We start from the raw sequence: 57671 nt of genomic DNA on the forward strand, positions 1-57671 counted from the left end.
AAAACTACGTCAGACTTAAACTGAACCGCCGTATACCGAACGGTACGTACGGTGGTGTGAGAGGTCGGAGGCTAGGCGCCTCCTCCTACTCGATTCCTAATCGGAAAATATGGAAATATCCTTCACAAGCAGAGTACTCGTATAGGCTTCTATGGACCTAAGAGGTACTATACAAAGGTTTGAATCATTGGCTATATTCTATACTCATATAAATCATGGAAAGAACACAGCTATGAGCGGAAAGGGTAAAGTTGTCTACCTCCATCTGTTCTAAAAGATTAATGGATAAATGCGTGAATAATAAAGATGACAGAATAAATTCATCTTCTTCAAACCAAATATCGACACTTTAAATGAGGGAGCGGTCCTATTCCAAAGCCGTCTTGAAAAAATCAATAGCTGTTTTTCAACAAAAAGGCTAAAAATGACTGAAAAACTCTTAAGTTTCCTTTGCAAAAAGTGACACACTTTCTACTATCAGGTACGTTATACTTTTTGCTAGTGGAAGGTTAGATTCTAAAAGGAGGGGTGAGTGTTTGACCTTATATTTAGATGTGATTTGGTTGTTGAATTGGTTATTTGACTGCCTCCTCTTATATTGGACCGCAATCATTCTCAAACGGCGGGTCGCCCTTTGGCGGGTTTGTGCCGGCGGGCTGATAGGTTCTCTAATCATCGTATTGTCATTTACCCCTTTTTACGCAATGGCTGACCAATTTTATATGAAAATCGCATTTTCTCTTTTTATGGTCCTGGCCACCTTTGGGTTCATCAGATTCAACCTTTTCCTGAAGTCATTAGCCACTTTATACTTTGTCACGTTTTTATCAGGTGGGATCCTCCTTGGACTTCACTATCTATTCGAATATCAAATCGTTTCCAAAAACCCTGGTCAATATGCCGGAATCAATCGTTTTGGTGACCCCGTCAGCTGGATTTTTGTGATGGTTGGCTTCCCGCTTGCCTGGCAATTTTCCAAGCGTACTCTAGAAGGAATGGAGATGACAAAACTAAAGCATGAGCAACTGGTGTCAGTCACGGTAAGAGTATCAGAGTTTGAAGGGACTTTTCAGGGGCTTGTGGACAGTGGGAATCAATTATATGATCCAATAACCCGTTCGCCTGTTATGATCATTTCACTTTCTGGAGAGGAAGCTGGAATCCCTGCGGATATGGTTGAATTGTTCAAGAATCCTGACATCCTGGTCCGGCAGGAAGAACAGCCTGAATATACATGGACGGGCCGTATGCGCGTAATACCATATAAAGTGGTGGGGCATGAACATCAATTGCTAACGGCCATCAAGCCGGACTTCATTAAAATCTCCCAAGGGGAAAATGAGTATCAAGTCAAGCAGGGCCTTGTGTCGTTTACTTTTCAACAACTTTCTGCAGACAATAGCTATCAATCTATCGTCCATCCAAAAATGTTAACCGGGATTCCGGTGAAAACTGCCTCATAACATATTGCTCTTTCAAATTGGCTCCACAATTCGTCTATTTTAGAAGGGAGAATTATTTTGAAGAAACTTATTCTTCGGCTCACCTATTTTTGGTACAAACTCTTGTTCAAGCTCGGATTGAAGACGGACGAAATATTTTATATAGGAGGAAGTGAGGCGCTCCCGCCCCCACTTTCAAAAGAAGAAGAGGCAATATTGATCAATAAGTTACCAAAGGGTGATGAAGCTGCACGCTCTATCTTAATCGAGAGGAATCTAAGGCTTGTCGTCTATATTGCAAGGAAATTTGAGAATACGGGAATCAATATCGAAGATCTAATTAGCATTGGGACCATTGGCTTGATTAAGGCAGTCAATACATTTAATCCTGAGAAAAAAATTAAACTGGCTACATATGCCTCGAGATGTATCGAGAATGAAATATTAATGTATTTGAGGAGAAACAATAAAATTCGTTCAGAAGTGTCTTTTGATGAACCTTTGAATATCGATTGGGATGGAAACGAACTTCTCCTTTCCGATGTTCTTGGCACGGATGATGACATCATTACAAAGGATCTTGAGGCGAATGTGGACCGGAAATTATTAACCAAAGCATTGACGCAGCTCTCTGATCGCGAAAAGCAGATTATGGAACTTCGATTCGGACTAGCTGGCGGAGAAGAAAAAACGCAAAAGGATGTTGCGGATATGCTTGGAATTTCCCAATCTTATATTTCACGGTTGGAAAAAAGGATTATTAAAAGGCTAAGAAAAGAATTTAATAAAATGGTGTAAAAAATAAGTTCGGTGAAAAGCTTTTGAAATCGTGCTTTCTCGTACTTTGATGAAGAGTGTTTTCGATTTTATTGAAAATACCGCATGCATATTTTTTTCTCCCGCGGAAATACTGTTTTTTGTACAGCACTCCTGTGAGGAGGGAAGAATTTTGTCTCGTAATAAGGTTGAAATCTGCGGTGTGGATACATCGAAATTACCGGTTTTGAAAAATGATGAAATGAGAAAACTCTTTAAAGAATTGCAAGGTGGCGAGCTTTCAGCAAGAGAAAAACTGGTAAACGGGAATCTTCGACTCGTTTTAAGCGTGATTCAACGCTTTAACAATCGGGGAGAATATGTAGATGATCTATTTCAGGTAGGCTGTATAGGGTTGATGAAATCGATAGATAATTTTGATTTGGGCCAGAATGTTAAGTTTTCAACGTATGCTGTACCAATGATTATTGGAGAAATCAGAAGGTATCTTCGTGATAATAATCCAATACGTGTTTCCCGTTCTTTAAGAGACATTGCTTATAAAGCATTGCAGGTTAAGGAAAAGTTGATAAGCCAGACTCTACGTGAACCCACAGCGGAAGAAATCGCCAAAGTGCTAGGGTTGCCACACGAAGAAATTGTTTTCGCGCTAGATGCAATACAAGATCCAGTATCACTTTTCGAACCGATTTATAATGATGGTGGAGACCCGATTTATGTACTCGACCAATTAAGTGATGAGAAGAATAAAGATAGTACCTGGATTGATGAGATAGCCATAAACGAAGGAATGAGAAGGTTGAATGACCGTGAGAAAATGATCCTTCGTAAGCGTTTTTTCCAAGGAAAGACCCAAATGGAGGTAGCCGATGAAATCGGTATTTCACAAGCGCAGGTCTCACGATTGGAAAAGGCCGCAATCAAACAAATGAATAAAAATATCCAACAGTAAAAGCTGAGTACGAGTAAAGGTTGATTGAAGCGGGTGAGGAGGAATTTCTTGCCCGCCACCAATCGGCAAACTACCGTAGCGGCTTTTTTAGTATGTGTAAGACCAACGAAAGAGTACCTTTATTTCCTGATTCTTTCATTCTTACGTGAATCATGTCATATACATGAAAGTAGGTTTTTATCTGGAGAAAGATCATGAGGAGCTGAATGGCGTGACTAGAATTTCCGAATTTCAAATTAAGGATATCGTCAATATAGCTGATGGGAAGAAATTGGGGAATATGACGGATTTAGAAATCAACACGGGAACGGGAAAAATTGAAGCGATTATTGTTTCGAACGGTACTAGATTAATGGGTTTTTTCGGAAGGGAGCAAGATATCGTCATTCCTTGGCAAAAAATTAAAAAAATTGGGGCGGATGTCATCCTTGTTGAACATCAGACGGTATTTCAAACAGAACTGAAAGATGAACGGTTATAAGGGGTACTAGAAGCAAATATATGATACACTAAACTAAAAATAAAGAGGTATGAATGCATGAAAGAACCATTTGTTTTAGTTGAAGACCAATATTTGCTTGTTGATAGCTGGAGGCAACATAATCTCCAGCTTGTCGCGGGCTTTTCCACGAAAAATGGGGGAGTCAGTTCTGGCTCTTATAAAACTTTGAATACCGGATTCCATGTTGGGGATAAGGTGGAGGATGTACAGGAAAACCGCCGAATTCTGGCAGACAAGCTCTCTTTTCCTCTGGATCATTGGGTAGGGGCCGAGCAGACCCATGAAACGAATATCCAGCAAGTGACGCCTCTAGATTGTGGGAAAGGCGCTGCCGATTACCCTTCTAGCTTCAAAGCAACAGACGGGTTTTATACAAAGGATAAAAATGTCTTGTTAACCCTTTGTTATGCAGATTGTGTACCTCTATACTTTATGGCTCCTGCACATGGAATCGTAGGGGTGGCACATGCTGGTTGGAAGGGAACGGTCCATGGTATAGCGCGGAAAATGGTAGAGGCATGGAAGCGTGAAGGGGTAAAACCGTCGGAAATTTTTTCCATAATCGGACCATCCATTTGTCCAGACTGCTATGTTGTAGATGATAAAGTCATAGATTTAGTGCGAAATTTGCTGGAAGAAAATGACGAGAAGCCCTATAATTTAATTAGTGAAGGGCAATATCAACTAGATCTTAAGCGCCTTAATGCAATGATCATGGAGAAATCCGGGATTCCAAAGGATCAGATTGCTGTAACTTCATATTGTACAAGCTGTCATGATGATTTATTTTTTTCACATCGTCGTGATAACGGGGAAACTGGTAGATTGCTGAGCTTTATTGGTTGGAAGGGGGATCTTGGGAAGCAATGAAAGTAGCGGAAAATCTAAAGAACATCGAAGAAAAGATAAATGAAGCCTGCAAGAATAGTGGCAGGCATCGTGAAGATATTAAATTAATCGGCGTTACAAAATATGTTTCCATCGAGAGAGCACAAGAGGCATTGGAAGCGGGTGTCACTGATTTAGGTGAAAATCGTGATCAAGGCTTATTAGATAAATACGAAGTGTTGAAGGATGTACCGAACTGGCACTATATCGGCTCCATGCAGACACGTAAAGTTAAGAATGTCATTGACAAAATTTCCTATATTCATTCACTAGATCGTGTATCTTTGGCGGAAGAAATACAAAAACGTTCAAAGCAGCCGATAAACTGTTTAGTTCAGGTTAATGTTTCGGGTGAAGAGTCTAAACATGGCTTGGATCCAGAAGGGACGCTTGACTTCATTAAGGAGCTAGCGGGATTTGATAAGGTGAAGGTTGCGGGCTTAATGACAATGGCACCCTTTACGGATGACGAACAAGTACTCCGAGGTTGCTTCCGTAAATTAAAAAAACTCCAAGTGGAAATTCAAAAAGCGGAATTGTCTCATGCTCCATGCAAGGAATTGTCCATGGGAATGTCTAATGATTTTATGGTTGCCATCGAGGAAGGATCTACCATGATTCGGATTGGTACTGCACTAGTTGGCGAAGAATTATAAGGAGGTACGTAAAATGTCATTCGTATCAAAATTCAAATCCTATTTCGCGCTGGATGATGAGTATGAATATAAGGAAGAAGTGGTGGAAGAAGAAGAGATGGAACGTAAATCCGCAAAGCCTGCTAAACAGCAGCCACAACCTGCGACAACAGGAAATAACTCAAATCAAAATATAGTAAGTTTGCAAAGCGTGCAGAAATCTTCTAAAGTAGTATTATTGGAGCCTCGTGCTTATGCAGAAGCTCAGGATGTCGCCGACCATTTGAAAAACCGTCGTGCAGTCGTTGTGAATCTTCAGCGAATCCCACATGATCAAGGAAAGCGGATTATCGACTTTTTAAGTGGAACTGTTTATGCAATCAGTGGGGATATTCAAAAAATCGGTACAGATATATTCTTGTGTACTCCGGATAACGTCGATGTTTCCGGTAATATTACCGGTTTTGAAGTCGATAAGGAGTATGAAGAAACGAGGTGGTAATTGTTAATGGCTCTTTTGCTTCAAGGATTATATTATTTAGTTGAAATTTATTCAATGGCATTAATCGTTTACATATTAATGTCGTGGTTCCCTAATGCACGGGAAACATCAATCGGTCAATTCCTGGTAAAGATTTGCGAGCCCTACTTAGAACCGTTCAGAAAATTCATCCCGCCACTTGGCATGATCGATATTTCGCCGCTTGTGGCCTTGTTGGTGCTTAATTTTGCGAAGAATTATGGGATTTATTATCTGCAAACCCTATTCGTATGATTTGAAGTTCATATTCGGTCGTGCAATAATGATTCTGCTGGGACCTACACAGCTGGGTGGATTCTTGGCTGTGTAGTAGTAACGAAGGTGTATGGTTATTATCTTATGTACAACCATTCATCCAAATGTAAGGAGCATGTATACAAACATGAGTATTTATCAACATTTCAGGCCGGAGGAAAAGGAATTCATCGACCAGGCAATGAATTGGATTGACCAGGTCAGAGATTCATACGCGCCTAAACTTTCTGATTTTCTGGACCCGCGTCAGCAGGAAATCCTTACTTCCCTAATGGGAAGCAATCAGGATGTGTTGCTGAGATTTAATGGCGGGAGTGATTTCGTTGAACGCAGGCGAGCCCTCATTTACCCTGATTACTACTCTCCTGAACCATCTGATTTCAATATCTCCTTATACGATATCTCTTATCCAAAAAAATTTGTTACACTTGAACATAGGCAAATACTTGGAACCTTGATGTCACTGGGGGTAAAACGTGAAAAATTTGGTGATATTATAGTGACAGAGGAGCAAATCCAATTAATCGCAGCAGGGGAAATGGATTCATATCTCACTGGGAACCTAGATAAAATAGGCAGTGCTTCCGTAACAATTAAAAAGATTCCACTCGAGGACGTCCTTATGGTGAAGGAAAGCTGGGACGAGCAGGTCACCACTGTCAGTTCATTAAGGCTTGATAGTGTACTTTCTGCCGTTCTGAATATTTCCCGACAAAAAGCCCAGACCTTGATTTCTTCAGGCAAAACTAAGGTGAATTTCAAGCAAACGGAAAACGTTTCAGAAGAATGCCGTGAGGGAGATACTCTTTCCATCAGAGGTTTTGGCCGATGTAAAATCACTTCAATAGATGGGAAAACCAAAAAGGATAAGTGGAGAATCTCATTAGGTAGGCAAAAATAAATTAGTTGCTAGCAGGATTCATATATTTTTTGTCGAATATAGAGTTTTAATGTAAAAGAGTAGAAATTGTTCTGGAGGTGCCACAATGCCCTTAACCCCGATAGATATACATAACAAAGAATTTAGTAAAGTATTTCGAGGGTATGATGAAGATGAGGTCAACGAATTTCTTGACCAAGTCATTAAAGATTATGAATTGATTCTAAGAGAAAAGAAAGAAATGGAAGAAAAGCTGAACGAAACATTTGATCGTTTAGGACATTTCACTACTATTGAGGGCACGCTTAATAAGTCCATCATTGTCGCGCAGGAAGCGGCAGAGGAATTAAAACGGAATGCCCAAAAAGAAGCCAAATTGATTATCAAGGAAGCAGAGAAGAATGCCGACCGGATTGTCAACGAGTCGCTTGTGAAAGCTAGGAAAATAGCGATGGATATAGAAGATTTGAAAAAGCAATCGAAGGTATTCCGAACACGTTTTAAAATGCTTGTCGGAGCACAGCTCGATTTGTTGGATAACGACGACTGGGATCATCTACTTGAATATGAAGTGGATGCATCTGAAATAGAGTTAAACAATGGTATAGAAGAGGAAAATTAAACGTTTCCTTGACTTCAAGCCCTTTTTTCGCATATAATTTTTTAACAATACTATTATGATGACATTAGACGATGACAGGGACAGTAAATTCCTCATATTCTTATTTGTAGCGAGCCGGGGATGGTGTAAGCCCGGAATAGGAGAAGGAATGGAACATCACCCTTGAGTTCTGAATTGAACCTGCGTATGCAGTAAGTAAACGATGCGTTTCATTCACGTTACGAATGCTCGAGAGGAAAGGGTTCAGCGTTTTATTGAATCTTTCTAACCAGGGTGGTACCGCGGGAAGCAAAGCTTTCTCGTCCCTTTTTCAGGGATGAGAAGGCTTTTTATTTTGCCTGGATAACGGGTCATCGAATCGAATGAAGTCATGTAGATGGATGGAGGAATTTTATTATGGAATATAAAGATACTTTATTAATGCCTAAAACAGAATTTCCAATGCGGGGAAACCTGCCGAAACGTGAGCCTGAAATTCAGGAAAAGTGGAAAGAGATGAACATCTATAAAAAAGTGCAAGAACATACAGAAGGACGTCCTTTATTCATCTTGCATGATGGCCCTCCATATGCAAACGGTGATATCCATATGGGTCATGCGTTGAATAAAGTTTTAAAAGATTTCATTGTCCGTTTTAAATCTATGAACGGATTCCATGCTCCATATGTACCGGGTTGGGATACACACGGATTGCCAATTGAAACAGCTTTGACTAAAAAAGGCGTAAACCGTAAAGAAATGAGCATTGCTGAATTCAGAAAGCTTTGCGAAGAATACGCGTATGTACAGGTCAATAATCAACGTGAGCAGTTCAAACGAATTGGTGTACGTGGCGATTGGGATAATCCTTATATCACGCTTAAACCTGAATATGAAGCACAACAAATCAAGGTTTTCGGAGAAATGGCGAAAAAAGGCTATATCTATAAAGGGAAAAAACCTGTTTATTGGTCTCCATCAAGTGAATCGGCTCTTGCTGAAGCAGAGATTGAATACCAAGATAAACGTTCTGCATCAATCTATGTTGCTTTTGAAGTGACAGATGGTAAAGGTTTCATTGATGAAGGTGTAAAAATCATCATTTGGACGACAACTCCTTGGACGATTCCGGCCAACCTTGGAATCTCGCTACATCCACAATTAAATTACGTGGTCGTTGCCGTTGAAAATGAAAAATATTTAGTGGCAGAAGCTCTATTGGATTCTGTTAAAGAAACGCTTGGATGGGAAAACCCGACTATCGTGAAAACGGTAAAAGGTAGTGAGCTGGATCGTGCTGTTGCAAAACATCCGTTATATGATCGAGAATCACTAGTGATGTTAGGGGAGCATGTAACGACTGAAGCGGGAACTGGTTGTGTTCATACGGCTCCAGGTCACGGGGAAGATGACTTTATCATCGGTCAGAAATATGGCTTGGATGTACTTTGCCCGGTAGATGAAAAAGGTGTCATGACTGAAGAAGCAGGGGAATTTGCTGGATTATTCTATGATAAAGCAAATAAAGCCATTTCCGAAAAATTAACTGAAGTGGGAGCATTATTGAATCTGACGTTCATCACACATTCTTTCCCACATGACTGGCGGACGAAGAAACCGACGATTTTCCGTGCAACTGCACAGTGGTTCGCTTCCATCAAGGACTTCCGCGAGGACTTGCTGAAAGCGATTGAAGAAACGAAATGGGTGCCGGCATGGGGTGAAACACGCCTATTCAATATGGTCCGTGACCGTGGAGATTGGTGTATCTCCCGTCAACGTGCATGGGGCGTTCCAATTCCTGTATTTTATGCAGAAAATGGCGAGCCGATCATTACGGATGAAACAATCAACCATATTTCAGAATTATTCCGTGAACACGGTTCAAATATTTGGTTTGAACAAGATGCAAAAGATCTTTTACCAGAAGGCTTTACACATGAAGGAAGCCCTAATGGTATTTTCACCAAAGAAACGGATATCATGGATGTATGGTTCGACTCAGGTTCTTCCCATCAAGCGGTTCTTGAGGAGAGAGATGAACTTCAACGTCCTGCTGATCTTTATCTGGAAGGTTCCGACCAATACCGCGGCTGGTTCAATTCATCGCTATCAACAGGTGTAGCTGTGACGGGTAAAGCACCATATAAAGGCGTCCTTAGCCACGGTTTCGCCTTAGACGGTGAAGGCCGTAAGATGAGTAAATCAATTGGTAACGTGGTACTTCCATCTAAAGTCATGAACCAGCTAGGTGCTGATATTTTACGTCTTTGGGTTGCTTCTGTCGATTACCAATCTGACGTACGTGTTTCAGATCCAATCTTAAAACAAGTTTCTGAAGTATATCGTAAAATTCGTAATACGTTCCGCTTCCTACTGGGTAACTTGGATGGCTTTAATCCAGAAACGGATAAAGTGGCGGTAGAAGATTTACGTGAAGTCGATCAATATATGCTGGTTAGATTGAATAAGCTAATCACTCAATCAAAACAAGGCTATGAAAACTATGAATTTGCTACCATTTATAATATGGTCAACAATTTCTGTACGCAGGATTTAAGCTCCTTCTATCTTGATTATGCGAAAGACATTCTGTATTGTGAAGCACCAAACGGCAAAGATCGTTTAGCTATCCAAACAGTTCTTTACGAGTCATTAATCAGTTTAACAAAATTAGTCTCACCGATTCTTTCTCATACAGCGGATGAAGTATGGACGTTCATTCCGGGTGTAACGGAAGAGAGTGTGCAGTTGACATTGATGCCTGAAGAAATTTCAGTGGATAATGCACAAGCGATCGAGGAAAAATGGACGGCATTCATGCATGTTCGTGATAATGTCCTGAAAGCATTAGAAGAAGCACGTAACCAAAAAGTAATCGGGAAATCTTTGAACGCGAAAGTGACCGTGTATGTAAATGAAGAGACAAAGAACCTTCTTGATAGTATCGAGGAGAGCTTTGAACAGCTATTCATCGTTTCCGAATTTGAAATCGCGGGCGATGTGGCTAGTGCCCCGACGGAAGCAATCAAACTTGAGGAAATGGCAATCCTGGTAACAAAAGCAGGTGGCGAAACGTGTGAACGTTGTTGGAATGTTTCAAAAGATGTAGGTCAAGTGGAAGAACATCCGGCACTTTGCCCACGCTGTGCAACTGTCGTGAAAGAGCATTATACGATTCAGTAAACTTAGGAGGGGGGCTGTCTAATAAGTCCCTAAAATAAGACAGGTGGAGAAAAAAGAAACGTTTTTCTCCACCTGTTTTTCTATTTTTATCATGTTTCATTGAAAGTGGATGGCTCAAGCCAGCTATCTTCAGTACATTATGCAGTTTTGAGTTAGTTTTTTTCTTGTAGCTCCGCCTCTAATTTTTTTTTTGCATAATTTTCATAAAAAAAGGGGTTGTCCAAAAATTCTATAAAATAAAGTCGGAAATTCAGACTCAATTCAAATTAAAGATAGTATTACAATTAAAGAAAAAACTTGCCAGCAGCCACTAATGCTCCTACTTGAGCAGATACTTTTAAGAAATCGACAAAAAAACTATTCCAACCTACGCCTTTTTTTACTGATTTTTCTATTGCATCTAACTGTTTTTGAATCAATTCTAACTTATATAATATGGTCTCTTTTTGAATTGTTAGAGATATAATTTCTTTATCTTTTTCATCTATTCTTTTTTCTAATTTAACTATATTTTTATTTAATTCTTCTAAATTACTCATGATCTTTCACTTCTCTTAAACCCCACAAGGCTAAGAGAGATATCGCAAAATAAACTCCTACGCCTGTACTCAGAGGCTGCTTTGATAAAATAAATCCTGCTGCCATTGTTCCGTATAAAAATGTTGCAAACATCAAAGCTACCTTATGAATAAACGATTTTTCCCATAATAATCCTAATAAATGAAACAGTAAACTTAATAAAAAAACACTTACCCATTGATTTTGATTACCGACTTTTTGAAACGTATAGAACAGTTCTGGACGGTCTTGAAATAATCTTTCATTTAGGAAAAGAACTATTGACCACCAACCTGTAATTACGATTAAAAAAAAATCGATAAAACGTTTATTGTTGTGCATAAAACTCCTCTTTTCAAATATTTGCTCATTATAATTTATGTATTAATGACGAAACTTGTCACACTTTTTTAAATACTCAATGTTTAATTCTGATTAGAAGTATAAAAGGTAAAATTATAAACTATTGTTTTAGTTTATAAGAGCTAAAAGGAAAAAAAGGTCACATTTAATTAATGGCCTTGTATGTAAAGAAGGGGCTGTCTAATAAGTCCTTTTTCTAGTAAATAACTAAAGAGGCAGAAATGTTATAAAATCAATATTTCTGCCTCTCTCTATTTATTCAATTTCGACTTAATTCCTTCTTTTGGGACAGTCCCTTTTTTTAAATCGACAGAAGTCGAAATCCGCATCCGGCATGGATAAGCACGAGGGGGATTTCACTGGAGCCACGGAAAAGTTGGCCTTTTACTTTTCGTATTAGTCATTATTTCTAGTTTATGCTACAATTCAAAAGTGAAGATTTGATTAGTTTGGGGGAAAAAATGTGTTTTATTACTTAATTGCCCTTTTGGTCATAGCTTTCGATCAGCTGACAAAATGGATGATTGTGAAAAAAATGGAGTACGGAGAAAGCATTGAAATTATTGAAAACCTTCTATATATTACCTCGCATCGTAACCGTGGGGCAGCATGGGGAATTCTACAAGGTCAAATGTGGTTTTTCTACATCATCACCATCGCTGTCATTATTGGAGTCGTCTATTATATACAGAAAATGGCGAAAACAAGCCGTTTACTTGGAGTTTCCCTAGGGCTTATGCTCGGTGGGGCGATAGGAAACTTCATTGACCGTATTGTTCGCCAGGAAGTAGTCGACTTTGTCCATACCTATATTTTCAGCTATAGTTTCCCAGTATTTAATATTGCCGATGCCGCGCTTTCGATTGGTGTCGTGCTGCTCGTGATTCATATGTTTTTAGAAGAAAAAAACGCTAAGGAGAAAGATAATGGATAAAAAGATTTACAGCATCGATGAAACACTAAAAGGTACAAGGATTGACAAGGCTCTATCGACTTTAAACGAGGAATGGTCACGCACTCAAGTGGCGCAATGGATCAAGGATGATCATGTCTTGGTGAATGGGACCGCCATTAAATCGAATTATAAATGTAGTATAGGAGACGAGATCGAAGTCATGATTCCAGAACTTGTGGAATTGGATGCAGTCGCCGAAGAAATGAATCTGGATATCTATTACGAAGATGAAGACGTCCTTGTTGTCAATAAGCCGAGTGGAATGGTAGTTCACCCAGCACCGGGGCATGTAACTGGTACGCTTGTTAATGGGTTGATGGCCCACTGTAAGGACCTTTCAGGAATCAATGGCGTTATGCGACCAGGAATCGTCCATCGTATCGATAAGGATACATCAGGGTTATTGATGGTTGCGAAAAATGACATGGCCCACGAAAAACTTGTCCAACAACTTGTTGATAAAACGGTGACCCGTAAGTATCAAGCGGTGGTCCATGGTGTGATTCCACATGATTTCGGAACGGTAGATGCCCCGATAGGCCGGGATAAAAAAGATCGCCAAAGCATGACGGTGACGGACTCCAATTCTAAAAACGCGGTTACCCATTTCCGCGTGGTGGAACGTTTCACTGCCTTTACATTAGTGGAGTGTCAGCTTGAAACAGGACGGACCCATCAAATTCGTGTTCATATGAAATATATTGGATTCCCCCTTGCAGGAGATCCTAAATATGGTCCTAAAAAGACGTTGAAATTAGATGGACAAGCGCTTCACGCAGGTCTTCTTGGTTTCATCCATCCACGGACGAATGAATATATGGAATTTGAAGCGCCAGCTCCTGAAGAATTCACGGAACTCATCGAACAATTACGCAGAAGTAGTAATTGACAAGACAAACTTTATGAGATAGTATGATACTAACTTAAATGAGAACCTTTAACACAGTCCAGAGAGACTGAGAAGGAAACGGATAGGCAAAGGGTTTATTGTACCCTTTTGCGAAAAAATCCCCACACCTTCTTGGTGTGGGGATTTTTTGTTGAAGGAGAACTCACAGTTCAAAAGAAATTGAGGCGGTCCACATGAATGAGAAAGCAATAGTGCTCGATGAAAAGGCCATCAGCAGAGCCTTGACGAGAATTGCCCATGAGATTATCGAAAAAAATAAAGGAATTGAGGATTGTGTATTAATCGGGATTAGGACCCGAGGAATCTTCCTGGCTGACCGACTTGCCAAGCGAATCAGTCAAATTGAAAGTAAAGAAATTCAATTAGGCGAATTAGATATAACGCTTTATCGTGATGATTTATCGACAAAGACGAACGACGGCGAACCAGTTGTAAAAGGATCGGACATTCCGGTTCCGATAACGGATAAGAAAATTATCTTAGTGGATGATGTACTATTCACAGGAAGAACGGTTAGGGCGGCAATGGACGCATTGGTGGACATGGGAAGACCTTCACAAATCCAACTTGCTGTCTTGGTGGATAGAGGCCATAGGGAACTTCCGATTCGTGCTGATTACGTCGGGAAAAACATTCCCACATCTCAATCCGAGAAGATTACGGTCACCTTGACGGAAGTGGACGATCTCGATCAGGTCACCATTTTAGCGAAATAAAAAAGACAATAAAATATTGCCCTTTTAAAACGGTCCAGAGAGGCCGGCAAAGGGAGTGAATCAGGACGGGAACCTAAGCCTATATTGGATAGAGCATGCCCTTTCTGAGAAACCCTCTTTGTTTATACTGCAAAGAGGTTTTTTTTGTATCTTAGTAGCAAATGTTCATAGGGGGAAAAGGGAAATGGAAGACAAAAGAAAAGACATCATCCTCGATGTGGAAGATGTACCAAGGTTTGGTCAATGGATCACATTAAGCATCCAGCACCTGTTTGCGATGTTTGGATCCACGGTGTTAGTCCCATTCCTAGTCGGATTAAGCCCAGCAGTGGCATTGGTTTCCAGTGGCTTAGGAACGTTATCGTACTTATTCATTACGAGAGGTCGAATACCTGCTTATCTTGGTTCATCGTTCGCTTTCATAGCTCCAATTATTGCGGCCAAGTCGCTTGGTGGACCGGAAGCGGCTATGATCGGTTGTTTTGCAGCAGGACTCATATATGGGATAGTGGCATTGGTCATTCATAAGGTCGGTTTACACTGGCTGATGGTTTTATTGCCTCCGGTCGTTGTAGGCCCAGTCATCATAGTAATTGGGCTGAGTCTTGCCGGGACAGCCGTGGAGATGGCCATGTACGATCCGCAGGACAATTACAGCGTAACCTATATCATCATAGCGCTCATCACTTTAGCCGCTACGATCGTCTGTAACATATTCTTTAAAGGATTCCTAAACTTAATTCCTATATTGATGGGAATTATAGTCGGTTACCTTTGCTCGGCAGTAGCGGGAATTATCGATTATCGACCAATTGAATCAGCAAAGTGGTGGGAAATGCCGGAATTCATGATACCCGGCATAACTTATACCCCGACTTTTTCTTGGGAAGTCATTGCCATCATGATACCCGTCGCCATCGTTACTCTTTCTGAACATATCGGACACCAGATGGTATTAAGTAAAGTGGTGGGCAGAAACTTTTTGGAAAAGCCGGGTTTGCACCGATCCATCCTGGGTGACGGAGCAGGCATCATGATCGGTTCCCTCATCGGGGGACCACCACTTACATCGTATGGGGAGAATATAGGAGTCTTGACGATGACGAAGGCATTTAGCGTTTATATCATCGGTGGCGCCGCTTTGACAGCTATGATCTTTGGCTTCAATGGGAAGATTTCAGCGGTCATCGGTTCCATACCAACGGCCGTCATGGGCGGGATTTCAATCCTTCTCTTCGGTATCATCGCTTCAAGCGGTTTAAGGATGTTGATTGAAAATAAAGTGGATTTTGATAAAAAACGTAATTTGATGATTGCTTCGGTCATCCTCGTAATAGGGATTGGTGGAGCGTTCGTACAATTATCCGCAAATGTATCTTTATCCGGAATGGCGCTATCAGCAATAGTGGGGATTTTACTTAACTTGGTATTGCCGGACAGAGAAAAAGTGACCGAAGACATCTTTGAAAAATAAATAGTAAATCACCTTTTAAAAGAAGTCCAGAGAGACTTAGAAGGGTGTTGCAGTAAAGACGGAAGAGAAAGGTCGGGGAAATTCCCAGGCACTCCAAGTCTTTATGACCTTCACCCTGTCCTTAAATGACGGGGCTTTTTTATGCCTCGCATCACAAAAAAATTGTGAAGGGAGCAGGAATGATGAAAAAATTATTGACGATGAATGAGCTATCTTTAACTGAAATCGAAACGATCTTAAACGAGGCAGAAGGGTTTGCCAGCGGTACGTATTGGATGCCCGTGCAGCAGACGATGGTTGCCAACCTTTTCTTTGAACCTAGTACACGGACGAAATCAAGCTTCGAAATGGCTGAAAGAAAATTAGGTCTTGAGGTCATTCCTTTTGAGGCGGGGACATCATCCATGTTAAAAGGAGAAACCTTATACGACACAGCCAAAACCTTTGAATCGATAGGGGTCCATGCTCTAATCATCCGTCATGAACAAGACAACTACTTTGATGAATTGAAAGACAAACTACATATCCCCATTATTAATGCCGGGGATGGGTGCGGAAATCATCCGACACAGTCGCTGCTCGATTTATTGACGATAAAGCAAGAGTTTACTAGTTTTAAAGGTCTGAAAATTTCGATTATTGGGGATGTGAGGCATAGCCGTGTGGCTAAATCCAATGCAGACGCACTCACTCGTCTAGGTGCAGAAGTTGTATTTTCAGGTCCTCCTGAATGGTTTGACATGAACAATGGCTTGGCGAAATACGAAGACATCGATCAAGCCATAGCGACATCGGATGTGGTCATGTTGCTCCGGATTCAACATGAAAGGCATAGCGATAAATATGATGTGGGAAATGGGGAGTATTTGAAAAGGTTTGGCTTGAATAAGATCCGTGAAAAAACGATGAAACCAAGTGCCATCATCATGCATCCTGCCCCCATTAACCGGGGAGTTGAGATTGACAGTGATTTGGTCGAATGCAGCCGCTCAAGAATCTTCAAACAAATGCAAAATGGCGTTTTTATCAGGATGGCCGTGTTAAAAAATGTGCTTGAAAAAAATAAGGGAGGAATGACTCATGAAAACTGTCATCAAAAATGGAGTATTGCTAGATAATGAAAATCAATTCAAGAAAGCAGATATAGAAATCGAGGGAAGAATCATCACGAAAATCGGGGAGAACTTGCCAACGGAAAATCATAAGGTAGTAGATGCCAATGGATTACTGATTACAGCAGGATTTATAGATCTTCATGTACATCTACGAGAACCGGGGGGTGAACATAAAGAAACCATAGAAACAGGTACACTTGCAGCAGCAAGAGGTGGCTTTACAACAGTAGCGGCCATGCCCAATACAAGACCTGTGCCAGACACAATGGAGCATCTTGAAGCGTTGAATAAAAAAATTGAAGAAACGGCACATGTTCGCGTGTTGCCCTATGCTTCGATCACGATTAGAGAAGCTGGCAAGGAGCTGACTGATTTTTCAGCACTGAAGAAGACAGGGGCATTCGCCTTTACGGATGATGGTGTTGGCATTCAAGAGGCAGGAATGATGCTTGAGGCGATGAAGCGGGCAGCTGCCATTGATATGGCTGTGGTCGCCCATTGCGAAGATAATAGCTTAATCAATAAAGGCTCCGTTCATGAGGGGAGATTCTCCAAAGAAAATGGAATCAATGGAATTCCTTCTGTATGCGAAGCTGTACATATTGCCCGTGACATATTGCTTGCGGAAGCGGCAGGCTGCCATTACCACGTTTGCCATATATCAACGAAAGAATCGGTAAGAACCGTAAGAAACGCTAAACGTGCCGGTATCAAAGTCACTGCGGAAGTGACCCCACATCATCTTTTACTTTCAGAAGATGATATACCAGGGCTTGATACGAATTATAAAATGAACCCTCCTTTAAGGGGACGCGAAGATCGTGATGCTTTAATCGAAGGCCTGCTTGATGGAACCATCGATTTCATAGCAACAGACCATGCTCCTCATAGCGTCGAGGAAAAAGAGCAAAGCATGCAGCTTGCTCCATTCGGAATTGTAGGTCTAGAAACAGCCTTCCCGTTGCTTTATACGGAATTGGTCAAAAAAGAAATCATCACTCTGAAACAATTGGTAGACTTCCTGACCATCAAACCAGCTGATTGCTTCTCACTTCCATTCGGCCAGCTAAAAGAAGGAGTTTTGGCAGATATCACGTTAATCGATTTGGATGCAGAACAGGTAATCAATAAAGAAGAATTCGCTTCAAAGGGAAAAAACACACCTTTCCATGACAAGAGATGTCAGGGGTGGCCGGTTATGACAATTTCAGAAGGAAAGTTAGCTTGGGAAAAAGGACGTGTTCAGGGATGAAAAGACAGCTTATTTTAGAAGATGGTACGATTTTCATTGGCGAAGGATTCGGTGGAGACGTGGAGAAAATCGGGGAAGTCGTATTTAACACAGGGATGACAGGCTATCAAGAAATTTTATCTGATCCATCTTACTGTGGTCAAATTGTTACATTGACATATCCGCTAATTGGAAACTATGGAATCAACCGAGATGATTTTGAATCGATCAATCCAGCCATAGCGGGATTCGTTGTGAAGGAAACTGCAGAATTTCCTTCTAACTGGCGCAACCAATTATCACTTGATGACTATTTGAAAATGAAGAATATCCCTGGAATCTCCGGGATTGACACGAGAAAGCTGACAAGAATCATCAGAAAGACAGGTGCTCTCAAAGGGGCGCTCTGTAATATGAATAAGAAGGCCGATGAGGTTATTGCCCAGCTTAAAGCAACGGTACTCCCGACCACTCAGGTGAAACAGGTATCTACTAAAACGGCCTACTCAAGTCCAGGTAGGGGGCCGCGAGTGGTTCTAGTCGACTACGGAATGAAGCATGGTATTTTACGAGAGTTGACGAAACGTGGGTGTGATGTCGTGGTCGTTCCTTATAACATCACGGCACAGGAAATCATGAACTATCATCCGGATGGAGTGATGCTGTCCAATGGACCTGGAGACCCAAAAAGCGTTCGGGAAACGTTAGTAATGATCCGGACAATCCAGAAAGAAGTCCCACTATTCGGAATATGCCTGGGCCATCAGCTGTTCGCACTTGCAAACGGGGCAGATACAGACAAACTAAAATTCGGTCATCGCGGATCCAACCATCCAGTAAAGGATCTTCGTACGGGAAAGGTGTCCATTACTTCCCAAAATCATGGCTACACAGTCGAAGCGGATTCAATCGAAAATACCGATCTTACCGTTACACATACTGCCTTGAATGATGATACCATCGAAGGTTTACGCCATAAACATTACCCGGCCTTTACGGTTCAGTACCATCCGGAGGCGTCACCAGGACCGGAAGATGCCAATTATCTTTTCGATGAATTTTTACGGAACGTTGAAGTTGCCACTACAAAGGGGGAAGAAACATGCCAAAACGCACGGATATAAAAAGCATCTTAGTTATTGGTTCTGGTCCAATCGTAATCGGCCAAGCCGCTGAGTTTGATTACGCAGGAACTCAAGCATGCATCGCATTAAAAGAAGAGGGCTACCGGGTAATACTGATTAACTCAAACCCCGCGACGATCATGACCGACAGTGAAATGGCTGATGCGGTTTATATCGAACCGATCACCCTGGAATTTGTCAGTAAAATTATCCGCAAGGAGCGTCCAGATGCCTTGCTTCCGACTTTGGGCGGACAGACAGGATTGAATATGGCCGTAGAATTGGCCAATGCGGGAATATTGGAAGAATGTAACGTCCAGATTCTGGGTACGAAACTTTCTGCCATCCAACAAGCGGAAGACAGGGATTTGTTCCGCACGTTAATGAATGAACTAGATGAGCCGGTTCCAGATAGCGACATTATACATAATTTAGATGAGGCCTATGCGTTCGTGGAGCGAGTCGGCTATCCAGTCATCGTTCGTCCAGCATTCACATTGGGTGGAACAGGAGGCGGGATTTGTGAAGACGAAGAGCAGTTGATCGAGATTGTTGAAGGCGGCTTGAAAAGCAGTCCTGTCCACCAATGCCTGCTTGAGAAGAGCATTGCCGGTTTTAAAGAAGTGGAATATGAAGTGATGCGAGACTCCAATGATAATGCGATAGTCGTATGTAATATGGAGAACTTCGATCCAGTCGGTGTACATACAGGTGATTCGATTGTTGCGGCACCAAGTCAAACGCTAAGTGACCGAGAGTACCAAATGCTTAGGAACACTTCATTGAAAATCATTCGTGCCTTGAAAATCGAGGGTGGTTGTAATGTTCAGCTGGCCCTTGATCCAAATAGCTACCAATACTATGTCATTGAAGTCAATCCACGGGTAAGCCGCTCTTCGGCACTCGCATCGAAAGCGACAGGCTATCCGATTGCCAAACTTGCAGCTAAGATTGCAGTCGGTTTGACGCTAGATGAAATGATGAACCCGGTTACAGGCAAAACGTATGCCAGCTTCGAACCGGCGCTAGATTATGTCGTCACGAAAATTCCTCGTTGGCCGTTCGATAAATTTGAAAGTGCCAACCGTAGACTCGGCACGCAAATGAAGGCAACCGGAGAAGTCATGGCGATTGGCCGAACATTCGAGGAATCGATACTTAAAGCTGTTCGTTCCCTTGAAGCTGGACTATATCACCTCGAGTTGAGTGAGAATTTCAATGATGAATTAATTGAAAAAAGAATCCGGAAAGCGGGAGATGAACGGTTATTCTATATCGGTGAGGCATTAAGAAGAGGAAAAACGATTGAAACCATTCACGAATGGAGCCAAATCGATTTATTCTTCCTTCATAAACTGAAGAAAATCATCGACTTTGAAAAAGAGCTACGTACTCATATTTATGACATGGAAGTCCTGCAGAAGGCTAAAGAGCTTGGCTTTTCCGACAAAACCATTTCGGAAATCTGGGAAGTCGCTGAGATCAATGTATATGAATATCGAAAACAGCATGGAATCATACCAGTCTATAAAATGGTTGATACGTGTGCCGCAGAATTCGAATCGGAAACACCGTATTTTTATGGAACGTATGAAGAGGAAAACGAATCGGTGGTTACGGATAAAAAGAGCGTCATCGTGCTGGGATCTGGTCCGATCCGAATTGGTCAAGGTGTAGAATTCGACTATGCGACCGTACATTCCGTGTGGGCCATTAAAGAAGCGGGCTATGAAGCAATCATCATCAATAATAATCCTGAAACGGTATCAACAGATTTCAGTATTTCCGATAAGCTTTACTTCGAGCCATTGACACTTGAAGATGTGATGCATGTCATCGACCTGGAGAAGCCGGAAGGGGTCATCGTACAATTTGGTGGACAGACAGCGATCAATCTTGCAGACGGACTGGTCGAACGAGGCGTGAAAATTCTCGGTACTTCCCTTGAAGACCTAGATCGTGCAGAGAATCGAAATAAGTTCGAGCATGCCCTCCAAGAAATGGGCATTCCCCAACCGAAAGGGAAAACGGCCACGTCCGTTGAAGAAGCGATCATCATTGCTGAAGATATTGGGTACCCCGTTTTAGTAAGGCCTTCCTATGTACTTGGGGGAAGGGCGATGGAAATTGTCTACAAACAGGAAGAGTTGCTTCATTACATGAAAAATGCGGTGAAAATCAATCCGGAACATCCGGTATTGATTGATCGGTATCTAACGGGTAAGGAAGTGGAGGTTGATGGTATTTCGGATGGAAGGCATGTCGTCATACCAGGAATCATGGAACACATCGAACGGGCAGGCGTTCACTCGGGCGATTCGATTGCCGTCTATCCGGCTCAAAGCCTAACGGTAAAGCAAAAAGAAGTGATCATCGATTACACGACCAGATTGGCAAAGGGATTGAATATTATCGGTCTGTTAAATATCCAATATGTCATCAGTAATGATGAAGTGTATGTCATCGAAGTGAATCCACGTTCAAGCCGTACAGTTCCGTTCTTAAGCAAAATTACGAACGTACCGATGGCGAATTTGGCCACTAAAGTGATTCTAGGCCAATCGCTTGAAAGTCAAGGGTATCAATCCGGAATGGTTCCCGAACAAAGCGGGGTTTATGTAAAAGTGCCTGTCTTCTCATTTGCTAAACTAAGAGGAGTGGACATTTCACTCGGGCCAGAAATGAAGTCGACGGGCGAAGTCATGGGGAAAGATAGCACGCTTGAAAAGGCTCTGTACAAAGGACTTGTCGCTTGTGGCTTCACCATACAAAGTCACGGAACGGTCTTGTTAACCATATCGGATAAAGATAAGCGGGAAGCACTTCAATTAGCTAGACGCTTTCATAACATCGGCTTCAAGCTAATCGCTACAAGCGGAACGGCCGTCATGCTGGAGGAATCAGGCATTCCAACGGGTGTCGTAGGAAAAATTGGTGAAGAAGGCAGGAACCTGCTGGATGTCATCCGTCACGGCGAAGCCCAGTTCGTCATCAATACATTGACAAAAGGGAAGCAACCGGAAAGGGATGGGTTCAGGATCAGACGTGAATCGGTTGAAAATGGAGTTACCTGCCTGACATCATTGGATACGGCAGAAGCCATTTTAAGAGTGATCGAATCCATGACATTCTCGACGGAAGCCATGGGAAAGACGAAAAAAAGTCGTGAGGTGAGCTATACATGATCAAGAAGGAAACAATGAAGGTGTTGACACATAAAGAACTGGCTCCATCTATCTTTGAACTGACCCTACAAGGTGAGTTAGTTTCTGAAATGAAGCAGCCGGGCCAATTTGTCCAAATTAAACCGACGGAAGGTACCGAGCCACTGCTAAGACGCCCGATTTCGATTTCTTCTTACAATAAAAGCAAAAAGGAATTCACGATGATTTACAGGGCTGAAGGGAAGGGAACAACATTATTGTCCCAGCGGAAGCAGATGGAAGGGGTGGATATTCTCGGTCCACTTGGCAACGGCTTTCCGGTTGATGAAGCGAAAGCTGGAGAGACTGCATTGTTGGTCGGTGGGGGGATAGGTGTCCCTCCCCTGTTCCAGCTCTCAAAAATGCTGGTTGCCAGAGGAGTCAGGGTCATACATGTACTTGGTTTCCAAACGAAGGCTGCCGTTTTTTATGAAGAAGAGTTTAGAGAATTAGGAGATACATATATTGCGACAGCGGATGGAACATATGGGACAAAAGGATTCGTGACGACCGTACTCGAAAAGATAGGAACGGAATTTGAAACGATTTTCTCCTGCGGACCGACGCCGATGTTGAAGGCGTTGGAAGCGGGGTATCGCGACAAAAAGCTTTATCTGTCGCTTGAGGAAAGAATGGGCTGCGGGATTGGTGCTTGTTTTGCCTGCGTATGTCACACAGCGGATGATCCGGAAGGCTTCAGTTATAAGAAGGTTTGCAGTGACGGACCCGTATTTCGTTCAGGAGAGGTGGTACTATGAGCAAATTATCGGTAGAACTACCTGGTTTACATTTGAAGAATCCGGTCATGCCAGCTTCAGGCTGTTTTGGATTCGGGCGTGAATATAGCCAGTTCTTTGATTTGGATATATTGGGAGCCATCATGATTAAAGCGACAACACCCGAACCCCGTTTTGGCAATCCGACACCTCGTGTCGCCGAAACTTCTTCTGGCATGTTGAATGCAATCGGGTTGCAAAACCCAGGTCTGGATAAAGTCATCCATGAAGAATTGGCCTGGCTCAATAAATATGATGTGCCGATCATCGCAAACATTGCTGGATCCCATATAGCCGATTATGTGAAAGTTGCCCGGGACATAAGCAAGTCGGGGAATGTGGCGGCACTTGAATTGAATATCTCCTGCCCGAATGTGAAAGAAGGAGGCATCGCTTTTGGGACGATTCCTGAAGTTGCAAAGGAAGTAACCAAGGCAGTCAAGGAAGTTTCCTCGGTCCCGGTTTATGTTAAACTTTCTCCGAATGTCAGTGATATAGTGGCCATGGCTAGGGCGGTTGAAGAAGGCGGTGCCGATGGACTGACGATGATAAATACGTTAATCGGCATGCGCTTGGATCTAAAAACGGGTCAGCCGATCCTTTCAAATAAGACGGGTGGATTATCCGGTCCTGCCATTAAACCAGTCGCACTTAGGCTGATTTATGAAGTGAGCCAGCAAGTTTCGATTCCTATCATCGGTATGGGTGGCATCAATTGTGCAGAGGATGTCATTGAATTTTTCTATGCAGGTGCAAGCGCAGTTGCGGTGGGAACTGCAAATTTCATAGATCCGTTTATTTGCCCGACGATCATTGAAGATTTGCCAAGATTATTGGATGAGTTGGGATTTGACCATATATCACAATGTACCGGAAGGAGCTGGAATAAAAATGAAGCAATCCTTAATCATCGCGCTTGATTTTCCTGATCTGATTGAAACAAAGCGATTTTTACAACCATTTCAAACTGAGAAACTGGCAGTTAAAATCGGGATGGAGCTTTTTTATCAGAATGGGCCGACCATCATTTCGTATGTGAAAGAACAAGGTCATGATATATTTCTAGATTTAAAACTTCATGATATTCCTAATACGGTCAAAATGGCAATGAGGGGGCTTGCACAATTAGAAGTGGATATGGTCAATGTCCATGCGGCTGGCGGTCACAGAATGATGGAAGCTGCGCTTGAAGGGCTGGAAAGTGGTACAGCTGCCGGGAAAAACCGCCCGATAGCTATTGGGGTGACACAACTGACAAGTACCTCGCAGGAACAGATGAATCTGGAACAAAACATCACCGGAACGCTTGAGGATTCAGTAATACACTATGCAAAGCTTACACACGACGCCGGCCTTGACGGCGTTGTCTGCTCGACGCATGAAGTAAGAAGAATCCATGAACACATCAGCGACCAATTTATGACGGTCACGCCAGGCATCCGTAATGCAGGTGGGCCAACACATGATCAACACAGAATAGCCACTCCTGAGCAGGCAAGGGCCATGGGAGCCGACGCAATCGTTGTAGGAAGAGCGATCACATCAGCAAAAGATCCATTACAAGCATATGTAGATATGAAAGCAACTTGGGGGGGAATTCGATGTTAAACCAAATAATTGCAGAACGACTTTTAGAAATCAAAGCGGTGTACCTTCAGCCTAATGATCCATTCATGTGGGCATCTGGAATCAAATCCCCCATTTATTGCGATAATCGTTTGACCCTTTCCTATCCAGCGGTTCGGAATGAAATCGCCGATGGCTTGAAAGGATTGATCAAACAGAACTTCCCGGATGCTGAGCTAATCGCTGGCACCGCAACAGCTGGAATTCCTCATGCCGCCTGGGTGAGTGATAAATTGGAGGCGCCGATGTGTTATGTCCGTTCGAAAGCAAAGGGACATGGTAAGGGCAATCAAATCGAGGGTCGTGCATTGCCTGGTCAAAAAGTGGTAGTGGTTGAGGATTTAATATCAACAGGCGGGAGCGTCATAACAGCTGTCGACGCTCTTAGAAAAGCAGGATGCGAGGTCCTTGGGGTGGTTTCGATCTTTACATACGAATTAGAAAAGGGAAAAGAAAAATTAGCCGAAGAAGGCATCACGAACTTTTCCTTAAGTGATTATTCAACATTGATAAAGGTGGCGAACGATAAAGGCTATATTACCGGGGTAGAACTGGAAAAGTTAAAAAAGTGGCGTGAAAATCCAGAAGATTCCGCATGGATTTCGACATGAGCTGAGTATCTTGTAAAGCATTTGAGAGTACAAATCCCTGTATTCTCTACGGAGTATGGGCTTTGATTTACTTTTTTTAAAGGATAAACCTTGCTAATAGAGAATGAGTAAGTAACAGATTCTTAAAAAGGAGTAGAAAACATTTTGAAAAGTAAGCATGTATTCACATTTGTGATACTCGTTCAGATACTCCTCATTTATCCTGATCAATCATTGGCCAAATGGGCACATTCATTTGTGGTATGGGATGGATACATCTACGTGATAAAGGAAAATGAAATTGACAATACAGGTAAAGAAATAGGGGAAGTGACTTCTTACTCTGATGTAGAAGGGACGTATTCGGGTAATTTTTCTAACACTTACGAGAAAGGGACAAAATACTACTCTATAAAAGGAGTGAGTACGGATGAATCGATTGCCGTCCAATCTGGAGAAGGTACCTACCTACAGGCTGTAAGGGAAGGGAAATATGAAGAGGAAGGTTTCTTTTCTATAATACGAGGCGTCAGTATAATCATATTCGGTATCATGGTAGGTTGTTTGATTGTAGTTCCTATAATCCACAAGATGAATCGAAGGATTTGGAAATGATGGATACGTTCAGTTGGGATTTAAGGGTTTATTATAAAAAAAGGGGGCTGTTCCTAAAAAGGGTAGTTAAGCCTAAATTGAATAAATAAAGAGAGGCAGAAATGTTGATTTAACAACATTTCCGCCTCTTCAATTTTGCGTTATTTTACTCGAAAGGACTTATGAGACAGCCCCTTTTTAAATTCAATCATGAACCCTTTACGGTTTCATCCTTTAAAGCAATGACCGTATCGGCGTCCGGGGTGATATAAACGGTTTGCTGCTGTTCATAAATGACAAAACCTGGTTTCGATCCATTCGGCTTCTTCACGTGGCGAACTTGTGTGAAATCGACAGGCACAGAACTTGATTGCTTGGCTTTACTGAAGAATGCAGCTAGAACGGCCGCTTCTTTTATGGTTTTTTCACTTGGCGATTCATTCCGGATCACGACATGTGAGCCAGGAATATCCTTCGTATGAAGCCAAATTTCATCGCGGCGGGCAAATTTATTCGTTAAGTAGTCATTTTGCTTATTGTTTTTCCCGACGAATATGAGGTCCCCATCAGTACTGTAATAGGTTTCAAGCTGCGGTTTAGCGTTGGCAGGTTTTTTCATGCCCTTTTTCTTTTTCTGACGGATGTATCCTTCTTCTTGTAGTTCTTCGCGTATCTCCTCGATATCTTTCGGTGAGGCAGACTGCAGTTGCTGATGCAAGGCTTCAAAGTAAGCCAATTCCAGTTGGGCCTTTTCGATTTGCTCTTGGACGACCACGACTGCATTTTTGGACTTTTGATACTTTGAGAAGTATTTTTGTGCATTATCAGACGGGTTTTTTAATGGATTAAGCGGAATGACGACCGTTCCTTGATCTTCATTGTAATAATTTACAACTTCGATCTCTTTCATGCCTTTTTTCATTTGGTATAGGTTAGCTGTCAGCAATTCACCAAACAATTGGTATTGTTCCCCGCGTTCCGTTTCCTTTAATGTCCGTTCAAGTTTACCGATTTTTTTTGCGTTTTTTTCGATTTCATTCGTTATGAAACGTTCTATATCCTGCCCTTTTTGCTTGACGCGATCCCGTTCGGCTTTACCGAAGTAAAATCGGTCAAGCATCTCGCTCAAGGATGCAAACGTCTTTTCTTTTCCGGTCAGGTGCTTCAGGGAAAGCATATAAAAAACTTCTTTACTGCCATCTTGTTTAATGGTCGGGACATATTCCTGATTCGCAATCTCTTTGATGAGATCTGAAAAAGCAGGTGGGAGTGTCGAACTGTTAGCCAATCCGGCACGGTAAACGGCTTCTTTAGCGGCTAAAGGCGAAACCCCTGAGAAATGGGAAACGAGCTGACGGTCAAGCTTTCCGGCGTTAAAGTCTAGAGATTTCTTAATATCATCACCAGTTGCGTCAAAGGGATTTTGCTTTTCCTGCTCAGGTGGCAGAATGTATTCCTGGCCGGGTAAAATTGCCCGGTGGCTGTTCACTGCGTGTGAGACATGTTTGATGCTATCCAAAATCATATTCCGTTCTTTATCAACCAAGATGATGTTGCTATGACGACCCATGATTTCGATGATCAGCTGTTTCTGAGAGACATCGCCCAGCTCATTTCTGCCTTTCACTTCAAGGATGATCATCCGGTCTAGCTCATGTTGATAGACATCCTCGATTGTGTAGCCTTCCAGATGTTTTCTAAGCAACATGCAGAACATCGGTGCCTCTTTCGGATTTTCATAGCTTTCCTCCGATAGCTGTACCCTAGAATAGCTAGGGTGAGCGGAAAGAAGTAGTTTCTGATTTTTACCTCCGGCGCGAACGACCAGTATGATTTCGTTTTTATAGGGCTGATGCACTTTATTGATGCGTCCGCCTTTTAATAAAGAAGCGATTTCTTCCGTTATCGCTTTCGTGAATAATCCATCGAATGACATTCTTTTACTTCCTTTACATAAGATTTTCTATAGTGCTTTTTCAATTTAATGAGCCGATTAAAGATGATGCCCTTAAAGACTAGAAAAAGCATTTGCATGAACCTACTTTGGATATCTCCTTCATCCATCAGCAGGATTGATAGTCTGTTTATGCAATTTCACATTAATTATAGCATTTTTTTGGACGAGTCTGAATAATCATGGAAGAAGAGCAGGTTGTTTTATGTAGTTTAGTATGCAGGCGGATGTGGATGAGCAGAGCTAAGCGCCTGTTTTGAGCATGTATACAGGGGCCTATTTCATTCTATTCAAAGGGATGTGTGATACTCGATGGAGTTCAAGGAAATGAATAAGCAAGAAATGGAGACGGCGCTTCAAACGAACGTAAATGATGGTTTAAATGAAAAGGTAGTACAGGACAGGCTGAACAAACAAGGATTCAATGAACTGAAAGCGGCGGAAAAGCAATCTGCCATCCTTTTATTTTTCGCGCAGTTTAAAGATTTCATGGTCATTGTCTTGCTTGCAGCAACCTTGATTTCCGGCATCTTGGGGGAATACATCGATGCGATTGCCATCATTGCCATTGTTTTTTTAAATGGAGTACTTGGTTTCTTTCAAGAACGGAAAGCTGAAAAATCACTGGATGCTCTAAAGGAAATGACAGCCCCACAGGTTCAGGTGCTAAGGGGCGGGCAATGGCTTAAGATCCCTTCAAGGGAAGTGGTGGTCGGAGATATCTTGAAATTTGCAAGCGGGGACCGGATAGGAGCAGATTTACGGATTGTCGGCCATTCCAGTCTTGAAATTGAAGAATCTGCCCTAACAGGTGAGTCCATTCCTGCTGTTAAATGCTCCGATCCATTGATGGGAGAGGCAGAGGGTATCGGAGATCAGGAAAATATGGCTTTCATGGGAACGATGGTCACGAGGGGGAATGGTGTCGGAATTGTTATTGCTACTGGCATGAACACGGCAATGGGGAAGATAGCCGACCTTCTTCAGACAGCGGAAACGAAGGAAACGCCACTGCAGCGGAGATTGGAACAACTGGGAAAAATCCTGATCATTACAGCCTTGATCTTAACGGGCGTTGTCGTATTGACGGGTGTTCTGCAAGGTCATGATCTTTATACCATGTTTTTAGCGGGTGTTTCCTTGGCGGTTGCGGCGATTCCGGAAGGTCTACCTGCCATTGTGACTGTAGCCCTGTCTTTGGGCGTTCAAAGGATGATCAAACAGAAAGCGATTGTCAGGAAGCTGCCTGCGGTTGAAACGCTTGGTTGTGCCACCGTGATCTGTTCCGATAAAACTGGGACGCTTACCCAGAATAAAATGACGGTTACGAAAATCTGGAGTGGTGGAAGAACCTGGGATGTAAGTGGAACAGGGTATCATCCTATAGGGGAGTTTTCTTCAGGAGGCGTTTCGGTTGCTCCAAAAAATGAGAAAGCTCTCCTTCAAATGATGACATTTGGGCTTCTTTGCAACAAAGCTGAAGTAAACGAGAGAGGAAATGAATATGTCCTTGACGGAGATCCGACTGAAGGGGCGATGGTAATTGCGGCGATGAAGGCGGGATTGACAAGAGAGCATTTGTCAAATCAGTTCACAATCGTGAAGGAATTTCCATTCGATTCTGAAAGGAAAATGATGAGCGTTGTAGTCAAGGATGATAAAGAAAATCATTTTGTCGTGGTAAAAGGTGCACCGGATGTATTGATTGCTCAGTGTGATACGATTTTGGTAGATGGTAGAACGGACCAGCTAAATCGGGAAAATAACGAACGGGTACAACTGAAAATGAATGAACTTGCATCAAGTGCGCTTCGAATGATTGCCGTGGGCTACAAACCACTTTCAAAGGGAACGATTTTACTTCATGAAACGGAGGCAGAACGGAATTTGACCTTCATGGGGCTTCAGGGCATGATCGATCCTCCACGTCCTGAAGTGAAACAAGCAGTAAAGGAATGTCGAGATGCGGGCATCAAGACGGTCATGATTACGGGTGATCATGTTACAACAGCCAAGGCAATCGCAAAAGATTTAGGTATATTAAGAGGGAAAGATCTCGTACTCGAAGGTCGTCAATTATCGGAGATGGAAGTGAATGATCTGGAAGAAATCGTCGAAAGGGTGTCAGTATTCGCCCGTGTTTCGCCGGAGCATAAGTTGAAAATTGTTAAAGCATTACAAAATAAAGGACACGTCGTTGCGATGACCGGGGATGGTGTCAATGATGCTCCAGCTATCAAATCAGCCGACATCGGCATATCGATGGGCATCACTGGTACGGACGTTGCCAAGGAGGCCTCCTCCTTAATTTTGGTCGATGACAATTTTGCCACGATCAAATCGGCAATTAAAGAAGGACGGAACATCTATGAGAACATCAGAAAGTTTATCCGATATTTGTTGGCATCCAATGTTGGGGAGATTTTAGTCATGTTTTTTGCGATGCTGTGTGCCTTGCCATTACCGTTGATTCCCATTCAAATCCTTTTTGTCAACTTGGTTACGGACGGACTCCCTGCAATGGCTTTAGGGCTTGATGCTCCTGAAGAAGATGTGATGAAGAGGAATCCTAGAAGTGCGAATGAAGGTGTATTTGGAAGGGGTCTTGGCTGGAAAATCGTTTCGCGTGGATTTTTAATCGGGATATCGACGCTGATTGCCTTTTACGTGGTATACCGAGCGAATCCGGATAATCTTCCTTATGCACAGACTATCGCATTTGCGACACTCGTTCTTGCTCAGTTAATCCATGTTTTTGACTGTCGGAGTGAAAAATCTATCTTTTCGAGAAATCCGTTTGGTAATCTATATTTAGTGGGGGCTGTGTTGTCATCATTGCTGTTGATGCTTGCTGTAATGTATGTGCAGCCGTTACAGGAAATCTTTCACACCGTCCCGATTTCAGGCAGGGATTGGCTATTGGTGGTAGGAATGTCCTCCATCCCAACTTTTTTACTAGCGGGAACCTTTTTAGCAAGAAAAGCAAAATAAAATATGATATAATCTTTTAGGTGATAGAGTCTTTCTCTATTACCTTTTTATTTTTAGAACCTTTTATTTATAAACAGATGCATACGTGCAAGCGCTGATATAGATTGAATGAACATGCCAAGTTACACATTATGTTTGATTGGAAGTGGGGACATGGTTACCAGTATGACGGGCTATGGAAGAGGAGAAGCACAAAACGAACAGGTCAAGGTCTTTGCCGAAATCAAGACGGTGAACCATCGTTTCTGCGAATATACGATTCGTATGCCGCGCCAACTGTTGGTTCTGGAAGAAAAAGTGAAGAAAATAGCGAACGAATACATAAGAAGGGGACGAGTGGAAATCTTCATCACGGTTGAAGGGGAAAGCTTGGTCTCCAAGAATGTCAAAATTGATTGGGATCTTGCCGATCAATATGTAAGATTGATGGATGACGTGAAGGGGAAATATAACCTGGAAAGTTCCATTACGCTGCAAGACATGCTCCAACTTGAATCGATTTTCTTGACGGAAGAAGTACCGACCGTTCCTGTCGATTTGGAATCGTTGCTGTTGGAATCCTTAAAGGGTGCCCTGGAAAACTTGAAGCACATGCGTGTTCAGGAAGGTCGGGAACTTGCCCGAGATCTGCAAAATCAGTTGAAGAAGCTTGCTGAAATTATAGAAGAGGTTAAGAATTATGCACCTTCTGTAGTAGGACAATATAAGACCCGTTTGGCCGCAAAGCTTTCCGAGTTGACTGAAGGATTGATTGAAGAAAGCCGTATTGTAACGGAAGCGGCCATCTTTGCTGATAAATGTGATATAAATGAAGAGTTGACTAGACTCGAGAGCCATTTACAACAATTTTCAGGTACACTTGTAAATAGCGAACCCATTGGAAGGAAATTAGACTTCCTCGTTCAAGAGATGAACAGGGAAGTTAATACCATCGGTTCAAAGGCCAATGATTCATCCATTACGAAAGAAGTGGTTGAAATGAAAAGCCTACTTGAAAAATTAAAGGAACAGGTTCAAAATATCGAATAGTCGGTTTATGATTACCCTGTCAAGGTGACAATAGAATATGAATGGGGGACAAAAATGTCAATTAAGCTCATTAATATTGGTTTTGGTAATATCGTTTCCGCAAACCGGATCGTATCCATTGTAAGTCCTGAATCTGCTCCAATTAAAAGGATTATCCAGGATGCCCGTGATCGCGGATCGTTAATAGATGCTACATACGGCAGAAGAACAAGGGCCGTCATTATAACAGACAGCGATCATGTCATCTTATCAGCCGTTCAACCTGAAACGGTTGCAGCAAGGCTTCAAGATCGAGATGACAGCGTAGAAGAGGGGTAACTGAAAGATTATGAGAGAAAAAGGTTTATTAATTGTTTTGTCCGGCCCATCAGGAGTTGGTAAGGGTACCGTAAGAAAGGCGATCTTTTCTCAGCCGGGTACGTCATTCGAGTATTCCATTTCGATGACGACACGACTTCCACGGCAAGGCGAAGTGGATGGCGTAGACTATTTCTTTAAAAAGCGTGAGGAATTCGAAGCGTTGATTGAAGAAGGAAAGCTCCTTGAATATGCGGAGTTCGTCGGAAATTATTATGGAACGCCCGTTGATTATGTCCGGGAAACGATAGATTCCGGAAAAGATGTTTTCCTTGAAATTGAAGTACAAGGAGCTAAGCAGGTTCGAGAGAAGTTTCCCGAAGGATTATTCATTTTCCTTGCACCACCAAGCTTGTCCGAGCTTGAAAGCCGAATCGTAACTCGTGGTACCGAGACGGAGGAAGCAATCAAAGGACGAATGAAAGTGGCTAAAGAGGAAATAGAACTTATGGATCTATATGATTATGTCGTTGAAAATGACCATGTGGATGCGGCTTGTGATAGAATTAATGCAATTGTAATTGCCGAGCATTGCCGTCGGGAAAGAGTTGCTGTTCTTTATAAAAAAATGTTGGAGGCGGAATAAACTATGTTATACCCATCTATTGATTCCCTATTACTTAAAATCGATTCAAAATATTCACTTGTATCAGTGGCAGCTAAGCGTGCCAGAGAAATGCAAATTAAAGATAACTGCATGATCGCAAAACCAGTTTCCCACAAATCAGTCGGCCGTGCCCTAGAAGAAATCTATTCCGGTAAATTATCGTATGATCATTCATCTGAAGTGAAATAATCGAACACATATGCTTGACCTATCGGGCCTGACACCCTAACAGCAAACAGGATGCGTTACTTTTGGAACTTGCTTCCTTCCTGCGGCCAAGGTGTCAGGCCTGTTTGTTTTGACTTTTTGCCACATAAAAGCAAACATTTTCTAATCAGTCAAGCACTGATATGACACATTTTTTCTCAGTTCTTGCGCATATTGAATGAAATTCCAACTGTAAACCTTCATAATTAGTTAAAAATAGATTGTATAGTTAGGGGAAATTCGCATGCTTATCGATAAAAAGGTTCTACTTTGTGTCACTGGCGGAATAGCTGTATATAAGGCTGCAGCCCTGACCAGTAAACTGACACAGGCAGGTGCTCACGTTAAGGTGATCATGAGCGCCTCAGCTCGTCAATTCGTGACACCACTTACCTTTCAGGCACTTTCTAGACATGATGTGTATACCGATACATTTGATGAGAAGGACTCCTCGGTCATTGCGCACATCGACCTTGCAGATTGGGCGGATATCGTCCTGGTAGCCCCCGCTACAGCGAATGTCATTGGCAAGGTCGCCAATGGGATCGCCGATGATATGATTACGACCACACTGCTTGCTACGGAAGCCCCTGTATGGGTCGCTCCGGCCATGAATGTCCATATGTATGCTCATCCAGCTGTGCAAAGGAATATGGAGATGCTTCGGACCTTTGGATATCAATTCATCGAGCCAGGTGAAGGATATTTGGCTTGCGGCTATGTAGGGAAGGGACGACTGGAGGAACCGGAAACGATCGTTGAACATCTTCAAGATTATTTTGGCGAATTCGGCCTTAAGCCACTTAAGGGAAAGAAGTTTTTGATTACGGCAGGGCCTACTCGAGAAGCCATCGATCCGGTTCGCTTCGTGACGAACCATTCCAGCGGGAAGATGGGATATGCCATTGCTGAGCAGGCAGTTGAGCAAGGGGCCGAGGTGACGTTGGTCACCGGACCTGTGAGCCTAACCCCCCCTTCAAAGGCAAATGTCATTCCAGTGGAGTCAGCAGCAGATATGTACGAAGCGGTTTTCGAACAATTTGAATCCAGTGATGTAGTGATCATGACTGCTGCAGTTGCCGACTATAAACCTAAATTTTATCATGAACAGAAAATGAAAAAGCAACCTGGAGAAAATGTGATTGAATTTGAACGGACAAAGGACATACTGATGGAATTGGGTAAGAATAAGACCCATCAGCTCCTGGTTGGGTTTGCAGCGGAAACGAATAATGTCGAAGAATATGCAAAAGGGAAATTAGCGAAAAAGAATGCGGATATGATCGTGGCCAACAATGTTACGGTTTCGGGGGCCGGTTTTGGCACCGATACAAATATTGTCACGATTTTCAATAAGGATGGACGTACTATCGAACTTCCAAAAATGAGTAAAGCGGATATTGCCAAAAGCATTTTGGCGGAAGTATCTTGCATGCAAAAGGATTGATGTATTATGGATATTGCATCCGTCATAGTGGATGTACCTGCCAAACAAACGGATCGGGAGTTCGACTATCGCATTCCAAAGAAATGGATCGAGGTAATTAAACCTGGAATGCGCGTCATTGTTCCATTTGGTCCAAGAATGGTACAGGGATTCGTAACGGGTTTGAAAGAAAAAAGTGAATTTGCTAAACTCCGCCATATTAAAGAACCGATGGATCTTGAGCCAGTTTTGAATGATGAGTTGCTTAAGCTTGGTGACTGGTTGACGAAAGAGGCCATGTGTTTCAAAATTTCAGCCTTGCAAGCGATGCTTCCGGCAGCCATGAAAGCGAAATATGAAAAAGTCATCAATATCGTAGACGGGAAAAAGGCCCAGCTCGCTACAATGATACAAGCTCTTTTCGGTAAGCATGACTCACTATCATGGAAAGATGTGATAGAAGGGGAGCATGCTTCCCTATTTCAAAAAGAGTTGCAAAAAGGGAATTTGGAGTTAGTGTATTTTGTGAAAAACCGCCTCAATAAAAAGACCGTGCGGGTCATAAAACCGGTATTATCTTCAATGGAATTGACAGAAATGGCTTCAAATCTGTCTGGGAATGCAAGAAAACAGCAGGAACTGATTCAATATTTCATTGAACATCCAGATCCAGTTCCGCTGAAGGAGCTCCTGGAATTGGTTAACACTTCAAGCGGAACGGTTAAGTCTCTTGTTTCAAAGGGAGCGGTAATGGAGCTTGATCAGGAAGTGTATCGTGACCCCTATGAAAACCGTATTTTTGAAAAATCCAATCCTTTTACGTTATCGCATGAACAGGCTGTAGCCTTGAAGCCTATTCAGGAGAAAATAAAACATGATGAACATGACGTTTTCCTTCTTTATGGTGTGACGGGGAGTGGAAAGACCGAAGTTTATTTGCAGGCCATCGCTTCGGTTATGGAAAAAGGAAAGGAAGCCATCATGCTGGTTCCCGAAATTTCCTTGACGCCCCAAACGGTGAAGCGGTTTAAGGAACGTTTTGGCGAGCAGGTTGCGGTCATGCATAGTGGCTTGTCCGTCGGAGAAAAATATGATGAATGGCGAAAAATTCACCGGAAAGAAGTTAAGGTGGTGGTAGGTGCACGATCCGCCGTGTTTGCTCCTTTTGAGAACTTGGGAATCGTCATTATTGACGAGGAGCATGAGGCGAGTTATAAGCAAGAAGAAAATCCACGCTATCATGCAAGGGATGTTGCAATCGAACGTGCAAGATCCTATCATTGTCCGGTCATCCTCGGAAGCGCCACCCCAACCCTTGAATCTTTTGCCCGTGCCAATAAAAACGTCTATCAGTTATTGACCCTCAGTCAGCGGATGAATAAACATGCGATGCCTACCGTCGATATCGTGGATATGAGGGAAGAATTAAGGTCTGGAAACCGTTCGATGTTTTCAGAACTGCTATTTACGAAGCTGCAAGATCGACTTGAAAAGGGACAGCAGACGGTCTTGATGCTGAATAAACGTGGGCATTCCTCATTCGTCATGTGCCGTAGCTGCGGATTGGTTATCAACTGTCCGAATTGTGACATTTCCCTCACCTACCATCGCTTTAATGATATAATGAAATGCCATTATTGCGGATTTGAGGAAGGCATGCCTTCCGTTTGTCCGGAGTGCGAGAGCGACCACATCCGATTCTTCGGAACAGGGACGCAAAAGGTGGAAGAAGAGCTCGCAAAGATTCTTCCTGATGCCAAAGTAATCCGGATGGATGTCGATACGACAAGCAGGAAAGGGTCGCATGAGCGGCTGTTGAATGCATTCGGGGAAGGGAAGGCCGACATACTGCTTGGCACCCAAATGATTGCGAAAGGGCTTGATTTTCCGAATATCACGTTGGTTGGCGTGCTTTCAGCCGATACAATGCTGCATCTGCCTGATTTTCGTTCTTCGGAAAAGACATTCCAGTTGTTGACCCAAGTTAGCGGAAGGGCTGGACGCCACAAACTTCCCGGCGAAGTGGTGATCCAGACCTATACACCTGAGCATTACAGCATAGAGCTTTCCGCTTTGCAGGATTACGATGCTTTTTTCGAGAGGGAGATGTATATCCGGAGGCAAGCCCATTATCCTCCTTATTATTATGTAGTCCTCGTTACGGTGTCGCATGAGGACCTGATGAAAACGGTGAGTGTGACAGATAAGATTACTAATTATTTGAGTTCCCGCCTGCACAAGGATTCTATCGTATTAGGCCCGGTTGCTTCCCCCATTAGTCGAATCAACAATAGATATCGCTATCAATGTCTGATAAAATACAAACGAGAGCCGGAGCTTTACCATCATTTGCGCACCCTTTTGGAGCACTATCAAAAGGAAACGGCCCAGAATCATCTGCAGATTTCAATTGACCTAAATCCGCAGATTATGATGTAGTTTTTATGATATCGCGAGCTGTCCAAGCTTGCGTTTTTATATAGTAAGTTTCGTTTTCCATATTAGGAGGGTAATTTTCACTTTGGCTATTTTACCGATTGTCATGTTTCCAGAAAAAATTTTAAAACAAAAATGCGATAAAATAACAAGTTTTGATAAAAAATTGGCAAAGCTGTTGAGTAATATGTATGAAACGATGGTTGAAGCAGATGGTGTTGGTCTTGCAGCCCCTCAAGTCGGTGTAAAAAAGCAGGTCGCCGTCGTTGAAATAGAGGAAGGATCAGGTGCAATTGAATTGATCAATCCCGAAGTGCTTGAAGCGGACGGAGAACAGACCGGCGTTGAAGGCTGCCTGAGTTTTCCGGACGTTTATGGTGAAGTCTCACGTCCATACCGTATCAAAGTGCGTGCACAGGATAGGAAAGGGAACTTTTTCGAATTAGAAGCGGAAGATTTCCTGGCGAGGGCCATCCAACATGAAATGGATCATTTGCAAGGCGTGTTATTTACGAGCAAGGTTTCCCGCTATATTACGGAGGAAGAGTTAGAAAGGTTTGAAGATAAATGACAAAAATAATCTTTATGGGAACACCGGACTTTTCAGTACCGGTGCTTAAACGAATCATTGACGAGGGATATGAAGTAATGGCGGTCGTCACTCAGCCAGATCGTCCAGTTGGTAGAAAAAGAGTGTTGACGCCTCCGCCTGTTAAAGTCGAAGCAATTAGACAGGGAATTCCCGTTTATCAACCTGAAAAGATCCGTGAAAAAGAAGAACTGGAAAAAATCATCCGTTTAAATCCGGACTTGGTTGTGACCGCGGCCTTCGGACAGATTTTGCCTAATGAATTATTGGAAGCCCCTAAATTCGGTTGTATTAATGTACATGCCTCCTTGCTTCCAGAGTTACGTGGCGGAGCGCCCATCCATTACTCGATCTTACAAGGAAAAGAAAAGACGGGAATCACCATCATGTATATGGCTGAAAAATTGGATGCCGGGGATATTTTAACGCAGGCAGAATTAATCATTGAAGAAGAGGATAATGTTGGTACACTACATGATAAATTAAGCAAAGTCGGTGCGGATCTATTAGCTGACACATTACCAAAGCTGTTGAATGGTGAGCTGACCGCAATTAAACAAGACGAAGGAAAAGCCTCTTTTGCCCCTAACATTAAGCGCTCAGAGGAAAAAATCGACTGGTCGAAAACGGGAGAAGCCATCTATAACCATGTACGCGGCTTGAATCCATGGCCTGTAGCCTATACACTCTTAAACGGGTCTGTCCTAAAAATCTGGCAGACAAAGAAAATGAAAGGTAACGCTCAGGCTGAACCAGGAACGATAATAGAAGTGCTTGACGAAGGAATGATCGTGGCAACTGGTAATGAAACAGCGGTCCTCATCACTGAGCTACAGCCATCAGGCAAGAAAAAAATGCCGGCCAAAGATTATTTGCTTGGTGCGGGATCTTTCATTAAAGCAGGAATGAAGTTAGGAGAAACTAATGACACAAACTAAAAAGGGAGTACGTGATATTGCTCTCGACATCTTGGAATCTGTAGAGAAAAATCAATCCTATAGTAACCTGTTACTTAACAATTTGATTAAAAAGCACCAATTATCTGCAGTGGACAGTGGATTACTGACGGAAATCAGCTACGGTACGATTCAACGGAAGATGACATTGGACTACTATCTGCAGCCATATATAAAAAATCCTAAAAAAACGCAAAGCTGGGTCATAAACCTTCTTAGGCTTTCCGTATACCAAATGGTTTATTTAGATAAAGTCCCAGACCATGCGATTATTTTTGAAGCCGTCGAGATTTCGAAAAAACGAGGCCATAAAGGAACGCAGTCGATGGTAAATGGCGTACTTAGAAACATCCAAAGAAATGGTGTGGCCTCTTTTGATGATATCAAGGATGAACGTGAGCGCCTTTCAATCGAAGTAAGTCATCCTGCATGGTTGATCAATCGTTGGGTAGAGCAATATGGTTTTGAGAAAACAAAGGAAATGTGCGAAATTAACTTAACGGCTCCTTTGCAGACGGGACGGGTCAACCTTAAACAGATTTCCCGTAATGAATTGATCAGCATTTTGACTGAAGAAGGGTACGATGTTGAAGCGAGTGAATTTGTCCCGGAATCCATTATCAGCTATAGGGGAAACCTCGCTCATTCAGAAAGTTATAAATTAGGGTATCTATCGATTCAGGACGAAAGCTCGATGCTAGTCGCCCATGCTTTGGGAGCACATGACAATGATTCGGTCCTTGATTGTTGTGCAGCCCCGGGAGGCAAGTCGATGCATATCGCTGAAGGGTTAACGACAGGGCAAGTTTATGCACTGGATCTTCATGAGCATAAGGTCAAGCTTATTAAAGAACAGGCTGAGCGACTAAAATTAAGGAACAATATTAAAACGCTTGTACTTGATAGCAGAAACGTACAGGAACACTTCAATAAAGAAGGGTTCGACCGAATTCTAATTGATGCCCCTTGCTCTGGGTTAGGCGTTATGCGCCGGAAGCCTGATGTGAAGTATACTAAAACAAATAATGATATAATGAAACTTTCAAACATACAGAAACAATTATTGGAAGCAGCTGCTCCGCTTTTAAAACAAGGCGGTCAGTTAGTATATAGTACATGTACGGTGGACAAAGCTGAAAATGACAACGTAGCTGCGGCATTTTTGGAAAAACATCCTGAATTCGAAATGGATGCAACATTGTCTGACAGGATGCCTGAGAGCGTTCAACCATTTGTCGAAGGTCACACTTTGCAAGTGTTCCCGCAATATTTTAGCAGTGACGGTTTCTTTATTGCGAGTTTTAGAAAGAAGGTGCTGTAATGGCAGAGATTACGAAATCATCAAGAGTGAGAAAAGACACAACACCAGCAAAACCATCGATTTATTCGTTGGAGCTTCACCAAATAAAAGAGTGGTTGGTCGAGAACGGCGAGAAGGCTTTCCGTGCAGATCAAATTTATGACTGGCTTTACAAAAAACGTGTTTCAAGTTTTGAAGGTATGTCTAACCTATCTAAGACATTGCGCGACAAATTGGAAGCGCAGTTCAATTTCACGACATTAAAAACATTGATCCAGCAAACGTCTAATGATGGAACGATGAAGTTCTTATTTGAATTGCAAGATGGTTACTCGATTGAAACTGTACTGATGCGCCATGAATATGGTAATTCCATTTGTGTTACGACTCAGGTAGGTTGTAGGATTGGTTGTACATTCTGTGCTTCTACGCTTGGTGGATTAAAACGTAATCTTGAATCAGGGGAAATTGTTGCCCAGGTCGTCAAGGTACAACAAGCACTTGATGAAGTGGAGGAACGTGTCAGCTCGGTCGTAATCATGGGAATCGGCGAACCTTTCGATAACTATGATAATATGATGTCTTTCCTGAAGAATATCAATCATGAAAAAGGATTGAATATCGGGGCTCGTCATATTACCGTTTCAACTAGCGGGATCATTCCGAAGATCTATAAATTTGCGGAAGAAAGCATGCAAATCAATTTTGCGGTATCACTTCACGCACCGAACACAGAGTTAAGAAGTAAATTAATGCCAATCAATAAAGCTTATAAGCTACCTGACTTGATTGAAGCCATTAAATATTACACGGAAAAAACCGGTCGACGTGTCAGCTTTGAATATGGTCTATTCGGAGGCGAAAATGATTCGGTAGAGCATGCTCAAGAATTGGCCGATTTAATTGAAGGTATCAAGTGCCATGTCAATTTAATTCCGGTTAACTATGTACCGGAGCGCAACTATGTACGTACACCTCGGGATAAGATCTTTGAATTTGAAAAAACGTTGAAAAAGCGTGGTATTAATGTAACAATTCGAAGAGAACAAGGCAGTGACATTGACGCAGCCTGTGGCCAGCTTCGGGCTAAGGAGCGCAAAGAAGAGACGAGGTGACCCTATGAGGGCAATATTCAAAACAGACCGTGGGAAAGTCCGTCAGCATAATGAAGATAACGGCGGAATTTTTATGAATCCGGAAGGCGTTCGCCTTGCCATCGTTGCAGATGGCATGGGCGGCCACCGTGCCGGGGATGTAGCGAGTGGGATGACGATTGACCTTTTAAAAAAACGATGGGAAGAATCAACCGATATAGAAACGGCTACTGATGCCGAGGAGTGGTTGAGAAGGCACATCCTCATTGTCAATCAATTGCTTTTTGAACATGCCGAAGCGAACATAGAATGCAAGGGCATGGGCACAACGATTGTTGCAGCGATATGTACAGATAAATTTTCGACCATTGCTAACATCGGGGACAGCCGGTGTTATTTGTGCAACGAAAGCGGATTCAAGCAAATCACGGAAGACCACTCCCTTGTTAATGAGTTGGTCCGTTCAGGTCAGATTACAAAGGAAGACGCCGAGCATCATCCACGAAAAAATGTTTTATTGAGGGCTTTGGGTACCGAATTACAAGTGGAGATGGACATCACGACAATCATTTTTGAAGAGCAAGATATGCTATTGCTATGTTCCGACGGACTAACGAATAAAGTAAGTGAATCGGAACTCGAAGAAATGATCAACAATGGACAATCACTTGAAGAAAAGGCACAATCGTTAATAGAACTGGCTAATAATTATGGTGGAGAAGATAATATCACCCTTGTGCTTGTTCAATTTTTTGATGAAAGCGAAAGCAGGTGAACTCAATGTTGATTGGTAGAAGAATCAACGGCCGTTATAAACTGATCGAAATGGTCGGTGGCGGCGGTATGGCTAATGTTTACCTTGCGAGAGATATGATTTTGGACCGTGATGTTGCATTGAAGATCCTGCGGATGGATTTTAATAATGACGATGAGTTCATCAAACGCTTTAATCGGGAAGCGCAATCAGCAACGAGTCTCGCCCATCCGAATATTGTCAGTATTTATGATGTCGGAGAAGAAAATGATATCTACTATATCGTCATGGAATATGTGGACGGGTTTACATTAAAGCAATACATACAAAAATACTATCCAATTCCTGTTGAAAAATCCTTAGATATCATGAAGCAAATTACGGCTGCCATCTCCCATGCCCATCATAATGGGATCATCCACAGGGACATCAAGCCTCAGAATATCTTGATAGATAATGAAGGTACGGTCAAAATCACTGATTTCGGAATCGCCTTGGCGCTAAGTGCAACGAATATAACTCAGACGAATGCCGTATTAGGTTCTGTTCATTACTTGTCACCGGAGCAGGCCAGAGGCGGCATGGCCAATAAGAAATCGGATATATACTCACTCGGTATCGTCATGTTTGAAATCTTAACGGGTAGGCTCCCGTTTTCCGGTGAATCTGCCGTCTCTATCGCTCTTAAGCATTTACAATCAGAGACACCGTCACCAAAGCGCTGGAATCCTGAGATACCGCAAAGTGTCGAAAACATCATCTTGAAAGCTACGGCAAAGGATTCGTATTATCGTTACGAAAGCGTGGACACAATGGAAGATGATATTCGAACATCGCTTAATCCAGAGCGCTTGAATGAATTGCCTTTTACTATACCGGAAGACCATGATGCAACAAAAGCCATTCCCATCATCACGAATGACCAGCTTCCGAGCATTGATGAGACTATCATTAGGGGACCGGAAAAAAATACAAACGCAGTTGAAGAAGATGAAACAATTGGTGAGCCAGAAACAGTGACTAAGGCAAAAAAGAAACAGAAAAAACAAAAAACGAAATCAAAACAAAAAAATAAAAAGCGCAAGAAATGGCCGGTTATTTTAGTTACCGTCTTTTTGGCTTTAGCAGTCGTTGCCATCTTATCCATTACAGTTTTCCCTTCTATGCTTGGCACTAAGGAAGTGACCGTCCCTGATTTAAAAGGGAAGGAGCTTGATGATGCCATTTCTACTTTAAATGGATTAGGATTCGAGGTTGGGAATACGATTGAGATTAATGATGAAGAAGTCGAAAAGGGTCGCGTCATCAAAACAAACCCTAAGGAAGGCAAGACGGTAAAAGAAGGTGCCAAGATCATTCTCTATCAAAGCTTGGGTAAAGAAACGATTACGTTGTCTGATTATGAAGGCAGAAATTTTGAAGATATAGAGGACATGCTCAATAAGATGGGTTTCAAGGATATCCCCGTAACCGAAGTATTTGATGACAGCGAGCCGGGTACGATCATTGACCAAGATCCTTCGGAAGGCTTTGAGGTGATACCTTCAGAGACGGAACTCGAGCTCAAGGTCAGTAAAGGTGCCGATCGATTAACCTTAAAAAATCTGACTGGATTCAATGAGACCGCCCTAAATGATTACTCCAATGAAAGCGGCTTAAAAATCGCCGTGGAAAAAGAAGTGTATTCAGAATCTGTCGCTGAGGGGCTTGTTATTTCGCAGTCACCAGAACCGACCACTAAAGTCGATAAGGGAAGTACGGTAAGCGTGGTCCTTTCAAAAGGCAAAGAAGAGATCCCACCTAAGACGGTTACTGAGGAATTCACGATCGAATATGATCCGGTAGAGCCTGGTAAACCGCAGCAAGTCCAGATCTTCATTGAAGACATCAATAATAGCATGACCGAGCCCTACGATACTTTTGCGCTCTTGGAAAATCAAAAACAAGAGTTGAAGTTATTGGTATCCAAAGATAAGAAAGCCGGATATAAAGTCATGCGCGACGGTCAGGTCATCAAAGAGAAAACCGTCACTTATCCGGAATGAAAAATTAATTTAGGAGTGTGGCTATGCCCGAAGGAAAAATCATTAAAGCCTTAAGCGGCTTTTATTATGTTTTAGATGGAGAAGAAGTATACCAGTGCCGAGGCCGAGGAGTTTTTCGAAAAAATAAGGTGACGCCCCTTGTTGGCGATTATGTGGCATTTGAGGCAGAGAATAAAACGGACGGGACGGTCACGGAGGTCAAGCCACGAAAGAATGAATTGGTTCGTCCACCCATATCGAATGTCGATCAGGCGATTCTTGTTTTTTCTGCCGTCGAACCGGATTTCAGTCCAGCCTTGCTAGATAGATTCCTGGTCCTCATTGAAGACAATGAAATCGAACCCATCATTGTCGTAACGAAGATGGATTTGGTACCCTCCGATAAAAAGGAGGGATTGACTCAATATATCAAGGATTACCAGAAGTTAGGCTATGCTGTTTTGGAAACATCTTCTATAACCGCAGGAGGTGTCGATCAGCTTGTTCCATTTATAGAAGGGAAAACAAGTGTCTTTGCCGGTCAGTCTGGAGTGGGGAAATCCTCGCTGTTGAATGCCATCAATCCGAGTTTGGCTCTTAAGACAGACGACATTTCTTCCCATTTAGGACGCGGAAAGCATACTACACGTCATGTGGAATTGATTCATATGGGCACTGGCCTCGTTGCGGATACGCCGGGATTCAGTTCACTTGAGTTCATGGACATGGAAGCAGAACGCCTTTCGTATTGTTTCCCTGAGATGCATAAGCTTGGTGAGGATTGCAAGTTCAGAGCCTGCCTGCATGACAAAGAACCGAAGTGCGCTGTGAAAGAAGCGGTGGAAACGGGAGAAATTCCACGTTACCGGTATGAACATTATATGCAGTTTTTAGAGGAAATTAGAGATAGAAAGCCGAGGTATTAGTATGGTTAAAATTGCACCATCCATATTATCAGCTGACTTTGCAAAACTGGGAGAAGAAATTTTGGATGTCGAGAGAGGTGGAGCCGATTATATCCATGTAGACGTCATGGACGGCCATTTTGTACCCAATATCACAATCGGGTCATTGATTGTCGACGCGATTAGACCGGTGACAAAACTTCCACTAGACGTACATTTGATGATTGAACGCCCAGATGACTACATTGAAGCGTTTGCCAAAGCAGGGGCAGATTATATTACTGTTCATGTAGAAGCATGCACCCACCTACATCGTACGATTCAATTGATAAAGTCCTATGGTATAAAAGCGGGGGTGGTCCTTAATCCGGCTACTCCAGCTTCCGTAATTGCTCCCATCATTGAAGATATAGATATGGTTTTATTGATGACCGTCAATCCAGGGTTTGGGGGGCAAAAGTTCATCGCTTCCGTACTGCCGAAAATCTCTGAAGTCAAGGCGATGGCTGATCTGTACAACCCCAATCTTGAAATTGAAGTAGATGGCGGGGTAAATGAAGAAACGGCTAAGCTTTGTATAGAACGAGGAGCTACGGTCCTTGTAGCCGGGTCGGCCATCTATAATCAAGAAGATCGCGAGGCAGCGATCCAAAGGATTCGTGGAAACTTATAAGGGAAATGAGCCGACATGATTGTATGATCCATACGATCATGATCGGCTTTTTTTACGCAATCAGGTTGTAAAATTTTTAAGAATAGGGTGGTAGACATGATAATAAGCATTATGGCTGGAGGCCCGAAGGAAATGTGGCCCGATTTATCGGCTTATAGGGAAATGACTGATTTGTGGGTTGGGGTCGATAGAGGTGTGTGGGCACTGCTTGAAAATGACATTATTCCTCAGTGTGGCTTTGGCGATTTCGATTCCGTTTCTGAAGGTGAATGGACCATGATTCAAAAAAAAATGGAGCGAATCAAACTCTACCCACCTGAGAAGGATGAAACCGATTTAGAAATCGCTTTTAATTGGGCAGTGGAGCAAAAGCCGAGTGAAATTCATATTCTAGGTGCCACCGGTGGAAGGTTGGACCACTTTCTTGGTAATATCCAATTGCTGCAGAAAGAGAGCATCCTCCCTTTTCTCAACGACACAGAAATGTACATAGTCGATCGACAGAACTCCTTAACCGTGAAGACACCTGGATCTTATTCTATCGTTAAAGACGATGATAAAAAGTATATATCGTTGCTTCCGGTAACGTCTGAAATCACGGGCATAACACTATTAGGGTTCAAATATCCACTTGCTGATGCAAGACTCGAGTTAGGCTCTACACTATGTGTCAGCAATGAACTAATTTCTGATTGTGGGAATGTTTCATTTGAGGAAGGCATATTAATGGTGATAAGAAGCAGAGATTAAAATTCATGCTTAAAGCAGATTCGGATATACTTTTCATCCTATATCCGCTTAAAAGCTTATGTTGTAATAGAAAAGTTCCACTTCATCTTAATTTTGTGGGATGTAAAGAGGAGGGGCATTATGAAATTTTATACGATTAAATTGCCAAAAGTTCTGGGCAGTTTGGTAAGGGCCATGCTCGGGGCGTTTAAAAAAGGCTGATAAAAAACCTATTCACGTGACACCTTCTAAACGAAGGTGTTATTTTTTCGATTTTGCTGGGGGATAATAAGAAGGAATCGGATGGGTTTGGCAGGCTTTTAATGGGAGATGATCTTTCCAAGTGAATCAGGTTATCCAATCATAACCCATTATAAAGCGGGAGCCATTTTCAAATAAAAAGGCATCCTAAGAGGATGCCGTAACATTATACGCGTTCTACTTTGCCCGATTTAAGAGCTCTTGCAGAAACGTATACACGTTTAGGTTTACCGTCAACTAAAATACGTACTTTTTGAAGGTTAGCGCCGAATGTACGCTTGCTAGCGTTCATTGCGTGAGAGCGGCTGTTACCAGAACGGGTTTTTCTTCCAGTGATTACACATTTACGTGCCATGTCAAATTCCCTCCTAACTACAACAAGCTTAAGTTTACGAAGTTGTCTTAAGTCTTTGTGAAATACTTTAATAATTTATCACACCTACCGTGAGAATGCAATACTTCAGTTAATTACTTTCAAGAAAAAAACCTTGACATACCCTCTTGAAAATTGAATTATATAAGTACCGTACCACATTTACTTTTAAAACAATAGACATTATAGTAAAATGTCTTTAGTTGAGTTAGTTTTGGGAGGGAAAAAGAAAATGTCTATTGAACTACAAACGAAATATGGACAAATTGATATATCTAATGATGTAATCGCTACGGTAGCCGGTGGTGCTGCTATTGATTGCTACGGAATAATAGGAATGGCTTCAAAAAAACAATTTAAAGACGGCATTGCCGAAATACTAAGAAAAGAAAACTTTACTAAGGGTGTAATCGTCCGACAAGATGAGGAAGAAGTTCATATCGATATGTATATTATCGTTAGTTATGGAACGAAAATCTCGGAAGTTGCACATAATGTGCAATCAAAAGTAAAATACACACTGGACAAAACTGTTGGATTAGCTGTTGATTCTGTAAACATTTTTGTACAGGGAGTTCGTGTAACGAACCCTTAAGTATAGGAGGAAAGTTTTGTGTCAATTACAAGTTTAAATGGAAAGCGCTTTGCTGAAATGATCATCCAGGGAGCTAATCAATTAGCAGCTAACGCCCAAATGGTCGATGCCTTGAACGTTTTCCCAGTTCCAGATGGAGATACAGGAACAAACATGAATTTATCTATGACTTCAGGAGCTAAGGAAGTTCAAAATAATGTACAAGAACATATAGGAAAAGTGGGTACTTCCCTTTCAAGAGGTCTTTTGATGGGAGCTCGGGGTAACTCTGGGGTAATTCTTTCTCAGCTTTTTCGTGGTTTTGCAAAATCTATTGAAAATAAAGCGGAAATCAATAGTGAAGAATTTGCCAATGCCTTTGAAGCTGGTGTACAAACTGCTTATAAGGCCGTTATGAAACCTGTTGAAGGAACCATATTAACAGTGGCGAAGGATGCAGCGAAGCAAGCGGTTACATCCGCTGCCAAGCACCAGGATCTAATCCAGGTGATGGAGGAAATCGTCATCGAGGCCAATGCATCTTTAAAGCGGACACCGGATTTACTTCCTGTATTAAAAGAAGTAGGTGTCGTCGATAGCGGTGGACAAGGCTTGGTTTTCGTTTATGAAGGTTTCCTGGCGGAACTGAAAGGTGAAGCCTTACCGGTTCGCTCGGCAAATGGCCCAAGCATGGATGATATGGTTAGTGCTGAACACCACATTAATGTTCAGGGACACATTAACTCGGAAGATATCGTGTTTGGTTATTGTACGGAATTCATGGTTCGATTGGAAAATGATAAGCCATTAGCCCAATCCTTTGATGAAGAGAAATTCCGAAATGATTTAAGTGAATACGGCGATTCATTATTAGTCATCTCTGATGATGAAGTGGTTAAAGTACATATTCACTCTGAGCAGCCTGGTAACTGTCTTAATTATGGTCAGAAATATGGTAGTTTAATCAAGTTGAAAATCGATAATATGCGTGAACAGCATACAGCTATAGTCGGCGGAACTACAACGCCCCTTCAGACAAAACCAAAGGCTAAAGAAAAATACGGTATCGTATCTGTTGCGATGGGTTCAGGGATTAGCGAACTTTTCAAAAGCATCGGTGCAAAAACAGTCATTGAAGGTGGGCAAACGATGAATCCAAGTACGGAAGACATCGTGAAAGCAGTCGAGGAGGCACATGCAGAAAATGTAATCATTCTGCCAAATAATAAAAATATTATTATGGCCGCTAATCAAGCTGCTGATGTTCTTGGAGATAACGTGATTGTCGTTCCTGCTAAAACTGTGCCACAAGGAATGTCTGCATTGCTTGCTTTCAATCCTTCGTTGGATGTTATCGAGAACCAAAAGGTGATGACTGAGGCCCTTTCACATGTTAAAACTGGTCAAATCACCTATGCTGTAAGGAATACGAGCATCGATGGCCTGACAATCGAGAAGGGTGACTTCATGGGAATCGATGAGGGCACCATCAAAGTGAAAAATAAAGGCAAGGCTCAGGCTGCAAAGGATCTTTTATCTAAAATGATTGATGAAGATTCCGAAATCCTGACCATTCTTTACGGCGAAGATGCAACTGCGGAAGAAGTGGAGCAGCTTGTGGCATTTTGTGAAGAAACTTTTGAAGATGTCGAAGTAGAAGTCCATAATGGTAAACAACCATTATATGCTTTCATTTTTTCAATTGAATAATTTTACGGCCATATGGCTAGGGGGCACATTATGCTTCACATGCCGTTTAAGTGGCATAATATAGAAAGATAGATAAACAGCAATAAACTGCATAGGTCATTAGGCTATGCAGTTTATTTTTGCGGACTAAAGGTATAAACAATAATGCAGGAGCCAGGACTGATTAGTAGATAACCTCTAGCGTTTTTCTTTAGGTCTTTGAAGTTCAGCGCGTAAAGAAGGAGGAATAGAACATGAAATACAGGAGTGTATTTGATATCATCGGTCCCGTCATGATTGGACCTTCAAGCTCCCACACAGCGGGAGCTGCTAGAATAGGCAGGGTGGCAAGGAATCTATTCAATAAAGAACCGAAATGGGCCCGTATTTCTTTTTATGGGTCATTCGCCAAAACCCATAAAGGGCATGGGACGGATGTGGCCATAGTAGGGGGCCTCCTTGATTTTGATACTTTTGATGAGAGAATCAAAGAATCTCTTGATATAGCCCGCAAAAAGAATATGGACATTACATTTCAGGAAGAAGAGGCCGTTCCGGAACATCCGAATACTGTGAAAATAACGGTGGGCGATGATGCAGATGAACTGGAACTCGTTGGCATCTCGATTGGTGGGGGCAAAATTGAAATCATTGAATTGAATGAATTCAAATTACGGCTTTCGGGTCATAATCCAGCCATACTTGTCGTACATGATGACCGTTTCGGGGCTATTGCCAATGTTTCTAACGTTTTGGCTAAGCACCAAATCAATATTGGCCAGATGGAAGTTTCCCGAAAAGAAAAAGGGAAGATGGCTCTTATGACCATTGAAGTGGATGTTAATTTAGAAGAGGAAGTCATCGATGAAATTTCGAAATTGCCCCATATCACAAAGGTCGCAAGGATTGTTGATTGAGTTGGCATGAGGCAACCGTTTTCATTAAGGAGGGAAAGAGGACATGTTTCGAAATGTAGCAGAACTAGTAGAAATGGCAGAAGCAAAGCAAAAGAAAATATCGACCCTTATGATCGAACAGGAAATGGAAGTATCAGGAAAAAGTCGTGATCAAATCATCCATCAAATGGGGGTGAACCTTGACGTCATGGAACAGGCCGTTGAAAAGGGCCTTCAAGGAGTACGTTCCGTTTCGGGATTGACTGGTGGGGACGCAGTCCTTCTTCAAAATTATATCAAATCGGGAAATTCCTTATCGGGGGAACTATTGTTGGATGCGGTCAGTAAGGCCGTAGCCACCAATGAAGTGAATGCAGCGATGGGGACGATTTGTGCGACACCGACTGCGGGATCAGCAGGAGTTGTGCCTGGCACCCTTTTCGCTTTGCAAAATAAATTAAAACCGAATCGCGAACAGAAAATCGCATTTCTGTTCACTGCAGGGGCTTTTGGATTCGTTGTCGCTAATAACGCATCAATCTCTGGAGCGGCAGGCGGTTGCCAGGCGGAAGTCGGTTCAGCTTCAGGAATGGCAGCGGCCGCAATCGTTGAAATGGCAGGAGGAACGCCATCCCAAAGTGCCGAAGCCATGGCGATTACTTTAAAGAACATGCTGGGTCTTGTATGTGATCCGGTCGCCGGTCTCGTAGAAGTGCCGTGTGTGAAGAGAAATGCCATGGGGGCAGCTAATGCTATGGTTGCAGCTGATATGGCTTTAGCGGGGATAACAAGCCGAATTCCATGCGACGAAGTCATCGATGCAATGTATAGAATTGGACAGACGATGCCGTCGGCCTTAAGAGAAACTGCAGAAGGAGGATTAGCGGCCACACCGACTGGACGGAAGTTGGAAGCGAAGATCTTTGGCATGCCGTTAAGTAACAAGTGAGTAACGCCCTATTGGAACCAATTACCGCAGTTAAGGGCATTGGGGGAGAGACAGCTGCTGCATTGCAGGAAATGGAGATCCATACCGTCAATGATCTTCTTGAGCATCTACCCTATCGCTATGAAGACTATCGGCTGAGGGACTTAGAAACGGTTGAGCATGAGGAGCGGGTTACTGTAGAAGGAAAGATTCATACAGTACCGACATTGAGCTATTTTGGAAAGAAAAAATCCAGGCTTACAATCAAATTGCTGACCGGGAGATATTTGATTACGGTGATATTTTTCAATCAGCCTTACTTGAAATCTAAACTTGCGATCGGTGAGACTGTCTCAGTCACAGGTAAATGGGACCGTCACCGTCAAACGATCACAGGATCAGAGTGCCATGTGGGAGATCACAGCAGGGAGAAAGAGTTCGAACCCGTATATTCCATCAAGGGGAGCATTACGGTAAAAGGAATGCGCCGTCATATCACCAATGGTTTTTCCCAATATGGAAATTTAATCGAAGAGAATTTGCCACCACAACTTCTGACAACATATAAATTGATGCCGCGTAAAGATGCGCTTCGCAAGATGCACTTTCCTTTATCGGCTGCTGATGTCAAGCAGGCCCGTCGCCGTTTTGTATATGAAGAGTTCTTGTTATTTCAGCTGAAGATGCAGGCACTACGAAAAATACAGCGGGAACAGTCTAGGGGGATTGGCCAGGAATTTAATAAGGGTCAAGTAAATGGGTTTATCGATACACTGCCGTTTCCACTAACGAATGCACAAAACAGGGTGGTAGAGGAAATCCTAAGCGACATGACCTCCCCTTACCGCATGAACCGGCTTCTACAAGGAGATGTAGGGTCAGGGAAAACGGTAGTGGCCGCGATTTGTTTATATGCAACGATTTCGGCTGGTTTCCAGGGAGCACTTATGGTCCCTACTGAAATTCTGGCTGAGCAGCATACTCAATCATTAACAGCGATGCTAGAACCAGTCGGGGTAAAGGTTGCTTTATTAACTTCTTCGGTAAAAGGTAAGAAGCGGAGAGAATTATTGGAGAAGCTAGAAACAGGGGAACTTGACCTTTTGATTGGAACCCATGCATTGATTCAGGATGAAGTGAACTTTAGGAACCTCGGTCTGGTCATTACGGATGAACAGCATCGGTTCGGGGTCGAACAACGCCGTATCCTCCGTGAAAAGGGCGGGAATCCAGATGTGCTGTTCATGACGGCAACACCGATTCCTCGTACACTTGCCATTACGGTGTTCGGGGAGATGGACGTTTCGACGATTGACGAAATGCCTGCAGGGCGAAAAGCCATCGAAACGTATTGGGCGAAGCATCAAATGCTTGACCGAATTCTCGTTTTTGTGGAAAAGGAACTTCAAAAAGGCAGACAAGCATATGTCATCTGCCCATTAATCGAGGAGTCGGAAAAACTTGATTCCCTGCAAAATGTTCTAGATGTCCATGGCATGTTGACACAATACTTTGCGAATCGATATAAAGTGGGGCTCATGCACGGGCGTTTATCTGCGGATGAGAAAGATGAAGTGATGCAACAGTTCAGTTCCAATGAAGCGCAAATCCTTGTTTCCACCACAGTTGTCGAAGTAGGAGTGAATGTGCCCAACGCAACGGTGATGGTCATTTATGATGCGGAACGTTTTGGCCTCTCCCAGCTTCATCAGTTACGAGGCCGTGTAGGAAGGGGAAGCAATCAGTCTTTTTGCATTCTTCTGGCCGACCCGAAAACGGAAGTCGGCAAAGAGAGGATGAAAATCATGACAGAGACAAATGATGGTTTTGTCCTTTCAGAGAAAGATTTGGAGCTTCGAGGTCCAGGAGACTTTTTTGGTAAAAAACAAAGCGGGCTTCCCGAGTTCAAAGTGGCCGATATGGTACATGATTACCGGACGCTGGAAGTTGCAAGGGAAGATGCTGCAAAATTAATAGCCTCACAGAGCTTTTGGCATGCACCTGAATACGCACCACTTCGGAAGCATTTGGAAGGGACGGGCGTATTGACGGGAGAAAAGCTTGACTGATAAAGGCTGAACGAAAGTAAAACAGATTGCGAGAATTTCCACAAAATCTTGCAATCTGTTTTTAAAATATATATACTACTATTAGTACCTAGTCATAATACTACGGATGGTGACCTTCAAATGCGAAGAAACAAGAAGGAACGCCAGCAATTATTAATCGAAACGATTAAACAGAATCCTTTTGTAACGGATGAGGAGCTGGCTGATAAATACTCGGTGAGCGTCCAGACAATTAGACTCGATCGACTTGAATTATCCATACCGGAGCTTCGTGAACGCATTAAAACCGTAGCCGAAAAGAAATTCAGCGACGAGATTAGGGCATTGCCACTGGATGAAATTATCGGAGAAGTAATTGATCTGAACCTAGATGAAAATGCAATTTCCATTTTAGATATAAAAAAAGAGCATGTCTTTAAGCGCAATGGAATCGCAAGGGGACATCACCTTTTTGCCCAAGCGAATTCATTGGCGGTGGCGGTCATAAACGACGAACTGGCATTAACGACGAAAGCTTCCATTTTATTTACTCGTTCTGTTAAGGAAAATGAAAGAGTGGTAGCCAAAGCGAAAGTTCAAGAGGTGGACCACAATGCCGACCGTTCAGTAGTGGAAGTCAGAAGCTACGTAGGAAATGAGATGGTATTCAAAGGTGAGTTCGAAATGTATCGCTCTTAACTTGCTTAGAAAAGGATGAACGTCCATGAAAATAACGCTAGACGCAATGGGTGGGGACAACGCACCGAAGGCACAGGTATTGGGTGCCATGAAAGCTGTCGAGGCCTTTTCCGATGTGGAAATCACTTTAATCGGGAATGAAGCTGAAATCAGCCCATACCTAACAAAGAATGAACGAATCACGGTCATACATACGGAAGAAAAAATATTGAGTACCGATGAACCTGTCCGTGCGGTCCGCCGCAAGAAAAATGCATCAATGGTACTGGCAGCCCAGCAAGTGGCCGATGGAGAAGCCGCTGCCTGCATTTCTTCAGGGAATACAGGTGCATTGATGGCTGCCGGCTTGTTTGTTGTCGGTAGGATTGAAGGAATCGAACGTCCGGCATTATCCCCAACTTTGCCGACGATCGATGGTAAAGGTTTTGTGTTTCTTGATGTAGGGGCGAATGCTGAAGCAAAACCCGAACATCTGCTTCAATTTGCAATAATGGGATCTGTATATGCTCAAAAGGTACGAGGCATCGAAAAGCCACGTGTTGGCCTACTGAATATTGGAACTGAAGAGAAAAAAGGGAACGAGTTGACGAAGCAAGCCTTCACGCTTCTTCAGGAATCAACGGACATCACCTTTGTCGGGAATGTAGAAGCAAGGGATCTTCTGAATGGACCGGCAGATGTTGTCGTAACGGACGGCTTTACCGGCAATATGGTGTTGAAAACACTTGAAGGAACGGCGATGAGTGTCTTTAGCATGTTGAAAACGGCTTTGATGAGCAATGTGAAGAGCAAGATTGCAGCAGCACTCGTGAAACCGGAATTAAAGACGATTAAAAATCAAATGGATTATTCGGAATACGGCGGGGCAGGATTATTCGGTTTGAAGGCACCTGTCATCAAGGCGCATGGTTCTTCCGATGCCAATGCAATTTATAACGCCATCCGTCAGACTCGGGATATGGTTAGCCATGATGTCATTCCGACGATTGCAAAGACGATAGAAAAAGACCAATAAATATAAAGATAGGGGAGTTAGGGATGGGTAAGGTTGCTTTTGTGTTTCCAGGACAAGGTTCACAGTCTGTAGGAATGGGTCAAGACTTATTTGAAGAAAATGAGCAAGCACAGCAAATTTTTCAAACGGCGGATGAAAAGCTGGGTTTTGCACTTTCGGAGCTTATATTTAATGGTTCTCAACAAGAATTAACGATAACCTATAATGCGCAACCTGCGCTGTTGACAACAAGCTATGCCTTGTACAATGCTTTGGAAGAAGCAGGCATCAAGCCTGATTACACTGCAGGACATAGTTTAGGGGAATATACGGCGTTGGTGGCGGCTGGTGCTATTTCTTTTGAAGATGCTGTCTATACTGTTAGAAAACGTGGCCAATTCATGGAGGCCGCTGTTCCAAATGGGCAAGGCTCGATGGCTGCCATATTAGGGATGGACCGCACGGCACTCGCTATTGTAACGGCTGATATTACTGATACAGGAGAATCCGTTCAATTGGCTAACATTAATTGTCCAGGACAAATCGTCATCTCCGGAACGGCAGAAGGCGTTAAGCTGGCCAGCGCAAAAGCAAAAGAAGCTGGAGCGAAGCGTGCCCTTCCTCTTGAAGTAAGCGGGCCGTTTCATTCTGAACTAATGAAACCGGCGGCTGAACAATTACAAAAGGTACTTGATGAAGTGAGTTTCCAACAAGCACCTATTCCTGTAATTTCGAACGTAACGGCAGAACCCATCACGGACCCATCACAAATTAAAGATAAATTAATTGAACAGCTGTATTCACCAGTGCTTTGGGAAGATAGTGTCAAAAAGCTACTTGAATTAGGTGTGGACACGTTTGTAGAAGTGGGACCAGGCAAGGTACTGAGTGGATTGATTAAAAAAATTGACCGTTCTGTCAATATTCACTCGGTATCGAATACAGAAACCCTAATTAAGACGGTCGAAGCATTGAAGGGGGAACTAGCATGATCCTAGAAGGTAAAAAAGCAGTAGTTACTGGAGCTTCCCGCGGTATCGGCAAGGAAGTGGCCTTGGAACTCGCACGTCAGGGGGCGGATGTAGCCGTCAATTATGCTGGAAGCGAAGCAAAAGCCAACGAAGTGGTCGAAGAAATCAAGGCACTTGGGCGCAAAGCCTTTGCAGTTCAATGCGATGTGTCCGATAGCGAATCAGTTACAGGCATGTTCAAAGAGGTTATGGAACAATTTGGCCGAGTGGATATCTTAGTTAATAATGCTGGAATTACCCGTGATAATCTATTGATGCGGATGAAAGAAGAAGAATGGGATTCGGTCATCAATACGAATTTAAAAGGCGTGTACCTATGCACGAAAGCAGTCACAAGGCAAATGATGAAGCAGCGTAGCGGTAAAATCATCAATATGGCTTCCATTGTCGGCGTAATGGGGAATGCAGGACAGGCAAATTATGTTGCAGCCAAGGCAGGCGTAATCGGCTTGACTAAATCTACTGCCAAAGAGCTTGCTTCAAGAGGAATCACGGTCAATGCGATTGCTCCAGGTTTCATTTCCACTGATATGACAGATGAACTGACTGAAGATGTGCAAAAAGCGATGCTTTCGCAAATTCCTTTAGCCCGCTTCGGCGATCCGAAGGATATTGCTTCAGTGGCAACTTTCCTCGCTTCAGAGGCAAGCAGTTATATGACCGGACAGACCCTTCATGTTGACGGCGGCATGGTAATGTAAGTTTTGGTTTGATTTTTATGAAATATAATTTATAATGTCTTGAGGGGAGGTGAACACATTGGCAGATGTATTAGAAAGAGTAACAAAAATCGTTGTAGATCGTTTGAACGTTGAAGAATCAGAAGTAAAGCTTGAAGCTTCATTCAAAGAAGATCTTGGTGCCGATTCCCTAGATGTTGTCGAACTAGTCATGGAGTTTGAAGACGAATTCGATATGGAAATTTCGGACGATGACGCTGAAAAAATCGCCACAGTGGGTGATGCTGTGAATTACATAAAAAGCACTATGTAATGTTAATGTCTTTTGATTAAAAGCTCCGTTTTTAAACGGGGCTTTCTCTTGTAATAAAAGGAGTCTGGAACTCGACAGGCTTAACCGATCACGGGTAGGTCCGATTAAGTTTTCACCTGTCCAGCTGCATCCCGGCTGCTAGTTTTCTTTAGGCAGATTATACTGTATGATGGTACATAGGAAAGCTTGACAGGAATTCCTGCCAGGTTTCTTTTTATATTGAGGAAAAATATGTTTTTGAACCGTAGTGGAGGGTTTTTTGTGATGCGTAGGAACGTAAATAATCGTAAACCATCAATCAAGGATAACAAATTTAAAGAGTTACAGGATAACCTGGGTTTTCATTTTCAAGATGAAAACTTATTGAAAAAAGCTTTTACACATTCATCTTATGTGAATGAGCATCGCCGCAAGCCTTATGAAGATAATGAAAGGCTGGAATTTTTAGGGGACGCAGTACTTGAACTGACAATTTCAAAATATTTGTATCAAAAATATCCAATGATGAGTGAAGGAGAGCTTACGAAATTAAGGGCAGCCATTGTCTGTGAGCCATCACTGGTCGACTTTGCCAACAGTCTCTCTTATGGAGAATATGTCCTGCTTGGTAAAGGGGAAGAAATGACAGGCGGAAGAGAACGCCCTGCCATGCTTGCAGATGTTTTTGAAGCCTATATTGGTGCCTTGTATCTTGATCAAGGATTAGAGCCAGTTGTGCAGTTTTTGAAAAATGTCGTGTTTCCGAAGATAGACGAGGGTGCTTTTTCTCATGTGATGGATTATAAGAGCCAGCTTCAAGAGCTCATCCAGCGGGATGCAATCGGGGTTCTGCAATATAAAATACTGCAAGAAAAAGGGCCTGCCCATAATCGTGAATTCGTTTCGACTGTCTCATTGAATGGGGAAGACCTTGGTACCGGTGTGGGAAAATCGAAAAAAGAGGCAGAACAGCATGCCGCCGAGCACGCATTGGCCGTTTTGAAAGAAAAAAACTCAACAAGATAGTTGAACAGTAGAGGGGGAGAGGTCATGTTCCTCAAACGCTTGGACGTAGTAGGATTCAAATCTTTCGCAGATAAAATTTCGATTGAATTTGTACCTGGTGTCACGGCAGTGGTTGGACCGAACGGTAGCGGTAAAAGCAATGTGACCGATGCAGTCCGTTGGGTTCTTGGAGAGCAATCGGCAAAATCACTGCGTGGAGCAAAAATGGAAGATATCATCTTCTCAGGAAGTGACACAAGAAAGGCCTTGAATTTT

General features: G+C 42.7%; 57 protein-coding genes and 1 other annotated feature (1 of these 58 running past the window's edge). Of the genes, 53 read left to right on the forward strand and 4 right to left on the reverse strand.

Translation table 11 applies throughout. From position 1 onward, the window contains the following. Positions 1-536 precede the first annotated feature (536 nt). From spoIIGA to ileS, 11 genes are all read left to right on the forward strand, one after another. Entirely contained in the window at positions 537-1463 is a 927-nt protein-coding gene (gene spoIIGA / locus ACIQXN_RS14275; RefSeq protein WP_402967624.1) for a sigma-E processing peptidase SpoIIGA, read from the forward strand. Between the two features lie 57 nt (positions 1464-1520). Next, entirely contained in the window at positions 1521-2240 is a 720-nt protein-coding gene (gene sigE / locus ACIQXN_RS14280; RefSeq protein ID WP_402967627.1) for an RNA polymerase sporulation sigma factor SigE, read from the forward strand. A 49-nt stretch (positions 2241-2289) separates the two neighbouring features. Continuing rightward, positions 2290-3171 (forward strand): RNA polymerase sporulation sigma factor SigG, encoded by an 882-nt coding sequence (gene sigG / locus ACIQXN_RS14285; RefSeq protein ID WP_402967989.1) that lies wholly within the window; start codon positions 2290-2292, stop codon positions 3169-3171. A gap of 211 nt (positions 3172-3382) precedes the next feature. Then, positions 3383-3652 (forward strand): YlmC/YmxH family sporulation protein, encoded by a 270-nt coding sequence (locus ACIQXN_RS14290; RefSeq protein ID WP_402967629.1) that lies wholly within the window; start codon positions 3383-3385, stop codon positions 3650-3652. Between the two features lie 57 nt (positions 3653-3709). Beyond that, on the forward strand, positions 3710-4543 hold the full coding sequence (gene pgeF, locus ACIQXN_RS14295; RefSeq protein WP_402967632.1) for a peptidoglycan editing factor PgeF: 834 nt from the start codon (positions 3710-3712) through the stop codon (positions 4541-4543). Further along, on the forward strand, positions 4540-5217 hold the full coding sequence (locus tag ACIQXN_RS14300) for a YggS family pyridoxal phosphate-dependent enzyme (RefSeq protein ID WP_402967635.1): 678 nt from the start codon (positions 4540-4542) through the stop codon (positions 5215-5217). Before pgeF ends, ACIQXN_RS14300 begins: the two co-directional genes overlap by 4 nt. A gap of 13 nt (positions 5218-5230) precedes the next feature. Continuing rightward, entirely contained in the window at positions 5231-5698 is a 468-nt protein-coding gene (locus tag ACIQXN_RS14305) for a cell division protein SepF (protein ID WP_402967638.1), read from the forward strand. A 6-nt stretch (positions 5699-5704) separates the two neighbouring features. Next, the gene (locus ACIQXN_RS14310) at positions 5705-5971 is read left to right on the forward strand and encodes a YggT family protein (RefSeq protein ID WP_402967640.1); all 267 of its coding nucleotides are present in this window, start codon (positions 5705-5707) and stop codon (positions 5969-5971) included. 148 nt (positions 5972-6119) lie between these two features. Further along, positions 6120-6893, forward strand: coding sequence for a YlmH family RNA-binding protein (locus tag ACIQXN_RS14315; protein ID WP_402967643.1), 774 nt, complete (start codon positions 6120-6122; stop codon positions 6891-6893). Positions 6894-6978: 85 nt separating this feature from the next. Continuing rightward, on the forward strand, positions 6979-7494 hold the full coding sequence (locus tag ACIQXN_RS14320; RefSeq protein ID WP_402967646.1) for a DivIVA domain-containing protein: 516 nt from the start codon (positions 6979-6981) through the stop codon (positions 7492-7494). A gap of 62 nt (positions 7495-7556) precedes the next feature. Next, positions 7557-7804, forward strand: a binding site (T-box leader). Positions 7805-7890: 86 nt separating this feature from the next. Next, positions 7891-10659: an isoleucine--tRNA ligase gene (ileS, locus tag ACIQXN_RS14325; protein ID WP_402967649.1), complete on the forward strand. Its 2769-nt coding sequence runs from the start codon at positions 7891-7893 to the stop codon at positions 10657-10659. A gap of 284 nt (positions 10660-10943) precedes the next feature. Here ileS and ACIQXN_RS14330 read toward each other — a convergent pair whose 3' ends face one another. After that, entirely contained in the window at positions 10944-11198 is a 255-nt protein-coding gene (locus ACIQXN_RS14330; protein ID WP_402967651.1) for a hypothetical protein, read from the reverse strand. Then, on the reverse strand, positions 11191-11559 hold the full coding sequence (locus tag ACIQXN_RS14335) for a hypothetical protein (RefSeq protein ID WP_402967654.1): 369 nt from the start codon (positions 11557-11559) through the stop codon (positions 11191-11193). The genes ACIQXN_RS14330 and ACIQXN_RS14335 overlap by 8 nt, the downstream gene beginning before the upstream one ends. 484 nt (positions 11560-12043) lie before the next feature. Here ACIQXN_RS14335 and lspA point away from each other — a divergent pair, with 484 nt between their 5' ends. From lspA to ACIQXN_RS14400, 13 genes are all read left to right on the forward strand, one after another. Then, complete coding sequence (gene lspA, locus ACIQXN_RS14340; protein WP_402967657.1) at positions 12044-12514, forward strand: signal peptidase II; 471 nt, start codon at positions 12044-12046, stop codon at positions 12512-12514. Continuing rightward, entirely contained in the window at positions 12507-13424 is a 918-nt protein-coding gene (locus ACIQXN_RS14345; RefSeq protein ID WP_402967660.1) for an RluA family pseudouridine synthase, read from the forward strand. Before lspA ends, ACIQXN_RS14345 begins: the two co-directional genes overlap by 8 nt. Positions 13425-13618: 194 nt before the next feature. Further along, positions 13619-14161, forward strand: coding sequence for a bifunctional pyr operon transcriptional regulator/uracil phosphoribosyltransferase PyrR (gene pyrR / locus ACIQXN_RS14350; RefSeq protein ID WP_402967663.1), 543 nt, complete (start codon positions 13619-13621; stop codon positions 14159-14161). A gap of 184 nt (positions 14162-14345) precedes the next feature. Continuing rightward, positions 14346-15635, forward strand: a complete 1290-nt coding sequence (locus ACIQXN_RS14355; protein ID WP_402967666.1) for a solute carrier family 23 protein — start codon at positions 14346-14348, stop codon at positions 15633-15635. 182 nt (positions 15636-15817) lie between these two features. Beyond that, complete coding sequence (locus ACIQXN_RS14360; protein WP_402967669.1) at positions 15818-16753, forward strand: aspartate carbamoyltransferase catalytic subunit; 936 nt, start codon at positions 15818-15820, stop codon at positions 16751-16753. Further along, complete coding sequence (locus ACIQXN_RS14365) at positions 16716-18002, forward strand: dihydroorotase (protein ID WP_402967672.1); 1287 nt, start codon at positions 16716-16718, stop codon at positions 18000-18002. Before ACIQXN_RS14360 ends, ACIQXN_RS14365 begins: the two co-directional genes overlap by 38 nt. Then, positions 17999-19105, forward strand: coding sequence for a carbamoyl phosphate synthase small subunit (locus ACIQXN_RS14370; protein WP_402967675.1), 1107 nt, complete (start codon positions 17999-18001; stop codon positions 19103-19105). The genes ACIQXN_RS14365 and ACIQXN_RS14370 overlap by 4 nt, the downstream gene beginning before the upstream one ends. After that, on the forward strand, positions 19084-22290 hold the full coding sequence (gene carB, locus ACIQXN_RS14375) for a carbamoyl-phosphate synthase large subunit (protein WP_402967678.1): 3207 nt from the start codon (positions 19084-19086) through the stop codon (positions 22288-22290). Before ACIQXN_RS14370 ends, carB begins: the two co-directional genes overlap by 22 nt. Continuing rightward, complete coding sequence (locus ACIQXN_RS14380) at positions 22287-23066, forward strand: dihydroorotate dehydrogenase electron transfer subunit (RefSeq protein WP_402967681.1); 780 nt, start codon at positions 22287-22289, stop codon at positions 23064-23066. Before carB ends, ACIQXN_RS14380 begins: the two co-directional genes overlap by 4 nt. After that, entirely contained in the window at positions 23063-24004 is a 942-nt protein-coding gene (locus ACIQXN_RS14385) for a dihydroorotate dehydrogenase (protein ID WP_402967684.1), read from the forward strand. Before ACIQXN_RS14380 ends, ACIQXN_RS14385 begins: the two co-directional genes overlap by 4 nt. After that, on the forward strand, positions 23976-24692 hold the full coding sequence (gene pyrF, locus ACIQXN_RS14390) for an orotidine-5'-phosphate decarboxylase (protein WP_402967687.1): 717 nt from the start codon (positions 23976-23978) through the stop codon (positions 24690-24692). Before ACIQXN_RS14385 ends, pyrF begins: the two co-directional genes overlap by 29 nt. Then, positions 24686-25321, forward strand: coding sequence for an orotate phosphoribosyltransferase (gene pyrE, locus ACIQXN_RS14395; RefSeq protein ID WP_402967690.1), 636 nt, complete (start codon positions 24686-24688; stop codon positions 25319-25321). Before pyrF ends, pyrE begins: the two co-directional genes overlap by 7 nt. A 144-nt stretch (positions 25322-25465) precedes the next feature. Beyond that, positions 25466-25915: a hypothetical protein gene (locus ACIQXN_RS14400; RefSeq protein ID WP_402967693.1), complete on the forward strand. Its 450-nt coding sequence runs from the start codon at positions 25466-25468 to the stop codon at positions 25913-25915. Between the two features lie 187 nt (positions 25916-26102). Here ACIQXN_RS14400 and ACIQXN_RS14405 read toward each other — a convergent pair whose 3' ends face one another. Further along, positions 26103-27830, reverse strand: coding sequence for an Rqc2 family fibronectin-binding protein (locus ACIQXN_RS14405; protein ID WP_402967697.1), 1728 nt, complete (start codon positions 27828-27830; stop codon positions 26103-26105). Between the two features lie 330 nt (positions 27831-28160). Here ACIQXN_RS14405 and ACIQXN_RS14410 point away from each other — a divergent pair, with 330 nt between their 5' ends. The 17 genes from ACIQXN_RS14410 to spoVM all read left to right on the forward strand — a co-directional run bounded on the left by ACIQXN_RS14410 (position 28161) and on the right by spoVM (position 46147). Next, positions 28161-30839 (forward strand): calcium-translocating P-type ATPase, SERCA-type, encoded by a 2679-nt coding sequence (locus ACIQXN_RS14410; protein ID WP_402967700.1) that lies wholly within the window; start codon positions 28161-28163, stop codon positions 30837-30839. 153 nt (positions 30840-30992) lie between these two features. Further along, positions 30993-31868 carry a YicC/YloC family endoribonuclease gene (locus ACIQXN_RS14415; protein ID WP_402967703.1) on the forward strand — a complete coding sequence of 292 codons (876 nt, stop codon included), beginning with the start codon at positions 30993-30995 and terminating at the stop codon, positions 31866-31868. A 54-nt stretch (positions 31869-31922) separates the two neighbouring features. Further along, positions 31923-32186 carry an extracellular matrix/biofilm regulator RemA gene (gene remA, locus ACIQXN_RS14420; protein ID WP_034313813.1) on the forward strand — a complete coding sequence of 88 codons (264 nt, stop codon included), beginning with the start codon at positions 31923-31925 and terminating at the stop codon, positions 32184-32186. Between the two features lie 10 nt (positions 32187-32196). Continuing rightward, on the forward strand, positions 32197-32811 hold the full coding sequence (gmk, locus tag ACIQXN_RS14425; RefSeq protein WP_402967706.1) for a guanylate kinase: 615 nt from the start codon (positions 32197-32199) through the stop codon (positions 32809-32811). A gap of 3 nt (positions 32812-32814) precedes the next feature. Further along, on the forward strand, positions 32815-33021 hold the full coding sequence (gene rpoZ / locus ACIQXN_RS14430) for a DNA-directed RNA polymerase subunit omega (RefSeq protein ID WP_402967709.1): 207 nt from the start codon (positions 32815-32817) through the stop codon (positions 33019-33021). A gap of 262 nt (positions 33022-33283) precedes the next feature. Next, positions 33284-34486 carry a bifunctional phosphopantothenoylcysteine decarboxylase/phosphopantothenate--cysteine ligase CoaBC gene (gene coaBC / locus ACIQXN_RS14435; RefSeq protein ID WP_402967712.1) on the forward strand — a complete coding sequence of 401 codons (1203 nt, stop codon included), beginning with the start codon at positions 33284-33286 and terminating at the stop codon, positions 34484-34486. Positions 34487-34492: 6 nt separating this feature from the next. Continuing rightward, positions 34493-36904, forward strand: a complete 2412-nt coding sequence (gene priA / locus ACIQXN_RS14440; protein ID WP_402967715.1) for a primosomal protein N' — start codon at positions 34493-34495, stop codon at positions 36902-36904. Positions 36905-36986: 82 nt separating this feature from the next. Next, on the forward strand, positions 36987-37472 hold the full coding sequence (gene def, locus ACIQXN_RS14445) for a peptide deformylase (protein ID WP_402967718.1): 486 nt from the start codon (positions 36987-36989) through the stop codon (positions 37470-37472). Further along, positions 37469-38428, forward strand: coding sequence for a methionyl-tRNA formyltransferase (fmt, locus tag ACIQXN_RS14450; protein WP_402967721.1), 960 nt, complete (start codon positions 37469-37471; stop codon positions 38426-38428). Before def ends, fmt begins: the two co-directional genes overlap by 4 nt. Further along, on the forward strand, positions 38415-39767 hold the full coding sequence (rsmB, locus tag ACIQXN_RS14455) for a 16S rRNA (cytosine(967)-C(5))-methyltransferase RsmB (RefSeq protein ID WP_402967724.1): 1353 nt from the start codon (positions 38415-38417) through the stop codon (positions 39765-39767). Before fmt ends, rsmB begins: the two co-directional genes overlap by 14 nt. After that, positions 39767-40861: a dual-specificity RNA methyltransferase RlmN gene (gene rlmN, locus ACIQXN_RS14460; protein WP_402967727.1), complete on the forward strand. Its 1095-nt coding sequence runs from the start codon at positions 39767-39769 to the stop codon at positions 40859-40861. The genes rsmB and rlmN overlap by 1 nt, the downstream gene beginning before the upstream one ends. A 4-nt stretch (positions 40862-40865) precedes the next feature. Next, positions 40866-41615 carry a Stp1/IreP family PP2C-type Ser/Thr phosphatase gene (locus ACIQXN_RS14465; RefSeq protein WP_402967730.1) on the forward strand — a complete coding sequence of 250 codons (750 nt, stop codon included), beginning with the start codon at positions 40866-40868 and terminating at the stop codon, positions 41613-41615. Positions 41616-41620: 5 nt separating this feature from the next. After that, entirely contained in the window at positions 41621-43639 is a 2019-nt protein-coding gene (pknB, locus tag ACIQXN_RS14470; protein ID WP_402967733.1) for a Stk1 family PASTA domain-containing Ser/Thr kinase, read from the forward strand. Positions 43640-43662: 23 nt separating this feature from the next. After that, positions 43663-44544, forward strand: a complete 882-nt coding sequence (gene rsgA / locus ACIQXN_RS14475) for a ribosome small subunit-dependent GTPase A (protein ID WP_402967736.1) — start codon at positions 43663-43665, stop codon at positions 44542-44544. A gap of 1 nt (position 44545) precedes the next feature. Beyond that, the gene (gene rpe, locus ACIQXN_RS14480) at positions 44546-45196 is read left to right on the forward strand and encodes a ribulose-phosphate 3-epimerase (protein ID WP_402967740.1); all 651 of its coding nucleotides are present in this window, start codon (positions 44546-44548) and stop codon (positions 45194-45196) included. A 96-nt stretch (positions 45197-45292) separates the two neighbouring features. Further along, entirely contained in the window at positions 45293-45946 is a 654-nt protein-coding gene (locus tag ACIQXN_RS14485; RefSeq protein WP_402967743.1) for a thiamine diphosphokinase, read from the forward strand. Positions 45947-46066: 120 nt separating this feature from the next. Beyond that, entirely contained in the window at positions 46067-46147 is an 81-nt protein-coding gene (gene spoVM, locus ACIQXN_RS14490) for a stage V sporulation protein SpoVM (RefSeq protein ID WP_034313769.1), read from the forward strand. A 205-nt stretch (positions 46148-46352) separates the two neighbouring features. On the opposite strand, the gene rpmB is transcribed toward spoVM, so the two are convergent. After that, positions 46353-46541 carry a 50S ribosomal protein L28 gene (rpmB, locus tag ACIQXN_RS14495; RefSeq protein ID WP_402868250.1) on the reverse strand — a complete coding sequence of 63 codons (189 nt, stop codon included), beginning with the start codon at positions 46539-46541 and terminating at the stop codon, positions 46353-46355. 250 nt (positions 46542-46791) lie between these two features. On the opposite strand from rpmB, the gene ACIQXN_RS14500 reads away from it, so the two are divergent. From ACIQXN_RS14500 to smc, 12 genes are all read left to right on the forward strand, one after another. Further along, the gene (locus ACIQXN_RS14500; protein ID WP_402868253.1) at positions 46792-47154 is read left to right on the forward strand and encodes an Asp23/Gls24 family envelope stress response protein; all 363 of its coding nucleotides are present in this window, start codon (positions 46792-46794) and stop codon (positions 47152-47154) included. 18 nt (positions 47155-47172) lie between these two features. After that, positions 47173-48843, forward strand: a complete 1671-nt coding sequence (locus tag ACIQXN_RS14505; RefSeq protein WP_402967746.1) for a DAK2 domain-containing protein — start codon at positions 47173-47175, stop codon at positions 48841-48843. A gap of 233 nt (positions 48844-49076) precedes the next feature. Beyond that, positions 49077-49739 (forward strand): L-serine ammonia-lyase, iron-sulfur-dependent subunit beta, encoded by a 663-nt coding sequence (gene sdaAB, locus ACIQXN_RS14510; RefSeq protein ID WP_402967749.1) that lies wholly within the window; start codon positions 49077-49079, stop codon positions 49737-49739. A 43-nt stretch (positions 49740-49782) separates the two neighbouring features. After that, the gene (sdaAA, locus tag ACIQXN_RS14515; protein ID WP_402967752.1) at positions 49783-50667 is read left to right on the forward strand and encodes an L-serine ammonia-lyase, iron-sulfur-dependent, subunit alpha; all 885 of its coding nucleotides are present in this window, start codon (positions 49783-49785) and stop codon (positions 50665-50667) included. Then, a complete protein-coding gene (recG, locus tag ACIQXN_RS14520; RefSeq protein ID WP_402967755.1) occupies positions 50664-52715 on the forward strand; it encodes an ATP-dependent DNA helicase RecG in 2052 nt (683 codons plus the stop codon). The genes sdaAA and recG overlap by 4 nt, the downstream gene beginning before the upstream one ends. A gap of 120 nt (positions 52716-52835) precedes the next feature. Next, complete coding sequence (gene fapR / locus ACIQXN_RS14525; RefSeq protein WP_402967758.1) at positions 52836-53393, forward strand: transcription factor FapR; 558 nt, start codon at positions 52836-52838, stop codon at positions 53391-53393. A 25-nt stretch (positions 53394-53418) separates the two neighbouring features. Next, the gene (plsX, locus tag ACIQXN_RS14530) at positions 53419-54408 is read left to right on the forward strand and encodes a phosphate acyltransferase PlsX (RefSeq protein ID WP_402967761.1); all 990 of its coding nucleotides are present in this window, start codon (positions 53419-53421) and stop codon (positions 54406-54408) included. A 23-nt stretch (positions 54409-54431) separates the two neighbouring features. Continuing rightward, complete coding sequence (fabD, locus tag ACIQXN_RS14535; RefSeq protein WP_402967764.1) at positions 54432-55379, forward strand: ACP S-malonyltransferase; 948 nt, start codon at positions 54432-54434, stop codon at positions 55377-55379. Then, the gene (gene fabG / locus ACIQXN_RS14540) at positions 55376-56119 is read left to right on the forward strand and encodes a 3-oxoacyl-[acyl-carrier-protein] reductase (protein ID WP_402967767.1); all 744 of its coding nucleotides are present in this window, start codon (positions 55376-55378) and stop codon (positions 56117-56119) included. Before fabD ends, fabG begins: the two co-directional genes overlap by 4 nt. Before the next feature lie 58 nt (positions 56120-56177). Continuing rightward, positions 56178-56411, forward strand: a complete 234-nt coding sequence (locus ACIQXN_RS14545; RefSeq protein WP_053345291.1) for an acyl carrier protein — start codon at positions 56178-56180, stop codon at positions 56409-56411. Between the two features lie 264 nt (positions 56412-56675). Then, positions 56676-57416 (forward strand): ribonuclease III, encoded by a 741-nt coding sequence (rnc, locus tag ACIQXN_RS14550; protein ID WP_402967770.1) that lies wholly within the window; start codon positions 56676-56678, stop codon positions 57414-57416. A gap of 24 nt (positions 57417-57440) precedes the next feature. Beyond that, on the forward strand, positions 57441-57671 hold the beginning of the coding sequence (smc, locus tag ACIQXN_RS14555) for a chromosome segregation protein SMC (protein ID WP_402967773.1). Its footprint extends 3333 nt past the window's final position; 231 of the gene's 3564 nt are visible here — the first part of the coding sequence; it begins with the start codon at positions 57441-57443; the stop codon falls past the right edge of the window.

Origin of the sequence: Peribacillus sp. NPDC097295 (genome assembly GCF_044761665.1) — a bacterium.
Lineage (GTDB): Bacteria > Bacillota > Bacilli > Bacillales > DSM-1321 > Peribacillus.

Bases quoted from the DNA above. Each gene is read 5' to 3' on its own strand.
- sigG (WP_402967989.1), top strand. From the start codon at position 2,290: ATGAAGAGTGTTTTCGATTTTATTGAAAATACCGCATGCATATTTTTT.
- pgeF (WP_402967632.1), top strand. From the start codon at position 3,710: ATGAAAGAACCATTTGTTTTAGTTGAAGACCAATATTTGCTTGTTGAT.
- ACIQXN_RS14300 (WP_402967635.1), top strand. From the start codon at position 4,540: ATGAAAGTAGCGGAAAATCTAAAGAACATCGAAGAAAAGATAAATGAA.
- ACIQXN_RS14305 (WP_402967638.1), top strand. From the start codon at position 5,231: ATGTCATTCGTATCAAAATTCAAATCCTATTTCGCGCTGGATGATGAG.
- ACIQXN_RS14310 (WP_402967640.1), top strand. From the start codon at position 5,705: ATGGCTCTTTTGCTTCAAGGATTATATTATTTAGTTGAAATTTATTCA.
- ACIQXN_RS14315 (WP_402967643.1), top strand. From the start codon at position 6,120: ATGAGTATTTATCAACATTTCAGGCCGGAGGAAAAGGAATTCATCGAC.
- ACIQXN_RS14320 (WP_402967646.1), top strand. From the start codon at position 6,979: ATGCCCTTAACCCCGATAGATATACATAACAAAGAATTTAGTAAAGTA.
- ileS (WP_402967649.1), top strand. From the start codon at position 7,891: ATGGAATATAAAGATACTTTATTAATGCCTAAAACAGAATTTCCAATG.
- ACIQXN_RS14330 (WP_402967651.1), bottom strand. From the start codon at position 11,198: ATGAGTAATTTAGAAGAATTAAATAAAAATATAGTTAAATTAGAAAAA.
- ACIQXN_RS14335 (WP_402967654.1), bottom strand. From the start codon at position 11,559: ATGCACAACAATAAACGTTTTATCGATTTTTTTTTAATCGTAATTACA.
- ACIQXN_RS14345 (WP_402967660.1), top strand. From the start codon at position 12,507: ATGGATAAAAAGATTTACAGCATCGATGAAACACTAAAAGGTACAAGG.
- pyrR (WP_402967663.1), top strand. From the start codon at position 13,619: ATGAATGAGAAAGCAATAGTGCTCGATGAAAAGGCCATCAGCAGAGCC.
- ACIQXN_RS14355 (WP_402967666.1), top strand. From the start codon at position 14,346: ATGGAAGACAAAAGAAAAGACATCATCCTCGATGTGGAAGATGTACCA.
- ACIQXN_RS14360 (WP_402967669.1), top strand. From the start codon at position 15,818: ATGAAAAAATTATTGACGATGAATGAGCTATCTTTAACTGAAATCGAA.
- ACIQXN_RS14365 (WP_402967672.1), top strand. From the start codon at position 16,716: ATGAAAACTGTCATCAAAAATGGAGTATTGCTAGATAATGAAAATCAA.
- ACIQXN_RS14370 (WP_402967675.1), top strand. From the start codon at position 17,999: ATGAAAAGACAGCTTATTTTAGAAGATGGTACGATTTTCATTGGCGAA.
- carB (WP_402967678.1), top strand. From the start codon at position 19,084: ATGCCAAAACGCACGGATATAAAAAGCATCTTAGTTATTGGTTCTGGT.
- ACIQXN_RS14380 (WP_402967681.1), top strand. From the start codon at position 22,287: ATGATCAAGAAGGAAACAATGAAGGTGTTGACACATAAAGAACTGGCT.
- ACIQXN_RS14385 (WP_402967684.1), top strand. From the start codon at position 23,063: ATGAGCAAATTATCGGTAGAACTACCTGGTTTACATTTGAAGAATCCG.
- pyrF (WP_402967687.1), top strand. From the start codon at position 23,976: ATGAAGCAATCCTTAATCATCGCGCTTGATTTTCCTGATCTGATTGAA.
- pyrE (WP_402967690.1), top strand. From the start codon at position 24,686: ATGTTAAACCAAATAATTGCAGAACGACTTTTAGAAATCAAAGCGGTG.
- ACIQXN_RS14405 (WP_402967697.1), bottom strand. From the start codon at position 27,830: ATGTCATTCGATGGATTATTCACGAAAGCGATAACGGAAGAAATCGCT.
- ACIQXN_RS14410 (WP_402967700.1), top strand. From the start codon at position 28,161: ATGGAGTTCAAGGAAATGAATAAGCAAGAAATGGAGACGGCGCTTCAA.
- ACIQXN_RS14415 (WP_402967703.1), top strand. From the start codon at position 30,993: ATGGTTACCAGTATGACGGGCTATGGAAGAGGAGAAGCACAAAACGAA.
- remA (WP_034313813.1), top strand. From the start codon at position 31,923: ATGTCAATTAAGCTCATTAATATTGGTTTTGGTAATATCGTTTCCGCA.
- gmk (WP_402967706.1), top strand. From the start codon at position 32,197: ATGAGAGAAAAAGGTTTATTAATTGTTTTGTCCGGCCCATCAGGAGTT.
- rpoZ (WP_402967709.1), top strand. From the start codon at position 32,815: ATGTTATACCCATCTATTGATTCCCTATTACTTAAAATCGATTCAAAA.
- coaBC (WP_402967712.1), top strand. From the start codon at position 33,284: ATGCTTATCGATAAAAAGGTTCTACTTTGTGTCACTGGCGGAATAGCT.
- priA (WP_402967715.1), top strand. From the start codon at position 34,493: ATGGATATTGCATCCGTCATAGTGGATGTACCTGCCAAACAAACGGAT.
- fmt (WP_402967721.1), top strand. From the start codon at position 37,469: ATGACAAAAATAATCTTTATGGGAACACCGGACTTTTCAGTACCGGTG.
- rsmB (WP_402967724.1), top strand. From the start codon at position 38,415: ATGACACAAACTAAAAAGGGAGTACGTGATATTGCTCTCGACATCTTG.
- rlmN (WP_402967727.1), top strand. From the start codon at position 39,767: ATGGCAGAGATTACGAAATCATCAAGAGTGAGAAAAGACACAACACCA.
- ACIQXN_RS14465 (WP_402967730.1), top strand. From the start codon at position 40,866: ATGAGGGCAATATTCAAAACAGACCGTGGGAAAGTCCGTCAGCATAAT.
- pknB (WP_402967733.1), top strand. From the start codon at position 41,621: ATGTTGATTGGTAGAAGAATCAACGGCCGTTATAAACTGATCGAAATG.
- rsgA (WP_402967736.1), top strand. From the start codon at position 43,663: ATGCCCGAAGGAAAAATCATTAAAGCCTTAAGCGGCTTTTATTATGTT.
- rpe (WP_402967740.1), top strand. From the start codon at position 44,546: ATGGTTAAAATTGCACCATCCATATTATCAGCTGACTTTGCAAAACTG.
- ACIQXN_RS14485 (WP_402967743.1), top strand. From the start codon at position 45,293: ATGATAATAAGCATTATGGCTGGAGGCCCGAAGGAAATGTGGCCCGAT.
- spoVM (WP_034313769.1), top strand. From the start codon at position 46,067: ATGAAATTTTATACGATTAAATTGCCAAAAGTTCTGGGCAGTTTGGTA.
- rpmB (WP_402868250.1), bottom strand. From the start codon at position 46,541: ATGGCACGTAAATGTGTAATCACTGGAAGAAAAACCCGTTCTGGTAAC.
- ACIQXN_RS14500 (WP_402868253.1), top strand. From the start codon at position 46,792: ATGTCTATTGAACTACAAACGAAATATGGACAAATTGATATATCTAAT.
- sdaAB (WP_402967749.1), top strand. From the start codon at position 49,077: ATGAAATACAGGAGTGTATTTGATATCATCGGTCCCGTCATGATTGGA.
- sdaAA (WP_402967752.1), top strand. From the start codon at position 49,783: ATGTTTCGAAATGTAGCAGAACTAGTAGAAATGGCAGAAGCAAAGCAA.
- fapR (WP_402967758.1), top strand. From the start codon at position 52,836: ATGCGAAGAAACAAGAAGGAACGCCAGCAATTATTAATCGAAACGATT.
- plsX (WP_402967761.1), top strand. From the start codon at position 53,419: ATGAAAATAACGCTAGACGCAATGGGTGGGGACAACGCACCGAAGGCA.
- fabD (WP_402967764.1), top strand. From the start codon at position 54,432: ATGGGTAAGGTTGCTTTTGTGTTTCCAGGACAAGGTTCACAGTCTGTA.
- fabG (WP_402967767.1), top strand. From the start codon at position 55,376: ATGATCCTAGAAGGTAAAAAAGCAGTAGTTACTGGAGCTTCCCGCGGT.
- rnc (WP_402967770.1), top strand. From the start codon at position 56,676: ATGCGTAGGAACGTAAATAATCGTAAACCATCAATCAAGGATAACAAA.